The organism is Acidovorax sp. FG48, assembly GCF_057809085.1.
On sequence record NZ_JBMDJH010000010.1, the window covers coordinates 112,612 to 169,060 of the forward strand.

Here is a 56,449-nt window from a genome sequence, read left to right on the forward strand (position 1 = left end):
GTTGCTGCTGGACGAGCCCACCGCATCGCTCGATGCAGCCAACACCGAGACCGTGATTGCCATGATCCGCGAAGCCGTGGCGCGCGGGGCGGCCCTGGTGGGCATCTTTCACGACGCGCAGGTGGGGGCCGCCGTGGCCACACGCCGTGTGAATGTGGGTGACTTCCGGGGGGTATTGGCATGACCGCGACCGTGTTCAAAAACGCCCGCATGGTGCTGCCGGGCGAAGTGGTGTTGGGCAGCCTGCAGGTGGATGCTGGGCGCATCGCGTCGGTGGACGGCGGCGGCACATCGGCGTTGCAGGGCATTGACCTGGGTGGCGACTACCTGCTGCCGGGCCTGGTCGAAATCCACACCGACAACTTCGAGCGCCACCTCATGCCGCGCCCCAAGGTGCAGTGGGCCGAGATGCCCGCACTGCTGGCGCACGACGCCGAGATTGCGGCCGCAGGCATCACCACCGTGCTGGACGCGCTGGGCGTGGGCGAGGCCGATGTGGACAGCCTGCGCGGCAGTGCCTGGAACCGTGTGCTCGACACCATCGACACCTGCACCGAGCGCAACCTGCTGCGGGCCGACCACCACCTGCATGTGCGCTGTGAGCTGCCCGCGCCCAACACCATCGACCTGTTCGAGCCCTTCCACGGGCACCCGCGCCTGTCGCTGATCTCGCTGATGGACCACACCCCTGGCCAGCGCCAGTGGGAGAACATCGAGCAGGCGCGCACCTACTACACCGGCAAGAAAGGCTGGAGCGCCGAAAAGTTCGAGCGCCAGGTGGCGCACGCGGCCACGCTACAGGCGCAGTACGCCGAGCCACACCGTGCGTACTTTGTGGATTACTGCCGCACGCACGGCATCTCGCTGGCCAGCCACGACGACACCACGGTGGCCCATGTGGAGCAGGCCCATGCCGAAGGGGCTGCCATGTCGGAGTTCCCGACCACGCTGGCTGCGGCCCAGGCGGCGCACGAACGTGGACTGCTCACCGTGATGGGCGGGCCCAACGTGGTGCGCGGTGGTTCGCACTCGGGCAATGTGGCGGCGGCAGATCTGGCGCGCAGGGGCTTGCTGGACATCCTTTCGTCGGACTACGTGCCCGGCAGCCTGCTGAGTGCGGTGATGCGGCTGGTGCAGGACGACATTCTGCCCCTGCCACAGGCCGTGGCCACCGTCACCCGCAACCCGGCCAAGGCTGCGGGCATGGCCGATCGCGGCGAGCTGGCCCCTGGCCTGCGCGCCGACCTGGTGCAGGTGCACATGGCCGAACTGCCCGATGGCGGCCGCCAGGCCGTGGTGCGTGGGGTGTGGCGCGAAGGGCAGCGGGTGCTGTAGAGCGCGTGCAGGTCTTTCCTGACATCCAAACTTCTCCCAACTGTCAAAGCACTGTCACGCCCTCCAAACACACTCCGGTTGTCTAGACGACTTCTTCCGTTTCCAAATCATCCGTGTCGTTGTTGCTTCGCCTTGCCGTGCTACAGCACTGTCTGCGGCTTTGCGCCTAGACACGAATGATTTGGAAACGGAATTAACCCCCTAAGGAGGCTGCCATGACTGCCGCACTGCACATCCACCAACTGAACAAGCATTTCGCCAACGGCAAACACGCCCTGCGTGACATCAACCTCACCGTGCAGCGCGGCGAGATGGTGGCGCTGATTGGTGCCTCGGGCTCGGGAAAGTCCACCCTGCTGCGTCATGTGGCGGGCCTGGTGGTGGCCGATGCGGCCAGCGATTCGCTGATCGAGGTGGACGGCCGCTGCGTGCAGCAGGGCGGGCGCATCCACAGCGACATCCGCAAGGTGCGTTCGCAGGTGGGCTTTGTGTTCCAGCAGTTCAATCTGGTGGACCGCTTGCCGGTGCTGATGAACGTGCTGGTGGGCCTGCTGCACCGCACGCCCTGGTGGCGCGGCTGGCTGCGCATGTTCAAGCCGCACGAGCGCGCGCTGGCGCTGGAAGCGCTCAACCGCGTGGGCATTGCCGAGTGCCATGCGCAGCGCGCATCCACCCTGTCAGGCGGGCAACAGCAGCGGGCGGCCATTGCCCGCACGCTGGTGCAGGGCGCCAAGGTGGTGCTGGCCGATGAGCCCATTGCCTCGCTCGACCCCGAATCCTCCCGCAAGGTCATGGACATCCTGGCGCGCATCAACCGCGAAGACCGTTGCACCGTCATCGTGTCGTTGCACCAAGTGGATGTGGCCATCAAGTATTGCCCGCGCGTGGTGGCTCTGCACCACGGGCAGGTGGTGTACGACGGCCCCTCCGCGGCCCTTACGCCCGCGTTGCTGCGTGGCCTGTACGGCGTGCAGGCCGATGAAATCCTGTCGGATGCGTCCGGGGCCCACCCTGCACCTGCGCATGCCCCCATGCCTGTGCCGCAGTGGTCGCCCGCAATTGTGCAGGCCGCTTGATCGGTGATTCGGTTCCCTTCATTTCCTTTCTCTGGAGCTTTCAACATGTTCAAGAAACTGTGTGCTACCCTGACACTCGGGCTGGGATTGACCACGGGCGCGCTGGCCCAGGACATCAACTTCGGCATGATCTCGACCGAGGCCACGCAAAACCTCAAGGCCGACTGGCAGCCGCTGCTGGACGACATGGCCAAGCAGACAGGCCTGAAGATCAACGCCTTCTTTGCGTCCGACTACGCGGGCCTGATCGAAGCCATGCGCTTCAACAAGATGCAGGTGGCCTGGCTGGGCAACAAGTCGGCCATGGAAGCCGTGGACCGCGCCAACGGCGAAGTCTTTGCACAGATGGTGAATGCCGACGGCACTCAGGGCTACTACTCGCACCTCATCGTGCACAAGGACAGCCCCCTGGCCAGCCTGGACGATGTGCTCAAGAACGGCAAGTCGCTGAGCTTTGGCAATGGCGACCCCAACTCCACCTCGGGCTTCCTGGTGCCCGGCTACTACGCGTTTGCGCAGAACAAGATCGACGCGAAGACGCACTTCAAGATCACGCGCAGCGCCAACCACGAGACCAACGCGCTGGCCGTGGCCAACAAGCAGGTGGATGTGGCCACCAACAACAGCGAAAACCTGGAAAAAATCAAGGAGCGCCAGCCCGAGAAGTTCAAGGACATCAAGATCGTCTGGACCTCGCCCCTGATTCCGCTGGACCCTCTGGTGATGCGCAAGGACTTGCCCGAGGCCACCAAGACCAAGATCCGCAACTTCTTCTACAACTACGCCAAGACCGATGCGCGCGAGAAGGAGATCGTGATGAAGATCTCCAAGCTGTCGGGCTTCAAGCCCTCGACCAATGCCCAGCTCACGCCCATCCGTCAGCTCGACCTGTTCGGCAAGCGCAACAAGATCGAGGCCGACGCCACCTTGGCCGATGCCGACAAGAAGACCCGCCTGGCCGAGATCGACCAGCAGCTGGCGTCGCTCAAGTAATCCGCCGCTTGGTTGCTCTGGCCCGGGTGTCCCCATGTCCTCAACATTGAATCCTTCTCTGGCCGCGCTGGCCAGCACCACGTCGCCCAAGCGCAGCCTGGCCTGGTACCTGTCGTGGGGCATCCTGCTGGTGTTGCTGGCCGCGTCCTGGCAAGGCGCCGACATGCGCCCGCTGGCCTTGTGGAACGACTCGGGCAACATGGTCAGCTACGCAGCGGAGTTCTTTCCGCCCAATTTTGCGCAGTGGCAGATCTATGTGCAGGAGATGCTGGTCACCCTGCAGATCGCGCTGTGGGGCACGGCTCTCGCCGTGATCACCTCCGTGCCGCTGGCGCTGCTGGCCTCGTCCAACATCGTGCCCTGGTGGGTGTACCAGCCGGTGCGCCGCGTACTGGACGCATGCCGCGCCATCAACGAAATGGTGTTTGCCATGCTGTTCGTGGTGGCCGTGGGCCTGGGGCCGTTTGCGGGCGTGCTGGCGCTGTGGATCCATACCTCGGGCACGCTGGCCAAGCTGTTTTCTGAAGCCGTGGAGGCCATCGACCCGCAGCCCGTGGAGGGCATCCGCTCCACCGGCGCGAGTGCACTGCACGAAATCATCTACGGCGTGATCCCGCAGGTGATGCCGCTGTGGATCTCGTACACGCTGTACCGCTTTGAAGCCAACGTGCGTTCGGCCTCGGTCGTGGGCATGGTCGGCGCAGGCGGCATCGGCGTGGTGCTGTGGGAAATCATTCGCGGCTTTCAGTACGCCGAGACCTGCGCGGTGATGCTCATCATCGTGGTGACGGTGAGCGTGATTGACCTGGTCTCTGCGCGTATTCGTAAAGCGTTGGTCTGACAAGGAAAGACGATGGCATTGAGCCTGGAAGACATTGCCCACCTGCTCGCCACCCGGGGCGTGAATCAATATGGCCGCGAGGCGGTCAGCCAGCTGGAGCATGCCTTGCAGTGCGCGCAGTGGGCCGAAAAGTCGGGCGAGACCCCCGCGACGGTCGCAGCGGCTTTGCTGCACGACCTGGGCCACCTGCTGGCACCCGGGGGCGACACGGCCGAGCAGGACGACCTGCACCAGTACATGGCCATCCCGTTCCTGCGGGGCCTGCTGCCCTACGCGGTGCTGGAGCCCATCCGCCTGCATGTGGATGCCAAGCGCTACCTGTGCACCATGGAGCCGGGGTATTGGGAGACGCTGTCACCCGCATCGCAGCACAGCCTGGTGCTGCAGGGCGGGCCCTTTACGCCCAAAGAGGCGATGCAGTTTGCGGCCCAGCCATTTGCGCAGGAGGCCATCCGCCTGCGCCGATATGACGACCATGCCAAGGTGCCGGGGTTGGTCACTCAGCCGCTTCGCTACTACATGGCCGGGTTGGAGCGACTGGCCCTCGTTACCGAGGCGGCCTTGGTGCATTGAACGCGCACCCTCAACGGGGGCTTGTCCGCTTCGGCTTCCGAGCGCGTGTGGCTACCGCTCAGGTCGCCCGGTTCGCAGGACGGCATTGCCCTGTCGCCAGCCCCAGGTGCTGCTGCATCGCACGGATCATGGTATCCACAGAGCCGAAACCGCTGCGCGCTGCAATCTTCTCCTGAGGCCAGTCGGTCTGGCGCAGCAGCGCCGCAGCGTGCTGCGCACGCACCTGGGCCACGAAGCGGGCAGGGGTGCAATTGGCCTGCGCCGTAAACGCACGTGCGAAGTTGCGGGGGCTCATGTGCGCACGCTGGGCCAAGGCATCTACCGACAGATCCTGGGTCAGATGCCCCTGAATCCAGGCCATCAGCTCGCGCATGCGGACCGATGCATCGGTCTGCGCCAGCAGTGCCGGGCTCAGCTGCGGTGTGGTGTCTGTGCGCAGCGTGAACACCGCCAGATCCCGGGCGATCTGCATGGCGACGGCGCGGCCCAGGTCTTCTTCGATAAGGGCCAGAGCCATGTCCAGCCCTGTGGTCACACCGGCCGATGTCCAGAGCGCGCCGTCGCGCACAAAAATTCGGTCACGCTGTACCTGTGTGCCAGGGCATAACTGGGCGAGCAGATCGCAGGCATTGATATGGGTCGTCGCCTTGCACCCTTCCAGCAGCCCTGCAGCGGCCAGCGCAAAGGCGCCCGTGCAGACGCTGGCCACCCGCCGTGACCGCTGCGCAGCCTGGGCCAGCCACGCCCCCGCGCCGTCCTCGTAGATCGCGCGGCGCAGGGCATCCTCCTCACCACCCGCCACGATCAGCGTGTCGATCAAGCCGTCCATGGCCTGCATGGGGACGGTGTCGGCCACCGCAAATCCCGCACTGGTGCGCACAGGGCCCCCACGTGGTGAAGCCATGTGCACCCGGTAGGCCCCCGGAGCCGCGAGGGTGGCCTTGCTGAATGCGCTGGCGGGTGCCGCAATGTCGATGGCCTCCACCCCTTCAAAGGCCAGCAGGACCACTTCGCGGCAAGGGGCGTGGGCAGCGGCCTTGGCAGGAACTGCGGCGGATTTGGCATGGCGCGACATCGTGATGCAACCTAAGCTGGGGCTGGTGAACGTGGTGAATAGAGGATGTCAACAGGAGGCGGGGCGTGGCGATATTGTGGCGTTGGATGGAGGTGGTGAGCATGGGGCTGATCGCCATGGCGGCGTGGACCGCAGGTGCGACCTCGGGGTTCGCGCAGCCTATGGAGGCGCACCAGGGTGCCCGGGCCGCTGCGCCTTTCGCGCTGGCCCTGCGCCCCCCGCCGGCCGGGGGCACCGCCCCCGTGATTGCCGTGCTGGCATTGAACGAGGGGACGGAAACCACAGACTTCCTGGTTCCCCATGCCGTGCTGCAGCTGGCCCAGGTGGGCGTGGTGGAGGCCGTGGCCCCACGCGCAGGCGCGGTCACCTTGATGCCCGCGCTGCAAGTGGAGGTGCCACGCAGCTTCGCGGCCTTTGATTCCGTGTATCCGCAGGGGGCAGACATCGTGGTGGTGCCTGCTCTGCACACCGAAGACGACCCGGCGGTACTGGCGTGGCTACAGGCCCAGGCGGCCAAAGGGGCTGTGGTGGTCGGTATCTGCAGCGGGGCCAGGGTGTTGGGCCGGGCGGGCTTGCTGGATGGACGCCGCTTTGCGGGGCACTGGTATGACCGCAGCACTTTGCTGCGGCGCCACGCGGGCGCGGTGCATGTACCCGGGCAGCGCTATGTGGCCGATGGGCCGGTGGTGACCACCACGGGGGTGTCCGCGTCTTTGCCCGTGTCGCTGGCTTTGGTCGAGACGCTGGCGGGTGCCGAGCGAGCGCGTGCTGTTGCGAGCGCGCTGGGCGCGCCATCCTGGGGCCCCGCACACCGCAGCGAACGGTTTGGCCTGTCGCTTGCGCATGTGGGGACCCTCTCGATCAACACCCTGCTGTTCTGGCGGCATGAGCGCATCGACATCCCCGTGATGGATGGGGTGGACGATGTGGCGCTGGCCCTGGCGGCAGATGCGTGGTCGCGCACCTACCGCTCTCGCGCTGAGGCGGTGAACGCCCTCGCCAGCCCCGTGCACCTGCGCAGCGGCTTGGTGCTGCGGGCTGCGCCGCCTGATGCGTCGGCGACCACGGTCTTGCTGGACAGGGACATGCACCCCGCCTGTGTGCTGGACCACAGCCTGCAGATGATCGGTCAGCGTTACGGGGCGGCTACGCGCCAGTGGGTCGCCACACAACTGGAATACGAAGACCCCGTGGTGCGCTGTGGGGCAGCGGGTCCGTCTCCGTGATTGACTACTCTCTACGCGCCAGGGGCTGGTGTACCCAGGCTACTGCGGTCGTCATCCGCCTTTGTCGGCGTTGACCCACCCCAGGTCCAGCGGCCGGTCCTCGAATTCGGTGTTCAGGACCACGGTGCTCGTGGTGCGCGCCACGCCGGGAATCGCCTTGATCTGGTAGAGCACGTCCTCCAGCCCGCGCGCGTGCGTGGTGCGGATCTTGGCCAGGAAGTCGTGCTCGCCAGCCACGCTGTGCAACTCCTCCACCTGAGGGATAGCGCGCAGGCGCGGCGCAATGTCACGGCAGTGCGCGCCGCCATCGTTGCGGATCGCCACAAACGCGGTGAAGTTCAGCCCGACACGCTCCGGATCCACGCTGATCGAAAACCGGCGGATCACGCCCTTGTCCAGCAGCTTTTTCACGCGCTCGTGCACGGCGGCGGTGGACAGTCCCACCTCGGCCCCTACATCGGCGTACGAACGTCGGCCATCTGCGCCCAGTGCCGAAATAATTCTGGCGTCCATGTCATCTGTCTGAATATTTGCTTGCATAGCCGCTTGTTTTTGGTAAAAATTCCGAAAACCTTGCGGTTTCCATAAATTATTCGGTCAGGTGGAGAATATGCCGACAATTTTCAATGCGCAAGCCCGCACACAACGCAACGGGGCGGTGGCCATGGCACTGCTGCTGGTCTACATCGTCTGGGGCACTACCTATTTCGCCATTGGTATTGCGCTGCAGAGCATGCCGCCACTGCTGATGAATGCCATCCGTTTTTTGTGCGCCGGTGGCGTGATGCTGCTGATTGCGCTGTGGCAAGGCCATGCATTGCCCACGTGGGTGCAATGGCGCAACTCGGCGGTGGTGGGAGGCTGCATGGTGTTTTTGGCCATGAATCTGATGGGCTTTGCGCAAAAGCTCGGCATCGGCTCGGGCCTGATGGCCACGGTGGTCACCACCATGCCCATGTGGCTGGCGTTGTGGTCGCGCTGGGGCGGCGAGCGCGTGCCATTCACCAGCTGGATCGGCCTGGCGCTGGGCGTGGTGGGCGCACTGCTGCTGGCGCTGGAAGGTGACTTTTCCGCCACTTGGCTGGGGGCGCTGCTGGCCTTTGGTGCGCCGCTGGCCTGGAGTGTCGGTTCGTATGCCTCGCGCAAGCTGTCGCTGCCCGCGCCCGCCATGGCATCGGCCGCGCAGTGGTTTGCGGGGGGCGCCATGGGGCTGGTGGTGGCGTTGTGGTTTGAGCCGTTGAGCGCCCTGGGCCAGGTCACTGCCAAGTCGTGGGCAGCGTGGGTCTACCTGCTGGTGTTTGGCACGCTGATAGCGCTCAATGCGTACCTGTGGCTGCTGCAGAACACCTCCGCAGCGCTGGCAGGCAGCTACTCGTTTGTGAACCCTGCGGTGGCTTTGCTGGTGGGCGTGGCGCTGGGGGGCGAACTGCTGACGGGCTGGGTGTTTGCCGCGCTGCCGTTGATCGGAGCGGCGCTGGCGTTCATTCTGTACGGGCAAGCGCTGCAGCGGTGGCTGGAAAAGCTCAGTCCGGGATTACAGCGGTTGCTTCAATCTCGATCTTCGCGCGCTCTTCCATAAGCCCCGCCACCTGCACACAGGCCATGGCCGGAAAGTTCTTGCCCAGCACTTCGCGGTAAACCGCGCCCAGCTCCTTCAGGCGGCTGTTGTACTCGTTGCGGTCGGTCACGTACCAGGTCAGCCGCACCAGGTGTTCGGGGCCTGCGCCACCGGCTTCCAGCACTGCGCGCACGTTCAGCAGCGTCTGCTTGGTCTGGGCGATGAAATCGTCGCTCTCAAACTGCTGCTGCGCGTTCCAGCCGATCTGGCCGCCGGTAAAGACCATCGTGCCGCGTGCGGCCACGCCGTTGGCGTAGCCCTTGGGGGTGACCCAGCCTTCGGGCTGCAAAAGGGTGTTTTTCATCGTCATGTTGTTTTTGTGGAAGTGGGCGATGCGGCGGAGGGTGATGCGGCCGCACCCTGGCGCAGCTTGAATCGCTGCAGCTTGCCGGTTTCGGTGCGGGGCAGTGCGGTCACAAACTCCACCACGCGTGGGTATTTGAACGGGGCGATGGTGGCCTTCACGTGGTCCTGCAGGGTCTTGACCATGGCGGCGTCGCCGGTGTGGCCGGGCTTCAAGACGCAGATGGCCTTGACCACCATGCCGCGCTCTTCGTCGGGCACGCCGATCACGCCGCACTCGGCCACGGCAGGGTGGCGCAGCAGGGCGTCTTCGACCTCGGGGCCACCCACGTTGTAGCCCGCGGTGATGATCATGTCGTCGTCGCGCGCCTGATAGAAGAAGTAGCCGTCGGCGTCTTGCGTGAACGCATCGCCGGGGTAGTTCCAGCCGTCCTTCACGTACTTGGCCTGGCGGGGGTCGTCGAGGTACTTGCAACCCGTGGGGCCGATCACGGCGAGTTTGCCCACGGTGCCGCGCGGCAGCTCGTTGCCGTTGTCGTCCACCACCTTCGCGGTGTAGCCGGGCACCACCTTGCCGATGGCGCCGCGCCGGCTCTCACCGCCGGGCGAGGAAATGAAGATGTGGAACATCTCGGTGGCGCCGATGCCGTCCGTCATGTCCAGGCCGGTCGCCTCCTTCCACAGCTGGCGCGTGGCGTCCGGAAGCCCTTCGCCTGCGCTCACGCTGGTGCGCAGCTTGGGCAGGCCGATCTGCCTGGCGAACGGTGCCATCTGCCGGTAGAACGTGGGTGCTGTGTAGCAGATGGTCACGCCCGCATTGCGCATCAGGCGCACCATGGTTTCAGGGGTGTAGGGCTGATCGGGGAAGTACACGCTGGCACCCGCCCACATGGGGAACACGAGCAAGCCACCGAGGCCAAAGGTGAATGCCAGCGGCGGCGAGCCCGCCACAATGTCGTCGGGCGTGGCGCGCAGCACATGGCGCGGCCAGGCCTCGCAGCCCGCCAGCACATCGCGGTGGGTGTGCACGGCGGCCTTGGGCGCGCCGGTGGTGCCTGAAGTGAAGGCCATCAGCGCGATGTCGTCCGCCGCCGTCGGGCAGGGTGCCGTGGTGCCGGGCTTGGCCTGTGCGCGCTGGAGCAGGTCGGCCGCATCGGGCGCGGTGTGGAACGGCACGATGGTGGCCAGCACCGGGTGCTGTGTTTGTGCCGTCTGCAGCTCCGCCAGCAGGCGGCCGTCGCACAGCGCCAGCGTGGGCTGGGCGCGGTCGATGATGCTGCCAAGCTCCACCGCGCGCAGCAGGGGCATGGTGGCCACCGCAATCAGACCGGCGTAGACCGTGCCCAGCCAGGCCAGCGCCATCTCCACCGTGTTGCCGCCGCGCAGCAGCACGCGGTTGCCGGGCACCAGGCCGTGGTCCTGCGTGAGCACCTCGGCAATGCGCGCGGCTTCGGTGCGGGCGTCGCGGTAGGTGTAGGTGCGGTGCGGGCCGCGCAGCAGGGGGCGGTCGATGTGGCCAGCGCGCTCGGCCTGGTCGAAGAGGGCGTGCACGAGGTTGGCCTGGTCTGCGATCTGCAGCTCGGGCAGGTCGTAGCGCAGCGTGGGCCAGGCCTCAGGCGGTGGCAGACGGTCGTGCACGAAATGGTCGGGCTGGGCGGAGGGGGCTTTCATGCGTTTACTCCTGCAGAACGGCCTTGCCGATGATCAGTTGCTGCACCTCGGTCGCGCCTTCGTAGATGCGCAGCGAGCGGATGTCGCGGTACAGCGACTCGACCTTGCTACCCACCTCCACACCGCGCCCGCCGTGCAGCTGCAGCGCCATGTCGATCACACGCTGGGCGTTTTCGGTGGCGGTCATTTTTGCCATGGCTGCCTCGGCGGTGAAGCGCGTCTGGCCGGTGTCGCGCAGCCAGGCCGCGCGGTAGGTGAGCAGCGCGGCGCTGTCCACCAGTGCGGCCATTTCGCCGATCTTGGCCTGCGTGAGCTGGAAGTCCGCGAGCGTCTGGCCGAACATGCGGCGTTGGCGGGCGTGGTGCACGGCCTCGGCCAGCGCGCGGCGCGCCATGCCCAGCGCAGCGGCGGCGACCGACGCGCGGAAGATGTCCAGCGTGCGCATGGCCAGCTTGAAGCCGCCGTTTTCTTCGCCCAGCAGCGCCGCGGCAGGCACGTTGCAGTTGGTGAATTGCAGCGTCGCCAGCGGGTGCGGCGCCATCACATGGATATGGCGCGAGGCGTCCAGGCCCGGCGTGTTCGCATCGACGATGAAGGCGCTGATGCCTCGCGTGCCGCCGCTCGGGTTGGTCTTGGCGAACACGCAGTAGAAGTCGGCGATGCCGCCGTTGCTGATCCAGGTTTTGGTGCCGTTCAAGCAAAAAGTGCCTGTAGCGCTAGTCGAATCTGTGCTGGCAGCTATGGTTTGCATAGCGCCCACATCTGACCCCGCCTCGGGCTCGCTCAGCGCGAACGCAGCAATCAGTTCGCCACGCGCCACGCCTTGCAGGTAGTGCGCCTGCTGCGCGGAGCTGCCCGCCAGCGTGATCGCACCGCTGCCCAGCCCCTGCATCGCAAACGCAAAGTCCGCCAGCGGCGAGTGGTAGGCCAGCGTCTCGCGCAGCAGCACCAGCGCGCGCGAGTCGAGCGCGGGCAGCGCGCCGCCGTGTGCGGCGGGCACGCAGTAGCGCAGCCAGCCGCCCGCGCCCAGGCGCTGCACCCAGTCGCGACAGGCGGCGCGGTCGTCGGTTTCATCCACCTCTTGCGCGGCAGCCCAGGGCACCAGGCCCTCGGCCAGCGCGCGGTGGGCATCGTCAAAAAAGGGCAGGGCCAGGTGCGCCGTCGAGGGCGGGCGTGGGGCCGGGGGCGTTGCAACGTGCATGGGTTCAATCTCCCTGGAACACGGGCTTTTGCTTGGCAGCGAACGCTTCGTAGGCGCGGCGGAAGTCTTCGGTCTGCATGCAGATGGCCTGCGCCTGCGCCTCGGCCTCGATGGCCTGCTCGATGGTCATGTTCCACTCCTGGCTCAGCATGGTCTTGGTCATGCCGTGGGCGAAGGTGGGACCATCGGCCAGCGCGCGGGCGGTGGCCTGCACGTTCGCCAGCAGGTCAGCGCTCTCATACAAATCGTTGAAGAAGCCCCAGGCCAGGCCTTCGTGCGCTGTCATCGCGCGGCCGGTGAACAGCAGTTCGCTGGCGCGGCCCTGGCCGATCATGCGCGGCAGCAGCGCGCAGGCGCCCATGTCGGCCCCGGCCAGGCCCACGCGGGTGAACAGGAACGCAGTCTTGGTGGCCTCGGTGCCGTAGCGCATGTCGCAGGCCAGCGCCATCATGGCGCCTGCACCGGCGCAGATGCCGTCGATGGCGCCCAGCACGGGCTGCGGGCAGGCGCGCATGGCCTTCACCAGGTCGCCCGTCATGCGCGTGAACTCCAGCAGTTCGGGCATGGTCATGGTGGTCAGCGGGCCGATGATCTCGTGCACGTCGCCGCCCGAGCAAAAGTTGCCGCCCGCGCCGGTGACGACGATGGCCTTCACGTCGGTGGCAAAGCGCAGCGCATAAAAGAAGTCGCGCAGCTCCGAATAGCTCTGGAAGGTCAGAGGGTTCTTGCGGTCCGGCCGGTTGAGCATGACGGTGCCCACGCCGCCCGCAAAGCTCCAGCTGAAATGCTCGGCCACATAGCTGGCCTGCGGGTTGAACTGCTCGCGCATGGGGTTGCTCGCCCCGATGTAGTGCTTCATTCGGCTGTCTCCAAAGAGTTGTTCTGTGTGTGTTCCTTGACCTTGCCCAGCAGGCGGTACAAGGTGGCGATGTCGCGCTCGCCCAGCGTGGCGAAGGCTTCGACGATCCATTGCTCGTGCTGGCGCGCCATGGTGTTGAACTGTTCGCGGCCTTGGGGTGTGAGGCGCACCAGGTACGCACGGCGGTCGCCCTCTACGTCCATGCGCTCGACCAGCCCTTCGGCCACGAGCTGGTCGGTGATGCCGGTGATGTTGCCGCTCGTCACCATCATGCGGCGCGAGAGTTCCTTCATCTTCATGCCATCGGGCGCGCGCTCCAGCTGCGCCATCAGGTCAAAGCGTGGCAGCGTGGTGTCGAACTGCGCGCGCAGGTGGCTGCGCACCTGCTTCTCGATGAGCTGGGTGCAAGTGAGCAGGCGCAGCCACAGGCGCAGGGCCTCGGGGTGTTCGCTGGGGGCGGCGCCGTGCAGGCGGGCTTCGAGGTCCATGGGGGTTTACTCGATGGCTGCGGGTTTGCTGGATTCCTGCGCCGGTGCGGCCAGCGCAGCCATCTGCTTTTGCTTGGCAATCTCGCGCAGCATCTGGTCGCGACCGCTGTGGTACTGCACCGGCCAGTCGGTGTGCGCAGCGGCCACCGGGCTCAGTTGCGCGGCGGCATGCAGCGTCCAGGCCGGGTCGGCCAGGTGGGGGCGGGCGATGGCGCACAAATCTGCGCGACCAGCGGCGATGATGCTGTTGGCATGGTCGGCCTCGGTGATTGCGCCCACGGCCATGGTGGCAATCCCCACCTCGTTGCGGATGCGGTCGGCAAACGGCGTCTGGTACATGCGGCCGTACACCGGGCGGGAGTTGCGCGTGGTCTGGCCTGAGGACACGTCGATCAGGTCCGCGCCAGCGGCCTTGAACAGGCGCGCGATGGCAATGGCGTCGTCGGCGGTGTTGCCTTGGCCTTCCTGCAGCCAGTCGTGCGCCGAGATGCGCACGGAGAGCGGCTTGTCGGCGGGCCACACGGCGCGCAGCGCGGTGAACACTTCCAGCGGGTAGCGGCAGCGGTTCTCCAGGCTGCCGCCGTATTCATCGGTGCGCTGGTTGGTAGCGGGGCTGAGGAAGCTGGCCAGCAGGTAGCCGTGCGCGCAGTGCAACTCCAGCCAGTCAAAGCCGCAGGCCACGGCCCGGCGGGCGCTGTCCACAAACGCGGCGGTCACGCGGTCCATGTCGGCGCGGGTCATGGCGGCAGGTGTCTGGTTCTGTGCACCATAGGCGATGGGGCTGGCGGCCAGCAGCGGCCAGTTGCCCGTCTCCAGCGGCTCGTCCGTGCCTTCCCAGCCCACGCGCGTGGAGCCCTTGGGGCCGCTGTGGCCCAGCTGCAGGCCGATCTTGGCTGTGCTGCTGCCGTGCACAAAGTTCACGATGCGCGCGAAGGCGGCTTGCTGGGCATCGTTCCACAGCCCCGGGCAGGCGGGTGTGATGCGGCCTTCGGGCGTGGGGCTGGTCATCTCGACCATCACCAGGGCGGCGCCGCCCAGCGCGCGCGCGCCCAGATGCACCAGGTGGAAGTCCTGCGGCACGCCCTCGACCGCGCTGTAGGTGGCCATGGGCGAGACAACGATGCGGTTCTTGAGCGTGAGGCCCTTGAGCGTGAAGGGCGTGAGCATGGGCGGAATCGCCGCCTTGCCGCGTGCGAGCCAGGCCTCGTAACCCTCCAGCCACGCCGCATCGCGCAGCCGCAGGTTCTCGTGGCTGATGCGCTGGCTGCGCGTGAGCAGCGAATACGTGAACTGCTCGATGGGCATGCCGGTGTAGCGCGCCACGTTTTCAAACCATTCGGTGCTGTTGCGTGCGGCGTTCTGGATCTTGAGCACCTCCACGCTGCGGCGCGCCTCGTAGTGCTGCAGCACCTCATCGATGGGCAAGCCGGTCGCAAACTCATTGGCCAGGTCGATGGCATCTTCCAGCGCCAGCTTGGTGCCGCTGCCGATGGAGAAATGCGCCGTGTGCGCGGCGTCGCCCATCAGCACGATGGGCACCTGCTTGCCCCCAACGCTCTCGCGGTGCACCCAGGTGTTGCAGATCACGCGTGGAAAGCGAATCCAGTTGGCCGAGCCGCGCAGGTGGGTGGCGTTGCTGATGAGGGCGTTGCCGTCCAGGTACTTCGCGAAGAGCTTTTCGCAAAACGCAATCGCCTCGGGCTGCTCCATCTGGTCCAGGCCGTGGGCCTTCCACACGGCCTCGGGCGTTTCGACGATGAAGGTGGAGGTGTCGGCGTCGAACTGGTAGGCGTGCGCCTGGAACCAGCCGTGCTCGGTCTGTTCGAACGCGAAGGTGAAAGCGTCGAACTTCTTCTTGGTGCCCAGCCACACGAAGCGGCACTGGCGCAGATCGATGTCGGGTTGGTAGACGCTGGCGTAGCGGGTGCGGATGCGGCTGTTGAGGCCGTCGCTGGCGATGACCAGGTCGGCGTGGTACTGCGCGGCGAGCGCCTGGTCGTCGGCCACGTCGGTCTCGAACACCAGCTCCACGCCCAGCGCCAGGCACCGGTCCTGCAGGATGTTGAGCAGCCGCTTGCGGCCAATGCCGCAAAAGCCGTGGCCGGTGGAGCGCACGCTGCGGCCCTTGAAAAACACCTCGATGTCGTCCCAGTGGTTGAACGCATCGCCGATGAGCGCGGCCGTGGGCGCGTCGGCGGCCTGCAGGTTGGCCAGCGTCTGGTCGGACAGCACCACGCCCCAGCCGAAGGTGTCGAACGGTCGGTTGCGCTCGACCACCGTGATGCGGTGGGCGGGGTTCTGCTGCTTCATCAGCAGGGCGAAATAGAGACCGGCGGGCCCGCCGCCAATGCAGAGGATGTTCATGTCAAAATAGTTTAGACCTAAACAAAATGCTGTCAATGGGGTTGCTCCCTGCCGCCAGAGCGTGCCGCCGCTGTAGGACAGACTCTGAAAAGCCGGGCTGCGTGTTGACGCGCTGCAGCATGACTTCAAGAATCCTTGGCATGACGCACTTGCTGCATACCCTGGAGGGGCGGCTGGCGACCCTGCCGGTGCCCATGGCGGTGGAGCTGCCGGCGGGTCAGCACCTGGGCGCGCCCGACCCGGCGGTGGTGCTGCGCTTTCGGGACCGCATGGCGCTGGTCGCGCTGGCCTCTGGCGATATCGGTCATGTCGGGGCCGCCATCGTCGAGGGCCGCGTGGCGCTGGAGGGCGGCATGCGTGATCTGATGGCAGCAGCCACAGGCCTGCTGACGCGCGACCCCGCACGCGACCAGCACCATGGCTGGTGGCGCAGGGTGCTGGGGCGCGCGCGGTCCATGGCAGCACACACGCTGGCGCATGACGCGCGGCAGGTGCAGTTCCACTACGACCTGTCGGATGACTTCTATGCGCTGTGGCTGGACCCGCGCCGCGTGTATTCGTGCGCCTACTACCGGTCACCCGAACTTACCCTGGCCCAGGCGCAGGAGGCCAAGCTCGACCACATCTGCCGCAAGCTGCAGCTGCAGCCGGGCGACCGGTTCCTGGACATTGGGGCGGGCTGGGGCGGCCTGCTGCTGTGGGCGGCCGAACATTACGGGGTGGACGCAACCGGCATCACGTTGTCGCGCAACCAGCATGCGCATGTGCAGCGGCTCATCCACGAGCGAGGGCTAGAGGGACGGGTGCGCGTGCAGTTGGTGGACTATCGCGAGTTGCACGTGGACCAGCCCTTTGACAAGATCGCCTCGGTGGGCATGTTCGAGCACGTGGGGCGTGCGCAGATGGGCCGCTACTTCAACACCGTGGCGCGCCTGCTGCGCCCGGGAGGGCTGGCGCTGAACCATGGCATCACCGCCGGGGGCGTCGACAACGCGCAGTTGGGCGCCGGCATGGGCGACTTCATCGAGCAGTACATCTTCCCGGGCGGTGAGCTCCTGCATGTGAGCACGGTGCTGCAGGACCTGGCCCGCGCGGGCCTGGAGATGGTGGATACCGAGAACCTGCGCCCGCACTACGCGCGCACGCTGTGGGCATGGTCCGATGGCCTCGAAGCCCGATTGCCGGCAGCCCGTGGGGTGCTGGCTGCACAAGCGGGCGCGGAGCAGTCGGATAAGGTCTTGCGTGCCTACCGCTTGTATCTCGCGGGCAGCGCCCTCGGCTTTGAACGGGGCTGGATGGCGCTGCACCAGATGCTGGCCATCAAGCCGGATGGCGATACCGCCAAGGGCGCTGTACCCGGCGCACAATCGAGTTATCCCTTCACCCGCGACCATATGTACGCGGCCCGTAAGACCCGCTTTGAAACTCTCTCTAAAACCCTCTCTGACAACCTTTCTGACAGGCCTTTGACCATGCTCTACAAGTTCAAATCCCGTGCCACTGCCGACCTCATCATGCTCGAACCCCAGGGGCGCCAGATCGTGACCATCATCGGCAAGACCCCTGGCAGCAGCGGCATCGTGACCGCTGCGCAAATCCCTGCCGCCATTGCTGCGCTGGAAGCCGCCGTCATCGCCGACGAAGCCCAGCCCGAAGCCCAGGAAAACGATGAATCCGCCGCTGAGGAGCGCCACGACGTGGTGCGCCTGCGCCAACGCGCAGCGCCCTTCATCGAGATGCTCAAGCGCAGTGCGGCGGCAGATGTGGACGTGGTGTGGGGCGTATGACCTGAGGGCAGGCGGGTTCGCAAATCGCTCAAAGCGCAATGCGCACTTCCCAAGGAAGGTGCGTTGCCAGTCCCATCCACTCACCCGCAGCAATCCGTCGCAGGCCACGCTGCGATCTTCGCCGTTGCAGTAGTGTCTGCCGTCAGTCCACCTTGGCGCCAGACGTCTTCACCACCTGCGCCCACTTCTTGTGTTCGTTGTCGATGTGCTTGGCAAATTCTGTGGGCGTGTTGCCGCCGGGGATCGCACCCTGGGCCAGCAGCCGCTCCTTCATAGCAGGGGTGGCCAGTGACTTGGCGACTTCCTGCTGAATGCGGTTCACGATGTCGGGGGGTGTACCCGCTGGGGCCAGCAGGCCGAACCAGGAGCTGGCCTCGTAGCCCTTGAGCGTGGGGCCGCCCGCCTGCTCCACCGTGGGCACATCGGGCAGGGCGCCCGAGCGCTCGGAGCTGGTCACGGCCAGCGCGGTGAGTTTGCCGGCCTTGATCTGCGCCATGGACGAGGGCAGGTTGTCGAACATCACGTCCGCGTTGCCCGCCACCATGTCCATCAGTGCGGGGCCGGAGCCCCGGTAGGGCAGGTGCAGCATGAAGGTGCCGGTCATGCTCTTGAACAGCTCGCCAGCCAGGTGGATCGACGTGCCGTTGCCGCTGGAGGCCATGTTCATCTTACCGGGGTTGGCCTTGGCCACGCGGATGAAGTCCTGCACGTTGTGAATGCCCTGGGCCTTGGCCTTGTCGGCGTTCATCACCATCACGTTGGGTACGGCGGCTACCAGGGTGATGGGCACAAAGTCCTTGATGGGGTCGTAGGGCAGCTTGGCGTACAGCGCGCGGTTGATGCCGTGGGTGCCCACGGTGCCCATCAGCAGGGTGTAGCCGTCGCCGGGCGACTTGGCCACCAACTCTGCACCCACGTTGCCACCCGCGCCTGCTCGATTGTCAACGATGAACTGCTGCCCGAACGCTTTGGACAGCTCGGGCGCCATGGCGCGGGCCAGGATGTCGGTGGTGCCACCGGGCGCAAAGGGCACGACGATGCGTACCGGCTTGGTGGGCCATGCGCCCTGGGCGCGCGCCATGGTGGGCAGCAGCGCCGCCGCGCAGGCTAGCGCAACGGTGCTGGCGGCCAGGGCCATCACCTGGCGACGGCGCGCGTGGAGTGGATGCGCAGCGGTTGCGGCATCCGATGAGCCGGATGAGCGAGTGGGTGCGTGGAGGGGAGTGCGTGCCATGGAGATCAATCCTTGATGTCGGGGAGAAGAGAAAGGTCTGCTGGGGTTCTACGCGCGTTGGCGCAGTGGGGGCAGATGGATAACCCCAATCCTGGTGGCGCAGGGCATCTGCAGCCCGCAATATCGCGCGCACGGTCCGTTCAACAGCCCACCCGCGCCCATGAAAAAAGCCGCAACACGTCGTGCGACGTGGCGGCTTTGGGGAGGTGCTGGCAGGGCAGCGTTTAGAGCCCTACCGGGTGCGAGAGGATCAGTCCGCGTAGGTGCCTGCGGCCTTGATGACGGCGCCCCACTTGTCGATCTCAGCGGCCACGAACTTCTTGTGCTCAGGGCCTTCAATGCGTTTGTCGGTGATGACCACGGCGCCCAGGGCTTCCTGCTTCTTGATGAACTCTGGGTCCTTCAGAGCGGCCTTGAGCGCTTCGTTGATCTTCTTTTGCACATCGGCGGGTGTGCCCTTGGGGGCGTACAGGCCGTGCCAGATGCTCACGTTGAAGTCCTTCAGACCCGATTCCGCCAGGGTGGGAAGGTCTTTGAGCGCAGGGGTGGTCAGGCGCTTGGAGGTGGTCACGGCATAGGCCTTGACCTTCTTGCCTTCGATCTGGCTGGTGGTGTTGGTGGTCTGGTCGCACAGCAGGTCGATCTGGCCGCCGATCAGGTCGGTGATGGCAGGGGCCGTGCCTTTGTAGGGCACATCGGTCATATCGGTCTGCAGCGCTGCCTTGAACATCAGGCCGCACAGGTGCGAGGCAGCGCCCAGGCCGGCGTTGCCCAGGTTGATCTTGCCCTTGTTCTGCTGAATCCAGGCCGTCAACTCCTTGAAGTTGTTGGCTGGCATGGTGGGGCGAGCTATCAGCGTCATGGGCACTTCGTTGACCATGCCCAGGTATTCAAAGTCGTTGGGCACGCTGAACGACAGCTTGCGGTACAGCGCGGGCATGGTGGACATGCCGATGTGGTTGAGCAGCAGTGTGTAGCCATCGGGCGTTGCACGGGCCACGCGGGCGGCGCCAATGGAGCTGCCGGCACCGGCGGTGTTGTCCACCACCACGGTGGCGCCCAAAGGCTTGCGCAGCGCTTCGGCCAGGTCGCGGGCCACGCGGTCGGTGGGGCCACCGGCGGCGAAGGGCACCACGATGGTGACCGTCTTGTCCTTGGCGGGGAAGTCCTGCGCGTGGGCGCCAAAGGCAAGCACTGCAGCGGCAGCGACGAGGGCGAGTTTCAGCATTGTTTTCATGGGTGCTCCTGTAAATGACGGGCCATGATAGCGAGGGGCATTTCTGCCAACATTGCGGATAGTACGTAGCACACAGGCCGCATGGTCTTTAAGCCAAATGGCCCGGTAGCGCTGGTATTTATTGTCTTGAATGCTATTTAATGAATAGCAAATGTTAGGGTAAACACTGCGGTGCCCCCGTGTGCGAAATGGCCTTGTTTTGCGCTGTCGCAAGGCCGGATGCCCTGTCTGATCGATTGATGTGCATACACATCTTTTGCATGCCGCACGCACTCCGCCTTCGCAGTCCAGCGTGGCGCCTTGGCTTGCGCAGCGAGATCTTCAACAGGCGCCCAGGTCGCCTGCCATTGCGCGCGTGCGCACTGGCAGGCGGGCGCAACTGCTGAAAGAGCTATTTGTAGCTGCGTGCGTCTTCGATCACCTTGCCATCGTTGGGCAGTGTGCCGGGCGGCACCATCTGCACCTCGCCGCGCAGCTTGGTCACTTCGCGGATCGCGTCGCCGAGCTGGTGGGCCAGGCCCTCGGCGGTCTCGGTGGTTTCGACCTGCAGCACCATCTGGTCATTGGCCATTTCGCCGCTGACCACAAGCCGGGCGCGCTGAACCTGCGGAAAGCGACGCGCAATGGTGGCGATCTGCCCAGGGTGCACAAACATGCCACGCACCTTGGTCGTCTGGTCGGCCCGGCCCATCCAGCCCTTGATGCGGGTGTTGGTGCGACCGGTGGGGCACTGGCCTGGCAGCACGGCGGACAGGTCGCCGGTGCCAAAGCGGACCAGCGGATAGTCGGGGTTGAGCGTGGTGATGACCAGCTCGCCCACCTCGCCCTCGGGCACCGGGTCGCCGGTGCCGGGACGCACGATCTCGACAATCACGCCTTCGTCCAGCACCAGGCCTTCGCGTGCCGAGGTTTCATAGGCAATCAGGCCCAGGTCTGCCGTGGCATAGCACTGGTAGCCCGCGATGCCGCGCTCGGCAAACCAGTCGCGCAGCGAGGGCGGAAACGCCTCGCCCGACACCAGCGCTTTGGTGACGGTGGGCAGGGCCACGCCCATCTCGGCGGCCTTCTCGACAATGATTTTCAGAAAGCTGGGCGTGCCGATGTAGCCCGCCGGTTTCAGCTCGGCCATGGCCTGCACCTGCTGCTCGGTCTGGCCGGTGCCGCCGGGGAACACGGTGCAGCCCAGCGCGTGGGCGCCGGTCTCCATCATCGAACCTGCAGGCACAAAGTGGTAGCTGAAGCTGTTGTGGATCAGCTCTCCGCTGCGAAAGCCCGCCGCGTGGATCGCGCGCGCCATGCGCCAGTAGTCACGCCGCGTGCCCTCGGGCTCGTAGATGGTGCCGGGGCTGGCGAACACGCGGGTCATGCCGGGCCCGAAGTTCAGCGCGCTGAAGCCACCAAACACATTGGCCGCGCGGCCCGCCTGCTGCCGCTCCAGCAGCTCGTACTTGCGCGTGACGGGCAGTTGCGCCAGCGCCGCGCGGCTGGTGACGGTCGATGCATCCACGCCCGCCAGGATGCTGGCAAAGGCGGGCGACGCCTTCTGGGCATGGGCGATCTGCTGCGGCAGCGCCGCCATCAAGGCCGCTTCGCGCTCGGCGGGGCTGCGCGTTTCCAGGGCGTCATAGAACGTGCTCATGCCTGGGTTCCTTGTGAGAAGGTGGTTTTGAATGAAATCAGCCTCTAGCGCTTATCCATAAAGCGCAAGCAGCTATGAAATTAAGAGTGAATTCGTTCAGCGTCTGAAAAGGATTACGGCCCTGGTCGCCCGCGCTGCCGAAGGCCAGCGCACCCGTGGAACTGGCTTTGCCAGACCGCCGGGTGCCTCCCCCTGAGGGGGAAGGCGCGCAGCGCCACAGGGGGCATGTCAGGCCAGCCAGCGCTTGCGCCGCTTGTAGCTTTTGACATCCTTGAAACTCTTGCGCTCGCCGCCGCCCACGCCCAGGTAGAACTCCTTGACGTCCTCGTTGTTGGCCAGGTCGCTCGCAGCGCCGTCCATCACCACGCGGCCGCTTTCCATGATGTAGCCGTAGTCCGAATATTTGAGGGCCATGTTCGTGTTCTGCTCGGCCAGCAGGAAGGTGACCTTCTCCTTGGTGTTCAGGTCCTTCACGATGTTGAACACCTCCTCCACGATCTGCGGCGCGAGGCCCATGGAGGGTTCATCGAGCAGCACCATGCTGGGGTTGGCCATGAGCGCGCGGCCGATGGCGCACATCTGCTGCTCGCCGCCCGATGTGTAGGCGGCCTGCGAGGTGCGGCGCGTCTTGAGGCGCGGGAAGTAGTTGTAGACCTTCTCTAGGTTGGCCGTGATCTCGGCCTTGCTGGTGCGGGTGTAGCTGCCCGTCATCAGGTTCTCTTCAATGGTCAGGTGGGCAAAGCAGTGACGTCCCTCCATCACCTGCACCACACCGCGCTGCACCAGGTCGGCGGGCGAGAGGTTCTCGATGCGCTCGCCACGCAGCTCAATACTGCCCTTGGTCACCTCACCCCGCTCGCCCTGCAGCAGGTTGGAGATGGCGCGCAGAGTCGTCGTTTTGCCCGCCCCGTTGCCCCCCAGGATGGCCACGATGCTGCCCTCGCGCACCTGCAGCGAGACGCCCTTGAGCACCAGGATCACGTGGTTGTAAATGACTTCGATGCCGTTGACGTTGAGAACGATGTTGCTGTTGGAGTCCATGGTCTTGCCTTCCTGTACCAATCCAAAAGGTTGTGGGTCAACCCTTTGGATTGGCGGCTGCTCCCGAGAGCGCAACCGCGAATCACTGGCCGTTGAAACGGTCGCAACCTGAAATACCAGTGCCACCGTGCAAGGGCCGTCCCGCCGCGCTGGTGGCGTCCCCCTTCCCGCAGCGCGAAGCGCTAAGAGAGAAGGGGGAAGCGGCAAAGCCGCTCAGGGGGATGTACTTAGCTCTGGCAGTCCGCTGCGTCGCGGCGCGTCATCTTCTTGTCGGCCAAATACTTGTCCGCACCGGCCTTGACCATGGGCTTCAGGATCTGCTCATCGGCCTGGTACCAGTCGGACGAGAAGTTCCACTTGCTGCCGTCCCAGGTGTGCACGCGCGCCCAGGTGGAGCCCATGTGGTCGGCGCAGCTGGTGGACAGCGGACGCATCACGCCGCCAAAGCCCAGCGCGTCCAGCTTCTTCTGGTCCAGGGCCAGGTTTTCCATGCCCCAGCGCACTTGCTCGCCGGTCATGACCTTGCCCTTGCCAAAACGCTCCTGGGCGCGGCGCACCGACTCGACGGCCAGCATCTGGATGATCACGCCGCGCGTGTACAGCACCGAGCCCACTTCGTCCTTGGGACCCGTGCCCTGGCCCTTGTCGTGCACGTGCTTCAGGATGTCCTGGATCACCTTGGGCTGCTGGCCCGAGGTGTTCAGCGCCAGTGCGTTGTAGCCTTTGGCACCTTCGCCCACGTCACGCACATCGGGCTCGGCACCGGCCCACCACACGCCGTACATCTTGTCGCGGGGGTAGCCCGTGGCTTGGGCTTCCTTCAGCGCGGTGGAGTTCATCACGCCCCAGCCCCACAGCAGCACGTAGTCGGGACGGCTCTGGCGCACTTGCAGCCAGGTGGCTTTTTGTTCCACGCCGGGGGCGGTCACGGGCAGCATCTGCAGCTCAAAGCCGTGCATCTTGGCGCGCTCTTGCAGCAGCGGGATGGGCTCCTTGCCGAAGGGGCTGTCGTGGTACACCAGCGCGATCTTCTTGCCCTTGAGCTTGTCCAGGCCGCCATTGGCCTTGCCGATGTGCTGGATCAGGATGTCAGCGCCGGTCCAGTAGCTGCCCATGAACGGGAAGTTCCACTTGAACGCCTGGCCGTCCTGCGCCACCGACAGGCCGTAGCCCAGCGTCATCAGCGGGATCTTGTCCACGGGGGCTTTTTCGGTCAGCGCAAAGGTGATGCCGGTGGCCTGGGGGTCGAACAGCGAGACGCCGGGGCGGCTCTTCAGGCGCTCGTAGCACTCCACGCCACGGTCGGTGGCGTAGCCCGTTTCGCATTCTTCAAAAGTGAGCTTCACACCGTTGATGCCGCCGTCGCGGGCGTTGATCATCTTGATGTAGTCCTGCTTGCCGTTGGCCCATGGCACACCGTTCGGTGCGTAGGGGCCCGTGCGGTACGACAGCAGCGGGAAGAACTGCTCCTTGGCTTGTGCGAAGGCGCTCGTCGCGATGGACGAGGCACCGGCAGCAACCACCGCAGCGGCGATCACGATTTTCGAAAGCTTCATGGATGTCTCCTTTGGATGAATGTGTTGAAGCACGGGAAAAAACACGACAGACAGACAGTTAACGCGGCAATGCAACAGGCTCGTATCGGGACTTGCGAGTAAGGGGTTTCCTGCAGCGCGGTCTGATCAGTGCGGGAAGGGCCACAGGCGCAGCTTCTGCTTGGCGGTGGACCAGAGCTTGGCCAGGCCATGGGGCTCCACGATCAGGAACCACACGATCAGCGCACCGAAGATCATCAGCTCGGCATGCGACACGCCCGCCGTGGACACCTCGATGCCAAAGAGTCCCATGAAGGCGGGCAGGAACTGGTTGAGCACGATGGGCAGCACCACGATGAAGGCCGCGCCAAAGAAGCCGCCCATGATGGAGCCCAGCCCGCCGATGATCACCATGAACAGCAGTCGGAAGGACACTTCCACCGAGAACGCCGCAGGCTCCCACGCGCCCAGGTGCACAAAGGCCCACAGCGCACCGGCCATGCCCACGATGAAGGAGCTGACGGCAAACGCGCTGAGCTTGGCGTACATGGGGCGGATGCCGATGACGGCTGCTGCCACGTCCATGTCGCGGATGGCCATCCACTCGCGGCCAATCGCGCCGCGCACCAGGTTCTTGGCCAGCAGGGCCACCACCACCAGGATGGCCAGGCAGAAGAGGTATTTGCTGGTGGCGCTTTCGATGGGCATGCCCAGCACCTGCAGGTTGGTGACCGACACCGAGCCCGAGTCGGAGTTGTTGGTGAACCACTTGATGCGCAGGAACATCCAGTCGCTGAAGAACTGCGCGGCCAGCGTCGCCACCGCCAGGTACAGGCCCTTGACGCGCAGACTGGGCAGCCCGAACAGGATGCCAAAGAACGTGGCGCACAGCCCGCCCAGGATGAGCGCCGGAATCAGCGGCATGCCCGGAAAGCGCACGAAGAAGTTGTAGGCTCCATAGGCCCCTACGGCCATGAAGGCGCCCGAACCCAGCGAGATCTGGCCGCAGTAGCCCACGAGGATGTTCACCCCCAGGGCTGCCAGCGCCATGATGACGAAGGGGATCAGGATGGCGCGGAAGATGTAGTCGCTGGCCAGCATGGGCACGGCGATGAAGGCGATGGCCAGGATGATGCCGAAGGCAAGCCGGTCCTGCGCGATCGGGAAGATCTGCTGGTCGGCGCGGTAGCTGGTCTTGAACTGGCCGTTTTCGCGGTAGAGCATGTTTTATTTCTCCTTGTGAACCTTCGGGGTGGTGATCTTTTGGCTACGGGCACTGCGTGCCCTCCGCCGAAAAATCATTCTTCGCTGCGCGAAGCACCCTCCGGGCGGATCACGTGTTTCACACGCGATCAATGATTTTTTCGCCAAACAACCCCTGCGGCCTGAACAGCAGGAACACCAACGCCAGCACATACGCAAACCAGATCTCGATGCCCCCGCCCACGTAGGGGCCCAGGTACACCTCCGACAGCTTCTCGCCCACGCCGATGATCAGCCCGCCGATGATGGCGCCGGGCACCGAAGTCAGGCCGCCCAGGATCACCACCGGCAGTGCACGCAGAGCCACCGTGGTGAGCGAGAACTGCACGCCCAGCTTGCTGCCCCAGATCATCCCCGCCACCAGGGCCACGACACCCGCCACGCACCACACGATCACCCAGATGCGGTTGAGTGGAATGCCGATGGACTGGGCCGCCTGGTGGTCGTCGGCCACGGCGCGCAGGGCGCGGCCGGTGGAGGTCTTCTGGAAGAACACCGACAGCAGGGCCACCAGCGCGGCGGCGATGGCAGCGGCAATGACGTCTTCCTTGTTGATCAGAATGCCGCCCTGGAACATGGACTCCAGCGCAAAGATCGGGTCCTTGGGCATGCCCACGTCGATCTTGTAGATGTTGCTGCCGAACAGCGTCTGGCCCAGGCCTTCCATGAAGTAGGTGATGCCCAGCGTGGCCATGAGCAGCGTGGCGCCCTCCTGATTCACCAGATGGCGCAGCACCAGCTTCTCAATCAGCCAGGCCACCACAAACATGATGGCGCCGGCAATCACAAAGGCCGCCACGTTGGCCACGATGGGGTTCGTGATGCCGGTCCACTGCGGAATCCATTCGGCGAAGCGGGCCATGGCCAGGGCTGCGAACAGCACCATGGCGCCCTGCGCAAAGTTGAACACGCCCGAAGCCTTGTAGATCAGCACAAAGCCCAGCGCCACCAGCGAATACAGCATGCCGGCCATGAGGCCGCCGATCAGTGTTTCGAGAAAGAATGCCATGTTGTCGTCTCCTGATCAGTGCGAGGTGCCGAGGTAGGCACTGATCACGTCTTCGTTGCTGCGCACTTCGTCGGGCGTGCCGTCGCCGATCTTCTTGCCGTAGTCCAGCACCACCACGCGGTCGCTGATGTCCATCACCACGCCCATGTCGTGCTCGATGAGCACGATGGTGGTGCCGAACTCGTCGTTCACGTCCAGGATGAAGCGGCACATGTCCTGCTTCTCTTCCACGTTCATGCCGGCCATGGGTTCATCGAGCAGCAGCACCTGCGGCTCCATGGCCAGGGCCCGGCCCAGGTCCACGCGCTTTTGCAGGCCGTAGGGCAGCTGGCCCACGGGGGTCTTGCGATAGGCCTGGATTTCGAGGAAGTCGATGATGTGTTCGACGTATTCGCGGTGGCGGATTTCCTCGCGCTCGGCCGGGCCGATGCGCAGCGCCTGCATCAGCAGGTTGCTTTTGATCTTGAGGTTGCGGCCGGTCATGATGTTGTCGATCACGCTCATGCCCTTGAACAGCGCCAGGTTCTGGAACGTGCGCGCCACGCCCATCTCTGCCACTTGGCGGGAGTTCATGTGGTCAAAGGTCTTGCCCCGGAAGGTGATGGAGCCTTCGGACGGTGTGTACACGCCGTTGATGCAGTTGAGCATGGAGCTTTTGCCCGCACCATTGGGGCCGATGATGGCGCGGATCTCGTGCTCCTTCACATTGAAAGAGATGTCGGTGAGTGCCTTCACCCCGCCAAACCGGAGGCTGATGTTCTTGACGTCGAGGATGACGTCGCCGATCTTTTTGGTGGTCATGGTGGGGGGCTTCTCCAGCGGGTAGAGCGCGGGTTTCATGCGGCGGTCTTGACGGGTGTGAAGGTCTTGGCGTCCGAGATCTTGAGCGTGGCGCTCACGCTGCCGGTGCGGCCGTCCTCGAACTTGACCTGGGTCTCGATGTACTGCTCGGTGCGGCCGGCATACAGCGCATCGACGAGCACGCCGTACTTGTCGGCAATGAAGCCCCGACGGACCTTGTTGGTGCGGGTGAGTTCGCCGTCGTCGGCGTCCAGCTCCTTGTGCAGCACCAGGAAGCGGCTCACTTGGCTACCAGCCAGCATGCTGTCGCCCGCCAGGTCGGCGTTCACCTTCTCGATGCATTCGCGGATCAGCTCGTAGACCTCGGGCTTTTGCGCCAGGTCGGTGTAGCCGGCGTAGGGCAAGTTGCGGCGCTCGGCCCAGTTGCCCACGGCGTCGAAGTCGATGTTGACCATCACGCACACCTTCTCGCGCTTGTCGCCCAGGGCCACCACTTCCTTGATGTGTGGGAAGAACTTGAGCTTGTTCTCCACGTACTTGGGCGCAAACATGGCACCGTCGTTGGCACCACCCATGATGCGGCCCACGTCCTTCACGCGGTCGATGATCTTGAGGTGGCCGTGCGCGTCCAGAAAGCCTGCGTCGCTGGTGTGGTACCAGCCGTCCGCCGTCAGCACCTCGGCCGTGGCTGTGGGGTTCTTGTAGTACTCCTTGAGCAACCCGGCCGACTTGACCATGATCTCGCCGTTGTCGGCCACCTTGATCTGCACGCCACGAATCGGCACGCCCACCGTGTCGGCGCGGGCCTGGTTGTCGGGCTGCAGGCACACGAACACGGCGGTCTCGGTGGAGCCGTACAGCTGCTTGAGGTTGATACCGATGGAGCGGTAGAAGGTGAACAGGTCCGGGCCAATGGCCTCGCCCGCCGTGTAGGCCACGCGCACGCGGCTGAAACCCAGGTTGTTGCGCAGCGGGCCGTACACCAGCACGTTGCCCAGCGCGTACTTGATGCGGTCCAGCGTCCCCACGGGTTCGCCGTCCATGAGGGCCGGGCCCACGCGCTTGGCTACGCGCATGCAGGCCTCGAACATCTTGCGCTTCAAGGCGCCCGCGTCTTCCATGCGGATCATCACGCTGGTCAGCAGGCCTTCAAAAATGCGCGGCGGTGCAAAGTAGTAGGTGGGGCCCACTTCCTTGAGGTCGATGGTCACGGTGCTGGCCGACTCGGGGCAGTTGACCACGTAACCGCAGGCCAGCCACTGCGCATAGCTGAAGATGTTCTGGCCGATCCAGGCGGGCGGCAGGTAGGCCAGCACCTCTTCGCTGCTGGTGAGCTTGTCAAATTCGGCGCCAGCGCTGGCGCGGTCCAGCAGCGTGCTGTGGGTGTGCACCACGCCCTTGGGATTGCCCGTGGTGCCCGAGGTGAAGAACATCGCGGCCACGTCGCCGGGCTGGGCCTTGGCCACCTCGGCCTTGAACCAGCCGGGGTTCTTTGCCGCAAAGGCCTTGCCAGATTCGATCAGGGCGTCCAGCGAGGCCAGGCCGGGCTCCGAATAGTTGCGCAGGCCGCGCGGGTCGTCAAAGTAGATGTTGGAAATCTGCGGGCACTGCTCGCGGATTTCGAGCAGCTTGTCCACCTGCTCCTGGTCTTCCACCAGGCAGAAGCGCACCTCGGCGTTGTTCAGCGGGAAGATGCATTCGGCTGCCACCGCATCCTGGTACAGCGGCACGGGGATGGCGCCCAGCGACTGCGCGGCCAGCATGGTGGCGTACAGGCGGGGGCGGTTGGCTCCCACCACCACCATGTGCTCGTGGCGCTTCAGGCCCGCCAGGTGCAGGCCGGCGGCCACCTGTTCCACCAGGCGCACCAGGTCTGCCCAGCTGTGGGTTTGCCAGATGCCATATTCTTTTTCGCGCAGGGCCGGGGCCTCGGGGCGCTCGGCGGCGTGCTTGAGCAGCAGTTGCGGGAACGTGGTCAACATTGCAGGTTCCTGAAAGTGAGAAGGTGTCAGCCCGGTGACTGCCGGGCGCGCAAGCTTGTGATTGCGCGATGGGGGAATGCTAGGACCCACTTTGACGCCATCTTGTCTTGCCGACGACAATTTAGGGGTAACTCCTGGGTGGGTAAAACCCTGCCCACGGGCGGGCGGTATCCTCCGGGGCATGTACGCCCCGTTCTTCGGCCTTCAGCACCCGCCGTTCTCCATCGCCCCCGACCCCCGCTACCTGTTCATGAGCGAGCGGCACCGCGAGGCGCTGGCGCACCTGCTGTACGGCCTGGATGCGGGCGGCGGTTTTGTGCTGCTGACGGGCGAGGTGGGTGCGGGCAAGACCACGGTGTGCCGCTGCTTTCTGGAGCAGATCCCGTCGCACTGCAACGTGGCCTACATCTTCAACCCCAAGCTCACGGTGGGCGAGCTGCTGCGCTCCATCTGCGATGAGTTTGGTGTGCCGCACCAGCCCTCGGTGGCCGGGGTGGAAACGGTCAAGGATTACATCGACCCGCTCAATGCATCGCTGCTCGCGGCGCATGGCGCCGGGCGCAACACCGTGCTCATCATTGACGAGGCGCAGAACCTGTCGGCCGATGTGCTGGAGCAGCTGCGCCTCTTGACCAACCTGGAAACCAGCGAGCGCAAGCTGCTGCAGATCATCCTCATCGGCCAGCCCGAGCTGCGCACCATGGTCGCCAGGCCTGCGCTGGAGCAACTGGCCCAGCGCGTGATTGCGCGCTTTCACCTCGATGCGCTGAGCGCGCAGGAAACCCAGCAATACATCGCCCACCGCCTGGCCGTGGCGGGCCTGCAAGGGCCGCTGCCCTTCAGTCGCAGCGCCCTGCGGCGGGTGCATGCGCTGTCGCGCGGCATTCCCCGGCGCATCAACCTGCTGTGCGACCGGGCGCTGCTGGGCGCCTACGCGGCCGGGGTGCGCGAGGTCAGTGCCCGCATCGTCCAGCGTGCGGCGGCTGAGGTGTTTGATGCACCCGCGTCGGCCGCTGCAGCGCGCAGCGCCCGGGGCCAGTGGCCCCGCTGGGCGGTGGCCGGCCTGGGTGTGGCGGCGGGTGCCGCGCTGGTGGCGGGCGGCTGGGCACTGGGGACCTGGCCGCAATGGTCTCGGCAGGGCGTCGTGTCATCCACCGCGCCTGCGGGCGCCACGGCCAGCCAAACATCTGCCAGCGCGCCATCCAGCGCCCCGTCCAGTACCCCGCCCAGTACCCCGCCCAGCAGTGCTGCCAGCACTGCAGCGGTTACAACACCCACGGCGCCCGCGGCAGGGGCTTCGGCCCCGCGCGTCGCGGCGCCGGTGGCCATGTCGGACCTGCAGCAGTTTGTGGCCGCACTGCCCGCCAGCGACAACGCGGCCTGGCAGGCGCTGGCCTCGGCCTGGGGGGCCAGCGTGGCCGACGGGGCCGATGCCTGCGCCACCTTGCCGCGCGACGGCCTGCGTTGCTACCGCAACCGCCGCGCGGGCCTGAACCTGGTGCGGCAGATCGATCGCCCGGTGCTGCTCACGCTGTTTCCGTCCGAAGAGGGCGATGTGGCCGTCTCGGCCGTGCTGCGCCGTCTGGACGGCGACATGGCCACGCTCGAAGGCGCGGGCCGTGCGGTGCGCGTGCCGGTGGCCGAGCTGGCGCAGGTGTGGCGTGGCGACATGGCCACGCTGTGGCGCACGCCGCCCGACATGCCCGACAAGGGCGACCTGGCGGAGACCGCTGCCGGCGCCGCCTGGCTGGACCAGCAGCTGGCGACGACTGCGGCCGGTGGCTCGCGCGTTGGCGCACCGGCTGCGGGCCGTACGACCACGCCGGCCCAGCGCCAGGCACGCATCCAGCGCTTCCAGCTGGCCCAGGGGGTGACCCCGGACGGCCGGGCGGGGCCCTTGACCCTCATGCTGCTCAACCGTGTCAACGGCGTGAGCGAACCGCGCTTGCGCACCGGAGGCTGAACCCAGTGTCTTACATCCTTGACGCGCTGCGGCGCGCAGAAGCCGAACGGGGCCGTGGCGCCGTGCCCGGCATCCATACCCCGGCGGTGCCTGTGCCGGGTGCCGTGCCGGTGGCCGGGCGGTCATTCATCAGCCCGGTGCTGGTGGCTGTGGCGGTGGTTGCTGTGGCCGCCGTAGCGGCTGGCGGCACCTGGTGGGTCTTGCAGCGGCCGGTGCCTGCGGGTGCCGTCGTGGTGGCTGCAGCGCCTGCTACTCCTGCGGCCGTGGCTCCGTCCATGCCGGCGGTAGCGTCCACGGCGCCACCCGCTGCCGTGGCCTCCCCGGAACCGGCCCCTGCCGTGGCGCCAGCGGTAACGCCCCCTCCGGCACCCGCGCCGCGCGCGGCGGCACCGCAGCGGGAGCGGCCTGCGCCCGCGCCCGCGCCCAGCCCCTCCGTAGCGCCGCGTTCCCCTGCCGCCGACCCCGAGCGGCCGCGCCCTGCTGCGCCCGCCCCGCGCGAGCGCACGTCCGCAGCCCCCGCGCCGCGTGCTGCAGACGTAGCCTTGGCCAACCCCGCTCCTGCTGCATCCCCGGCCGCGACCGGCACCGTGTTTGCGCAAGCCGATCTGCCCGAGGCCGTGCGGGCGCAGCTGCCGTCACTCAAGATTTCTGGGGTCACCTATTCCAGCAACCCGGTGTACCGCATGGCCATCGTCAACGGCCAGGTGCTGCACGAAGGAGACCCGGCCGGGCCGGGCCTGTTGCTGGAGAAGATCGAGCCCGGCCGCACCATCTGGTCGTTCAAGGGCTACCGGTACGGGCTGGCGTCGCAATAGCAGTATTTGGGCGAAATCGGCCGGTAGCGCTAGTGCAATATGCGCTGATAGCTATCTGATTTATAGCAATTGCATGGGCGGCCCCGCCGCAGCGCGCCCCTGTCATCAGCGTGCCAGCGGCGGGCCCTTCGGGCTATCGCAAGAACCGCCCATCGCGTCCCACCAGCGTGAGTTCGACAAAGCGCGAGGCGTTGCGGTCCGGGGTGCTGGCGCTGATCTCGAACCCGCCCAGGTCCCACTTTTTCAGGTTCCAGGTGGCGTCGATGAAGGCTGCGCGGGTGGGGTTGCGGCCTGCGCGCTGCAAGGCCTCGGCAAACACGCGGGCGTTGATGTAGCCCTCCAGCGCCAGATGCGAAGGCTCGGCCGTGGCGCCCGAGGCCTTCCAGGCGGCCTGGAACTCGCGCACCACGGGCATCACCACGTTGGAGGGCAGGGGCACCACCTGCGAAATCGCCATGCCCGTGGCGTCCGCACCCAGTGCCTTGACGGTGGCCGGGGTGCCCATGACCGACAGCGCATACAGCGTCACGCCCCGCTTGAGCGCGCGGAACGCCTTCACAAACTCCAGCGTGGGCTTGCCTGCGAGGCCAATCACGATGGCCTCCAGGTTGCCGCCCGCCAGCTTGGCGGCGGCGCTGCCCGCGTCCGAGGCATTGTTCTCGACTGTCACCGTGACGGCCTCGGGCAGCTTGAGCCGGTCCATCGACTGCTTGGCGGCGTTGAACACCTCTTTGCCGAACGAGTTGTTCTGGTAGACGATGCCAATGCGCTGGATGCCTATGGTGGACAGGTGCTGCACCAGCTTCTCGGCCTCGTCGGCATAGCTGGCGCGGATGTTGAACACGTTGCGAGCGTTCTTGGTGCGGCTGAGCTGCGCGCCGGTGAAGGGCGCAAAAAACGGGATACCACTCTCGATCACCTTGGGCAGCATGGCGTCGATCATCGGCGTGCCCATGCAGTTGAACAGCGCAAAGTACCCGGGGTCGGCCAGAAACTGCTCCACATTGGCCAGTGCCTTGGGCACGTCGTAGGTGTCGTCCTGGGTGACGAGTTCGATGGCCTTGCCGTGCACGCCGCCGCGCGCATTGATGCCCGCAAACGCGGCCTTGGCGCCCTGGTGCATGGCCGAGCCCAGATCGCCCAGCGGGCCGGTGAGGGCGGTGGATTGTGCGATCTTGATCGCGCCCTCCTGCGCGCGGGCCGCGCCGCTCCAGCCCAGCCCGGGCAGGCCTACGGCCGCTGCGGTGGCGGCCGCGGCAGCCAGCACCTGGCGGCGGGCCAGGGGGCGCGGCGCGGCGGGCGCGGGGTGGAGGGGGCGTGCGGTGGTGGAAGATGGTTGGGTCATGGTGCTGGTCTCCTCGGGGCGCCCTCCGTAGGTGGCAGGGGCGCGAGGCGACATCATCCCGTCACGATTGGCATTTTTTTGTCGGTCTGACGACAATTGGGGTCGTGGTATTCCCGCATGCCCAGGCGGCTGCGGGGCGCCCTTTTTCGTGAGAACCTTTGCGCCATGGACCCACGCACCCACCAGGACTTGTCGCTGCACCAGCGGCGCCGTTCGCCCACGCCGCAGGAGCTGGAAGGCATTCCCTGGCTCCCCCTGCTGCTGCCCGCCGAGCGGGAGCGCGCGGTGGCCTCGCTGCTGGTGGGGGATGCCAAACCGGGCGACTATGTGTGCCGCGTCGGGCGCCCGGTGACCTACTGGTTTGGTGTGGTGGAGGGCCTGCTCAAGATGAGCACCGACAACGCCCAGGGGCAGACCATGACCTATGCAGGCCTGCCGCCCGGCGGATGGTTTGGCGAGGGCACGACCATCAAACGCGAGCCCTACCGCTACAACATCCAGGCCCTGCGCAAGAGCGTGGTGGCGGGGCTGCCCATCGACAGCTTTCACTGGCTGCTGGACCACTCCATCGGCTTCAACCGCTTCGTTATGAACCAGCTGAACGAGCGCCTGGGCCAGTTCATCGCAGCCCGCGAAATCGACCGCCTGAACAATCCCGATGTGCGCGTGGCCCGTAGCCTCGCCTCGCTGTTCAACCCGGTGCTGTACCCGGGCGTGGGCGAGGTGCTGCGCATCACGCAGCAAGAGCTGGCCTACCTGGTGGGGCTGTCACGCCAGCGGGTGAACGAGGCGCTTTCTGCGCTGGAGGCGCAAGGCGCCATTCGTGTGGAGTACGGCGGCCTGCGCGTGCTGGACCTGGCCGCGCTGCGGTCCAGCGTGACCGCCCCCTGAGGCGCTGTGCGCTTTCCCTCTGGGAGCGTACGCCCGTGGGAGAGTCCCGTCAGCTGCGCGGCAGTGCAGGAGCGCGTGACGGGGCCGAGGCCAGTGGGCGTGGGGCTGTGGTGCGTGTGGGCGCCGGCACCGCCGCCGGTGCTGCGGCGGGGCTGGCGGTACCCCAGCTGTCTTCGTCGCCGCCGTCGTTGCGCGAGAGGCGGAAGGTGCCCACCATCTGCGTCAGGCGCCCGGCCTGGTCCTTGAGGCTGTCGGCAGCGGCCGCGCCTTCTTCCACCAGTGCGGCGTTCTGCTGGGTCATTTCTTCCAGCGCACCCACCGACTGGCTCACATGGCCGATGCGCTGGCTTTGCTCCTGCGTGGCGGCCGTGATCTCACCCATGATGTCGGACACGCGGCGCACCGACTGCACCAGTTCTTCAATGGTCTTGCCGGCGTGGTTGACGAGTGTGCTGCCTTCCTGCACCTGGTCCACGCTGGTGCCGATCAGGGCCTTGATCTCGCGCGCCGCCTGGGCCGAGCGGCCCGCTAGGTTGCGCACCTCGCCCGCCACCACCGCAAAGCCCCGGCCCTGCTCGCCGGCGCGGGCGGCCTCCACGGCGGCGTTCAGCGCCAGGATGTTGGTCTGGAACGCGATGCCATCGATCACGCTGATGATGTCGGCGATCTTGCGCGAGCTGGCGCTGATGGTGTCCATGGTGCGCACCACCTGGCCCACCACTTCGCCGCCGCGTGTGGCTGCATCGGACGCGGTGGACGCGAGCTGGTTGGCCTGACGGGCCGAGTCGGCGCTTTGCGACACCGTGCCGGTCAGGTCCACCAGCGAGCTGGCCGCGCTTTGCAGGTTGTGCGACGTCTGTTCGGTGCGCTGGCTCAGGTCCAGGTTGCCCGAGGCCACCTCGGAGCTGGCGACCAGGATGGAGTCGGCGGTCTGCCCGATTTCGCCCACCAGGGTGCGCAGGCGCTCCTGCATGGCGGCAATGGCTTCGAGCAGTCGGCCGGTTTCGTCGTGAATGCGCACTTCGACCTGCGAGGTGAGGTCGCCGCGCGCAATGCGCTCGGCCACCACCACCGCTCGGCCAATGGGGGCGGTGATGCTGGCTGTGATGCGCCAGGCGATCAGCGCGCCCAGGCCAATGGCCAGCAGCACCAGCAGCCCGCCCACCACGCGGGCGCTGCTCTGGGTTTGTTCTGCCGAGGCCGTGGCTTCAGCATTCAGGGTGTTTTGCAGCTCGATCAGCTCGCGCAGCTTGGCGCGCCAGGCGGTTTCTGCGGGGGCCACGCGGGTCATCAGCGCCAGCGTGGCGCTCACGGTGTCGCCGTCGTCAGCGGCCTTGATGGCGCTGTCGAGTTCGGGGCGGGTCTTGCCGCCCAGGGCCTGCACCTCGCCCAGCAGCTTGAGCTCTGCAGGGGTGGCCTTGGCGGGCGTGAGCAGCTCGGACAGAGCGGCTTCTTGCGCGGCGTATTCCTTGAGCGTCTTGCCCACGGCCACGATCTGCTCGCGCGCCTGCTTGGGGTCGATGTCGTTGAGCACGGCGGCAGAGCGGCTCTGGATGCCGATGGCGCTCACGCTCTCCAGCATGCCGTTGACCAGCTTGGCCTTGTTGGCGCCCACGCCGGTGATCTGGGTCATCTGATCGTGCACCTTGCCCACGGACAGCTGCCCCACCGCTGCCACGGCCACCAGCAGCACCAGCATGCAGCCAAACCCCAGGCTCAACCGGCTGGAGATCGACAGGGATTTGAGGGTGGAAGCAGCCGACATGGGGGTCCTTGGGTATCGAAAAAGATCAAAGGGTGATCAAGCGGGGGCTTTGGTGCAAAAGCAATAACGGTGCCCGCCGGCCCCATGGCGCCCGATGGGTGGGGCCGAGGTCGGTGCAGTGTAGGCAATAACAACAAAATGTGTCATGAGTGTTGAGGATGCTCCCATGCCCGATCTGCATAGCCGTTTTGTTACAAATGCAGCGGTGCACAGCCTTGGTGCACTGGCGTCAAAGTGCAACAGAAGATGCCAGTGAAATCATTGGTAAAAACGCTATGGGCGCAAATAATTCATGCCTTGGGCGCTATTAAAAACATAGTGTGTGGAGGCTCGGGGTTTGCCCTTGTCCCCGCCGCGAGTGCAGCCGATCAGGTATAAACCTGTAACACTTGCGAGGCGTCCCATGCATCCGTTTTTTCCCTCCTCCACGCTGCGTGCGGCGGTTGCTGCGATGGCCTTGGCCGTGCTGGCCGGCTGTGCGGCACCCCGGCCCGACACCGGTTTGCGCGAAACCCTGGTGGCCGTGACGGCCTCGCATGAGCTCATTACCTTCCAGGCCGTGCAGCCCGAGCGCATCCTGGAGCGGCGCCCGGTGACGGGCCTGGCGCCCGGCGAGCGGCTGGTGGGCATCGACTTCCGCGTGGCCAAGGGCGTGCTCTATGCGCTTTCGCAAGCGGGCCGTCTGTACACGCTCGACATCCCCACCGGTGCGCTGCGCCCTGTCGGGCCCGCGCCTGCTGCGCTGGCGCTTCAGGGCACGGTGTTCGGCTTTGACTTCAACCCTGCGGCCGATCGCATCCGGGTGGTGTCCAACACGGGCCAGAACCTGCGCCTGCACCCCGACACCGGGGCGGTGGTCGATGGCGATGCCACCGTCGAAGGTGTGCAGCCTGATCCCAGCCTGCGCTACGCCTGGGGCGATGTGAACGCGCGCCGCAGGCCCGACATTGCCGGTGCTGCCTATACCTACAACCCCAACGACAGCAAGATCACCACCAACTACGCGATCGACCGCGCGCTGGGCGTGCTGGTGATGCAGGGCTCGCGCGAGGGCACCCAGCCGGTGGTGTCGCCCAACGCCGGGCAGCTGCGCACCGTGGGCCCGCTGGGGCTCGGGCCGCTCACGGATGTGAGCTTTGACATTGCCGACGTGGGCAACACCGCCCTCATTGCCGTGCGCACAGCCGCCGACACCCAGACCCGCCTGCACCAGGTGGACCTGGCCACTGGCGCCACCCGCCCTCTGGGCGTGGTGGGCGATGGCGCGCCCCTGGTGGGCCTGGCGATCGAACCATGAGGCCGGCCGGCCCGCCGACGCTGCAGCCCGCCAGGTTGGCCCGGTGGGCAGCGCTTGCTGCGCTGGTACTGCTGGCTGGCGGCGCGCAGGCGGGAACGGTGCAGGTCGATGTGTCCGACGCTGCGGGCAAGCCGCTGGCCGATGCCGTGGTCTTTCTGGATTCGGCCGAGGCCCGCAAGCAGGTCAAGCCGCTCGCTGGCGTGGAGATGGCGCAGGAGAAGCGGCAGTTCGTGCCCGGTGTGCTGGTGGTGCCGGTGGGCACCGAGGTGCGGTTTCCCAACCACGACACCGTGCGGCACCACGTGTACTCGTTCTCGCCCGCCAAGAAGTTCGAGCTCAAGCTCTACAGCGGCACGCCGTCCAACCCCGTGCTGTTTGACAAGTCTGGCGTGGTCACGCTGGGCTGCAACATCCACGACCAGATGGTGGGCTGGGTGCTGGTTGTGGACACACCGTACTACGCCCGCACCCCCGCGGCCACGGGCAAGGCGCAACTCGACAACGTGCCGCCCGGCACCTATACGCTGCGCACCTGGCACGCCCGCCTGCCGGTGGGCGCCCCGGCCCTGGAGCAGGCACTGACCGTGCCTGCCACGGGAATGGCCACGGCGTCGGTGCGCATGACGGGGTTGCAGCCTTGACCCGGCTGCGCCTGGCCCGGCGCAGCCTGATCCTGCGGTTGGTGGGGTTGTCGTTGCTGCTGCTGCTCATCGTGCAGGCGGCGGGGTTTGCTGTGGTGCGGGCCTCCATCGACCGCAACGCACGTGCCCAGATCGCGCGCGCCCTCGACCTGGATGAAAACATCTGGCGCCGCCTGCTGGACCAGAACGCGGAGCAACTGCGCCAGGGCTCGGCCCTGCTGGCGGCGGACTACGGGTTTCGTTCGGCGGTCAACTCGGGCGACGAGGAAACCATCCAGTCGGTGCTGGAGAACCACGGCAGCCGCATCGGCGCGGCCGTGACGGCGCTGCTGGGGACCGACCTCACGCTGCGTGCGGTCAGCCTCACGGGCAGCATGGACCAGTTTCCGGCCACGCTGCAGCAGGTGGTGCCGCGCCTCGCGCAGCAGCCCCAGGGCAGCCAGATCGCGGTGATGGACGGCATTCCCTACCAGTTCGTGATGGTGCCCATGCGGGCGCCGGTGGTCATTGGCTGGGTGTTGATGGGCTTTCGCATCGACCAGTCGCGTGCCGACGAAATGCGCCAGCTCCTGTCGGTGCATGTGGCCTTGATGGTGAAAGCCCCCGGGGGCGCCATGACCCTGCCGGTCAGCACCCTGCCTGCGGATGCACAGGCCTTGCTGCTGGCCAGCGGCGGCGCGGCGGGCGAGCTGCAGACCGCCGAGGGCACCTTGCTGGCGCGCTCCAGCCCGCTCGACAGCGTGGGGGGCGAGGTGCACTCGCTGCTGCTGCGGTCGGTGGACGAGGTGGTAGCCCCCTACCGGCAGCTGCAGGTGCTGCTGGCCATCATCACCGTGGCAGGTGTGCTGCTGTTTGCCGTGGGTACGGGCCTGGTGGCGCAACGGCTCGCCACGCCGCTGCGCTCCTTGCTGGCGGCCACGCAGCGGCTGTCGCGTGGTGAATACGACGTACCGCTGGAGCACACCGACCGCACGGACGAGATCGGCAACCTGGCGCGCTCGTTCGACCACATGCGCGTGGACATTGGCGCCCAGCAGACCGAGATCCGCCGCCTGGCCTACTGGGACCGCCTGACGGGCCTGCCCAACCGGGAGCGGTTTCGCGACGCCGTGGTGCAGGCCATTGCCGCCAGTGCCAGCACGCCGCAGCCCCTGGCCGTGCTCACGCTGGACCTGGACCGCTTCAAGCATGTGAACGATGTGCTGGGCTATGCCTTTGGCGATCGCCTGCTGCAGGCCGTGGCCGAGCGCCTGAGCCAGCAGGTGCGCTCGCCCGACGATATGGTGGCGCGCCTGGGCGGCAATGAGTTCGCCATCCTGCTGCAGCGCGCCGATGCGGCGGACGCGCACGACGTGGCCCAGCGCATCAACCAGTCGTTCGAGTTACCGCTGGCCTTCGAGGACCAGACGGTGGACCTGAGCGCTGGCATCGGCTTTGCCTGCTGGCCGGGCGATGCGGGGGATGCTGACACGCTGCTCAGCCGTTCTGAAATTGCCATGTACGCCGCCAAGCGCCAACTCAGCGGGGCCCTGCAGTACGACGCGGCGTTTGACTCGTCCAGCGCGCAGACCCTGTCGCTGCTGACCGAGCTGCGCCACGCCGTGGAACACCATGAGCTGCGTCTGTACCTGCAGCCCAAGGTGCCCCTGCACGGGCAGCCGGGCCTGGCGGCCGAGGCGCTGGTGCGCTGGCAGCACCCGCAGCGCGGTCTGGTGCCGCCCATGCAGTTCATCCCGTTTGCCGAGCAGACCGGGTTTGTGCGCCACCTCACGCTGTGGATGTTTGAAGAAGTAGCGCGCCTGCTGGCCGACCCACGCACCCAGGGCCTGCCGCTCAGGGTGTCGGTCAACCTCTCAACGCGCGACCTGCTCGACCCCGAGCTGAGCCACCGGCTGGCCGACATACTGGTGCGCCATGGGGTGCCAGCCAGTGCCTTCTGCCTGGAGATCACCGAAAGCGCGATCATGGACGACCCCCAGCGCGCCGAGGCCATGCTCAACCGCCTGTCGGAGCAGGGCTTCAAGCTGTCCATCGACGATTTCGGCACGGGGTATTCGTCGCTAGCCTACCTCAAGCGCCTGCCGGTCGATGAACTCAAGATCGACAAATCGTTTGTGATGGGCATGGAAACGGGTGAGGACGACGCGATGATCGTGCGCTCGACCATCGACCTCGCGCACAACCTGGGGCTCACGGTGGTGGCCGAAGGCGTGGAGACTGCCGCCATCCAGGATCGCCTGCGTGCGCTGGCCTGCGACGAGGCGCAGGGGTACCACATCGCGCGGCCCCTGCCGGTGGATGATTTCCTCGCCTGGCAGGCGCGCCAGGAGTAGCTGGCAGCAGGCCGCCGCCTCTCTGTTTGGGGGCTAAGCAGTCCACAGGCGAAAATACCCGCAATGTCTTCCTCCTCCTCTCGCCCGCCTGCGGGCCCCGCCGCCGCTCCCGCCTCCGACGTTGGCGGCCCATCGTCTTCTGCGCCAGCCGCCGGTCGGCCCGTGCTGCGCCGCCCGACCCTGACGGCCAAGCCCGCCCCTGCTCGGCCTGCTTCTGCACGGCCCGCGCCGCCCCGGGCCCCACGGCCGTCCCGCGCTCCTGCGCCCTCCAACTACCGCGTGGCCTCGGGCGCTTTTGTGGCCCCGGTGCGCCAGGTGCCTGCGCCGGCGACGGGCACCGTGGGCGGCTTGCCCACCTCGCGCCTGAACAAGCGCATGGCCGAGCTGGGCCTGTGCTCGCGCCGCGAGGCCGACGACTGGGTGGAGCAGGGCTGGGTCAAGGTCAATGGCGTGGTGGCCACCATGGGCCAGCAGGTCACGGCGGCCGACCGCATCGAGGTGGACAAGATTGCCCAGGGTTTCCAGGAGCAGCGCGTCACCATCCTGCTGAACAAGCCCATCGGCTACGTGAGCGGCCAGGCCGAAGACGGCCACACGCCCGCCGTGGCGCTGATCAACCCCCGCACCCACTGGCGCGACGACCCCAGCCGCAACCGCTTCTCGCCGCCCCAGCTGCGGGGCCTGGCGCCCTGCGGGCGGCTCGATATCGACTCCGTAGGCCTCTTGGTGCTGACGCAGGACGGCCGCGTGGCCCGGCAGATCATTGGCGAGGACTCCGTGATGGAAAAGGAGTACCTGGTGCGCGTGGTCTACCAGGCCCCGGGCCAGGCGGCGCCCCATCACCCCGGGGAGCGCTCCGCGCCACTGCAGGAAATCAACGAGCGTGACCCCGTCAGCACCAATGTGCAGGCGGTGTTTCCCAAAGAGCTGCTGGAGCGTCTGCGCCACGGCCTGAGCCTGGACGGCGAGCCGCTCAAGCCCGCCAAGGTCGATTGGCAGAACCCCGAGCAACTGCGTTTTGTGCTCACCGAGGGCAAAAAGCGCCAGATCCGCCGCATGTGCGAACTGGTGGGGCTCAAGGTGGTGGGCCTCAAGCGTATCCGCATCGGCCGCGTGACCCTGGGCAACCTGCCTGTGGGCCAGTGGCGTTACCTGTCGCCCAACGAGCGGTTCTGAGAGCCCCGGGCTCCTTGCGAATATTTTCTGAACGGAGTCCCTCTCATGCCCCTTCCTTCCGCACCTCGGCCGCGCAAGCCTGCTGCTTCTACCCCTGCGGGCGACGGCGCCAAGGCGGCGACGGCCAACCCGCTGCGGCAGTTGCGAGCGTCCGACCTGCGCGCTGTGGCGCGCCTGGCCACGCAGGCCACTACCGGCATCAGCCGGGTGGCCGAGGGGGTGCACCAGTCGGTGCTGGGCACGCTGGGGCTGCCAGGTGGTGCCGAGCCGGGTCGCACGCGGGGACTGACCGGGCTGGTGTACCAAAGCATCCGGGGGGTGACGCAGCTGGTGGATGCGGGCCTGCAGGCGGGGCTGGCGCGGCTGGAGCCGTTTTTTGCCCCGGCCACGTCGGCCGGTGAGGTGCATTGGGAGCGCGAGGCGGTCATTGCCGCGCTCAACGGCGTGATGGGCGACCGCCTGCAGCGCGACGGCAACCCGCTGTGCACGCGGATGGGCTGGTACCAGCACGGTCTGCCTCTGGACTTGCACGCGCTGGCTGCCCCGGGCGCCGCCACTGGCAAGCTGCTGGTGCTGGTGCATGGCCTGTGCATGAACGACCTGCAGTGGCTGCGCCACGGCCATGACCATGGCGCCCATCTGGCCGATGCCCTGGGCTACACCCCCGTGTACCTGCGCTACAACACGGGCCAGCACATATCCACCAACGGGGCCGAGCTGTCGGCCCTGCTGGCGTCCCTGGTGGCTTCATGGCCCGTGCCGGTGACGGAGCTGTCCATCCTGGCCCACAGCATGGGCGGGCTGGTGGCGCGCAGCGCCTGCCACCATGCCGCCCAGGCAGCCCAGGCAACTGCGGGCGCCAGCGGGTGGCTGCCCCTGCTGCGCCACCTGGTCTTTCTGGGCACCCCGCACCATGGCGCCCCGCTGGAGCGGGCGGGACACTGGGTGGATGTGCTGCTGGGCAGCAATGCCTATTCGCGCCCGTTTGCGCGCCTGGCCCAGCTGCGCAGCGCGGGCATTACCGACCTGCGCTACGGCCATGTGCTGGAGTCCGACTGGCTGGGGCGGGACCGCTTCCGCAAAAGCCCCGACCAGCGCACCCCGGTGCCGCTGCCTGCCGGAGTGGCATGCCACGCGGTGGCGGCCACCCTGGCTGCGCGGCGCAGCCCGGTGGGCGAGCGGCTGGTGGGGGACGGGTTGGTGCCTCTGCACAGCGCGCTGGGCATCCACGATGATCCTGCCAGGACGCTGGGGTTTGCCAAGGCCCGGCAGGCGGTGTTTTACCGCCTGGGCCACCTGGACCTGCTGGCAGACGCGGGCGTGGCCCGGCAACTGCAGGACTGGATGCAGGACCATTGACCAAGAGGCTGTTCAAAGAGTACCCCGGCGGCCTGCTTTTTGACGCAAGCGGTGCTTGCCAGGGGCCCGGGCGCGGCTACCATGTCGCGGTGCGCCACATAACAAGGAGAATTGAGTGAGTGATGCGAAATACCGCCTGGTGACCCGCAGTGACTTTGACGGCCTGGTCTGCGCGGTGCTGCTCAATGAGCTGAATCTGATCGACGAGATCACCTTCGTCCACCCCAAGGACATGCAGGACGGCAAGGTGCCCATCACCAGCCGTGACATCACCACCAACCTGCCCTATGTGCCGGGTGCGCACCTGGTGTTTGATCACCACGAGTCTGAAACCATCCGCAACTCGGGCCGCCGCGACGAGAACCACATCATCGAGGCCCACGCCCCCTCGGCCGCGCGGGTGGTTTACAACTATTACGGTGGCAAGGCGGCCTTCCCCCGCATCACGGACGAGATGATGGCCGCCGTGGACCAGGCCGACTCGGCCCAGTACTCGCGCGAGGACATCCTCAACCCCCAGGGCTGGGTGCTGCTGAACTACCTCATGGACTCGCGCACGGGCTTGGGGCGTTTTCGGGAGTTCCGCATCAGCAACTACGCGCTGATGATGGACCTGATCCAGTACTGCCGCGACCACACCATCGACGAGATCCTGGCCCTGCCCGACGTGCAGGAGCGCGTACAGCTCTACCGCGAGCACGCCCCCAAGGCCCAGGCCCAGCTGCAAAGCTGCGCCATCCGCATTGCCAACTTGGTGGTGCTGGACCTGCGCGACGAGGAAACGATCTGGGCCACCAACCGGTTCATGATCTATGCGCTGTTCCCCCAGTGCAACATCTCCATCCACGTCATGTGGGGCCTGCAAAAGCAGAACACGGTGTTTGCCACCGGCAAGTCCATCCTGGACCGCAGCAGCAAGACCCACGTGGGTAACCTGATGCTGGAGTTTGGCGGCGGCGGCCACGCGGCGGCGGGCACCTGCCAGGTCGCCAACGACAAGGCCGATGCCATGCTCAAGACGTTGATCGAGCGCATCACCACCGACGGCTGAGTCCCGAAGCCCTGCCAGGAGGTCAACGACTGCCGTGGCGGGCCCTTGAAAACCGGGCACACGCCCCTACATCACGCCTGCTGGTTCGGCAGGCGTGATTTTTTGTGCCGATTCCATTCGCATTCGTTCAGACCGATTTCCATAGAGAGAGAACCCCTCCATGAGCAAGCAAACCCTGTCCTTCCAGGCGGAAGTAGCCCAGCTGCTGCACCTGGTCACCCATTCGCTGTACTCCAACCAGGAAATCTTCCTGCGCGAGCTGATCTCCAACGCGTCCGACGCCTGCGACAAGCTACGTTTCGAAGGCCTGAACAACGCCGCGCTGTTTGAAGACGCCCCCAACCTCGAAGTGCGTGTGACCTTCGACAAGGCCGCCAAGACGCTGACCATCACCGACAACGGCATCGGCATGAGCCAGCAAGAGGCCATCGACCACCTGGGCACCATTGCCAAAAGTGGCACCAAGGATTTCATGGGCAAGCTCTCGGGCGACCAAAAGCAGGACGCCCAGCTCATCGGCCAGTTCGGCGTGGGCTTTTACTCGGGCTTCATCGTGGCCGACAAGATCACCGTGGAATCGCGCCGTGCGGGCCTCAAGCCCGAAGAAGGCGTGCGCTGGATCAGCGGCGGCACGGGCGACTTCGAGGTCGAAACCATCACCCGCGCCCAGCGCGGCACCAGCATCATCCTGCACCTGCGCGACGATGCCGAGGAATACCTCAACGCCTGGAAGCTCAAGCAGGTCATCGCCAAATACTCCGACCACATCAGCCTGCCCATCCTGATGGAGAAGGAAGAGTGGAAAGACGGCGAGCTGATCAACCCCAATGACGAAAACGGCGGCCGCCAGCCCGGCGGCATGGTCAAGACCGGCGAGTGGGAGACCATCAACAAGGCCAGCGCTCTCTGGACGCGCCCCAAGAAGGACATCACCGACGAGCAGTACGCGGACTTCTACAAGGCCATCAGCCACGACCACGAGGCCCCGCTGACCTGGGCGCACAACCGCGTGGAAGGCAATACCGAGTACACGCAGCTGCTCTACATCCCCGCCAAGGCGCCGTTCGACCTGTGGAACCGCGACAAGAAGGCGGGCGTCAAGCTGTATGTGAAGCGCGTGTTCATCATGGACGACGCCGAAGCGCTGATGCCCACCTACCTGCGCTTCGTCAAGGGCGTGATCGACTCCGCCGACCTGCCGCTGAACGTGAGCCGCGAGCTGCTGCAGGAAAGCCGCGACGTGCGCTCCATCCGCGAAGGCTCGACCAAGCGCGTGCTGAGCATGCTGGAAGACCTGGCCAAACACGACAAGCACGAAGCCGCAGCGGCTGAGGGCGCCGACGGCGTGACCGACGTGGTGAGCGAGGAAGACAAGGCCAAGGAAGGCAAGTACACCGCGTTCTACGCCGAGTTTGGCGCCGTGCTGAAGGAAGGCCTGGGCGAGGACTTTGCCAACCGCGAGCGCCTGGCCAAGCTGCTGCGCTTTGCCTCCACGCAGAGCGATGCCGTGACAGTCTCCTTTGCCGACTACAAGGCCCGCATGAAGGAGGGCCAGGAGGCGATTTACTACATCACCGCCGAGACGCTCGCCGCCGCCAAGAACAGCCCGCAGCTCGAAGTCTTCAAGAAGAAGGGCATCGAAGTGCTCTTGATGACCGACCGCGTGGATGAATGGGCGCTGAACTACCTGCACGAGTTTGATGGCACCCCGCTGCAAAGCGTGGCCAAGGGTGCGGTGGACCTGGGCAAGCTGCAGGACGAGGCCGAGAAGAAGGCCGCCGAAGAGGCTGCCGAAGCCTTCAAGCCCGTGCTCGCCAAGCTCAAGGAAGCCCTCAAGGACAAGGCCGAAGACGTGCGCGTGACCACCCGCCTGGTCGACTCCCCCGCGTGCCTGGTGGTGCAGGACGACGGCATGAGCACGCAGCTGGCCCGCCTGCTCAAGCAGGCCGGCCAGCAGGCCCCCGCTACCAAGCCCGTGCTGGAGGTGAATGCCGAACACGCGCTGGTCAAAAAGCTGGATGGCAGCGTGCACTTCCACGACCTGGCGCACATCCTGTTCGACCAAGCCCTGCTGGCCGAAGGCGGCCTGCCGGAAGACCCGGCAGCCTACGTCAAGCGGGTGAATGCCTTGCTGGCCTGAGTTGGGTACTTTTTGAGTAAAAACGACCGCAAGCGCTAGTGCCATAAGCGCTGGCTGCTATCAAAATAAGAAACCCCGGTGGTGCCTGGCGCCATCGGGGTTTCTTTATTGGGAGTGGAGGCTGGCTTGTGTTGTTATCCGGTTTTCCCGTCCTGCAGGGGCGTTCGGAGGTCCGTGACGACCCCTCACACTTCGGGCTCTGCCAGCTCCAGGATGCGTGCGTGGACCTGGTTGCGCTCAGCCGGGTCGGCATCGATCAGGGCCTTCAGCGCGCCTTCGGGCAGTTGCATGCCCTTGCGCCGATCGTCCTTGACCGGCATGTTTCGCCAGCCCGACAGCACCAGCCAGTCCCACAGCTCAGCGGGCAACGGGTGTGTGACCAGCATCTTGACTGGCCCCCGCATGATGAGTGCCCCCACCGGAGGCAGCGAGCCCACCGGGGCGGGCCGGCGGGGCTGGCGGATGGACAGGGCGTTGCGAATCCAGTCTTTCATGGGGGCAGTGCAAAGGGGGGATGGCGGCAGCATAGCCCAGCGCCGCCCGCAACGCCATCAGCTTGTTTCCATTTGAGGCAGGAGGTCGCTTCGCTCTGCGACGCGCTCGGTACCGTGCGCCCCAGCCCCCTGCGGCAGCTGCCGCGGCACCGCATCCAGCCGGTACCCCACCCCATACACCGCCGTGATCGTGTAGCCGTTGGCCTCTGTCAACTCCAGCTTGCTGCGCAGCCGGGACATGTGGGTGTCCAGGGAGCGCGAGGGGGTGTCGGTGGCATCGCCCCACACCGCCTCGCGCAGGTGGGTGCGGGACAGCAGGCGGCCTGCGTTGCGGAACAGGAACAGTGCGAGTTCGTATTCGCGGTGCTTGAGCCCGATGGCTTCGCCGTGGAGCTGCAGGGTGCGTTGTTCCGCGTCAAAACGGTACGCACCAAAGTCCAGCCGCGCGCCCATGGACTGGGGGAAAGCCCGGCGCAGCAGGGCGGTGGTGCGGGCCACCAGCTCGCCCATGCGCAGGGGCTTGCTCATGAAGTCGTCGGCGCCGCGCGACAGGGCCTCGACCACATCGCGTTCATCGCTGCGGCGGGTGATGAACAGGATGGGCGGCAGCATGCCGTGGGTGTTGCGCACGGTCTGCACCACGTCTGTCCCTTCCATGTCGGGCAGGTGCCAGTCCACCAGCAGGAGGTCGAAGGTTTCTTGGCGCAGCGCCTGCAGCAGGCTGGTGCCGTCGGCGAAGGTGTGGCACACGTGCTGGTGGCATTCCAGGGTGCCCTTGATCTGCTCCAGCAGGAGAAGGTCGTCGTCAAGGACTGCGATGCGCATGGGGATGGGCTCTGGGGGCTGACACCCCGGTGGATCAACAAAACGCTCCCGTCACAAGGGAGCGCTTTGATGTTGCCCCACATCGGCCCGCTGTGCGCGCGGTTTGACAATCGTTTGCAATGCTCCGGTGCCCGCGCGGGCCCGGCTGGACAAGGCTGGACAAGGCCTGCTCAGGCCACCAGCGGCTCTTCCTGCATGGCCTCGATCTGCTCGATCAGCATGTCCACCTGCCCGCGCCAGTAGTCGCTGCTGCCAAACCACGGGAAGTTGGCCGGGAAGATCGGGTCCTGCCAGCGGCGCGCGAGCCAGGCGCTGTAGTGGATGAGGCGCAAGGTGCGCAGCGGCTCGATGAGCGCCAGCTCGCGGCGGTCGAAGCTGCGGAACTGTTCGTAGCCGTCGATCAACGCACCGAGCTGGTGGGTGCGCTGGCGCCGGTCGCCCGACAGCAGCATCCACAAATCCTGCACGGCCGGGCCCATGCGCGCGTCGTCCAGGTCCACAAAGTGCGGGCCGCCCCGGCCCCATTCATCCAGCGGGGTCCAGAGGATGTTGCCGGGGTGGCAGTCGCCGTGCAGGCGGATCTGGGTGGCATCGTTCAGGCCAAATGTGCCTGTAGCGCTAGTGGAATATGCGCTGGTAGCTATCAAATCAAGAGCTTTTTCGCACTGTGTCTTCCAGGCGGCTTGCATGTCGAGCGGGATGATCTCGTTCATCAGCAGCCAGTCGCGCGACGCCGTGCCAAAGGTGGCCAGGTCCAGCGTGGGCCGGTGTGCAAAGGGCTGGGCGGCGCCCACGGTGTGGATGCGGGCCAGAAAGCGGCCGATCCATTCCAGCACCTCGAAGTCGTCCAGCTCGGGCTGGCGTCCGCCGCGCCAGGGGCTGACGGAAAAGGCAAAGCCATCGTGCTGGTGCAGGGTGGCGCCGTTCAGCACCAGCGGGCCCACGGCGGGCACCTCGGCGGCCATAAGCTCGGCGGCAAAGGCGTGTTCTTCGAGGATCTGCGCTTCGCTCCAGCGGCCCGGGCGGTAGAACTTGGCCACCACGCGCTGGCCGTCTTCCAGTGTGGCCTGGTACACCCGGTTTTCGTAGGACGACAGGGCCATGAGGCGGCCGTCGCCATACAGGCCCACGCTGGCCAGCGCGTCCAGCACCTGGTCGGGGGTGAGGCGGGCGTAGGGGTGTTGGTCGTTCGAGGCGTTGGCAGCGGTATTGGGGGGCAATGGGGTCATGCCCCATTGTCGCCGCCGCGCCCTTGCCGGCCGCTCATAGCGTTTCAGCCAGGCAGCAGGGTGGCGATATGCCCCGAGCGCGGGTCGCCGCTGCCTGCCAGCACGCTGGCAAACAACGCCTGCGTGGCCTGGGGCCCCGCGTGGTGCTGCACCACCAGCCAGGGCTGTGGCCCCGACGACACGGCAGCGCTGAACTGGTTCCAGGCCGCCACCAGGCGGTCGTTCAGGCCCTGGGCGCCCCAGTCGGTATGGCGCTTCTTGACCTGAGCGGGGGCAAAGAACATCACCGGGCGCGGGCCGGGCAGCTGGCCGACGCCGCCCAGATCGCTCACATGGCTTGCACCCACCGAGCAGCTGTAGGCCAGGCCGGTGAAGTGGGCGTGAATGCGCTGGCGCAGGCCCACGCTGCCCGCAAAGTCGATGTACACGCTGGGCGGGGCGCCGTCGAGGGTGTCCAGTGCGTCGTAGGTGACCACGCGGTGGTAGCAGCCCAGACTCTCGCAAAACGCCACATTGCCGGGCGAGGTGAGGCCAATGACCTCGATGCCCTCCCGCTGCGCAAGCTGGAAGGCGGTGCCATAGGCGGTTTTGCTCGACGCGCTGGACAGCAGCATGCGCCGGGCGCCAAAGAACTGCTGGTCGGCCAGAAAGTCGTCGATGAGCCACGAGGTGATGAACAGCGGCCGCAGCAGCGCCTGCACGTCTTCGTTGTCGGCGCGGTACAGCCCGTCGGTGCTGGTGCGCAGGTAGTGGTTGTAGACCGCATGCAGGCCCGCGCGGTGCGGGGCGCCGTCGCTGAAGCCTGTGGGGTTGACGCGCTCTGGCGACAGCACGGCCTGGCTGGCCATGGGCCAGTAGCCATACAGCCGCTCGCCCACGGCCACGGCCGGGTGCAGCGACTGCACCACGGTGCCAAAGCCCCACACAGGCACGATGCCCCAGCCGGCCTCGCCGGTGGGGAAGAACTGCCAGTAGTTCAGCATGTCCCCCAGCGCGGCGTAGGTGATGTTGTTGGCCGTGAGGGCAAACGACTCGACCCGCACGCGGACCTGGCCATCGGCCAGAGGGGTGTCGTCGGTGGTGGTCAGGCGGGTGGTGGCCAGCTGGTCCTGGCGCACGAGGAGGGTGGTGGTACTCATGCCGCGACGCTAAACCAAAGCGTGCCCGCGCTCAAGCAGCGCGCGCCGCCTGGGCGACAGGTGCGCGGCGTGTCGGTGCGCCAGATTGCTGACGGGCTCAGTCCGCCGTGGGCTGCGCCAGTTGCTCGAAAGGCAGCGCCTGCTTGACCAGGATGACGGTGCAGGGCGCATCGCGCGCAACGCGCATGGGCACGGTGGCAAAAAAGCGCTGGGTCTGCAGCCCGTGGGTGGCGGCGCCCAGGATCATCATGCTCACGTGGTTGCTGGCCGCGTAGCGCACCAGCGCCTGGGCCACATCGCTGGCTTCCAGCACGTGGTAGCTCACGGCATGCCCGGTCAGGTCCAGCCCCTGGGCCCATTGGCGCAGGCGCGCCATGTGCTGGCGGTGCAGCGTGGTCTCGCTGCGCTCGCTGTCGCTGGTGCTGCTGGCGCCGGGCGACACCACCGTCACGCAGGCCAGCCGGGCGCCGGGGCGGATTCCCAATGATCGACCCACGGCCTGGCGCAGTGAGTACAGCGTGGCGTCTGTCACGTCGGCATGGGGCACGGCCACCATCAGGATGGGCGTGTCCTCGATCTGCTGCGAGGGCAGGGGGCTGGGCGTGTAGTGCATGCCCGCCGCGCGCAGCCAGCGGCGCAGGTGGGTGCGCAGCGGCGTGCGCTCTGTGCGCTCGCCGCGTTCGGTGATGAGCACCTGCTCGGGGTGGGAAAGGTCAAACGCCAGGTGCGCGGCCGAGGGGTAGCGGCTTGCGGCCTCGGGCTCCAGGCAGCGCAGGATCACCTCTTGCAGCCAGGGCGGAATGTCGGCGCGGTGCTTGCGCGGCGGCGCGGGCGTCATCCACAGGCGCTGGCGCATGCCGCCGCTGGTGGTGGGTGCGCCAAAGGGCAGCTCGCCCGTGGCCAGCTCGTACAGCATCACGCCGATGGCAAAGATGTCGCTGCGCGGGTCGCCGCGCACGCCCACCACCTGCTCGGGCGCGATCCAGGCGGGCGAGCCCACGGCCTGGCGCATCTCCTCGGCCAGCAGGTCGGGGTAGTGGGCGTGGCACGAGAGGCCAAAATCCAGCAGCACGGCCGTGCCGTCGTCCTTGATGAGCACGTTGGCGGGTTTGAGGTCCAGGTGGCACACGTTCTGCTGGTGCAGGCTGTGCGCTGCGTGGGCCGTGGCGGCGCCCAGGCGGGCTATGGTTGCGATATCGCAGCGCCCGGGCGCTTCGTCCAGCCAGTGCTGCAGTGTCTGGCCGGGGATGTACTCCATCACCAAGTAAGGCAGCCGCACCAGGTCGCCCGCCGCCACAAAACGCGGCACATGCGGGCCGCTGAGCACGGGCAGGATCTGCAGCTCGACCTCGAAGCTGACGATGTTCTCGGCCCCGTCGCCCGCCGTCATGCGCGGGATCTTCATCGCCATGGCAAAGCCGGGGCTGCGGTCGGCCTGCGCGTATTCCACCGCGTAGATGTGGGCCATGCCACCCGCGTGGATGCAGTCCACCACGCGGAAGCCGTCGATCTCGGTGCCAGGCTCCAGCAGCTTCATGTCACTGGCCTTTTTCGAGCCGGTCGGCGTAGAAGCCGGGCAGGCCCGCCGCGCGAATGGCGGCGGCGGCGGCCAGGTGGTCATACGGCACGCGGTAGAAGGTGATCTGCTTGGCCGTGTCGTCAAACAGCGCGTACATGGCGCGCGCATCGCCGTCGCGCGGCTGGCCCACCGAGCCCACGATGCCCAGCCACTGGCGGTGCGTGGGCACGGGCACCGGCACGCCGGGCTCGGGCGCAAAGCGCATCAGCTTGGCCGTGGGCGTGAGGAAATACAGCACCTGCTCATGCACATGGCCGCAGAACACATAGCGGATGGCGGGGTCGATGCCCTGGGCGGCCGTCATGCTGCGCTCAGCCGCGTTGGAGTCCTCCACATACCGCCACTGCGCGGGCATGTCGGCACTGGCGTGCACCAGCAAGGCGCTGTTGCCCAGCCGCGCGGTGAGCGGCAGCGACTGCAAAAAGGCAATGTGGCTGTTGCCGAGCTGGTCGTGTGTCCACTGCGCGCCCAGTTCGCTGCGGTTGCGAGGGTTGGCGGGCGGCGCCAGGGCCATGGCGTCGTGGTTGCCCAGCACGCACAGGGCACCTTGCTGGGCCAGGTCACGCACCTGCTCCACCACGGCCACGGGCTCGCCGCCGTAGCCCACCAGGTCGCCCAGCAGCGCAAATTGTTCGGCGCCGTGGGCGCGGGCGTGTGTCAGGCAGGCGTCCAGTGCCTGGCGGTTGGCGTGGATGTCAGACAGCAGGGCGATTTTCATGGGGTTGTCTCCAACCCCATCATCGCGCGCGTCGCTGAATGCCAGCTTGCAGGCAGGCGGTGCCTGCGTGGTTTCAAAGCAAAAAGGCTGCGAGCGCTTGTGGATCAAGCGCTGGCAGCTATGGTTTTGGTAGCTCAGAGGCTGCGCTGTGTGGTGGTTGGTTTGTCCAGCGCCAGCACCAGGCCCAGCGCAATGATCGCGGGCAGTGCCTGGCTGAAGAAGATCTTGGGCGATGCGGTGGCGGCGCCAAACACCCCGGCCACGATCACGCAGGCCAGAAAGAAGATCTTGAACACCCGGTTGCCGGTGAACAGCCCAAAGAACAGGCCCGCTGCCAGAAAACCGTTGTACAGCCCCTGGTTGGCCGCCAGCGTGGTGGTGGCGTCGGCGAACTCCTGGGTCAGGTTGAAGGTCTTCATGCCCTGCGGCTTGTTCCAGAAGAACATTTCGAGCACGAGGATGTACACATGCTCGATGGCCACCAGGGCCACCGCAATACGGGGAAGCAGCTGGCGGCCCATCACTTACACCAGCGTGATGGTCACGTCGATGTTGCCGCGCGTGGCGTTGGAGTAGGGGCAGACCTGGTGGGCTGCGTCCACCAGCTTCTGGGCGGTTTCCTTGTCCAGGCCGGGCAGGCTGATGGCCAGGCGGGCGGCGATGCCGTAGGCGTTCGGGATGGGGCCCAGGTCCACTTCGGCGTCGATGGACACGTCTTGCGGCACGGGGATGCCGATCTTGCCGCCCACAGCCTTCATCGCGCCGATGAAGCAGGCTGCGTAGCCGGAGGCAAACAGCTGCTCGGGGTTGGTGCCGGTGCCGGAGGTGCCGGGCGAGGACAGCTTGACGTCCAGGCGGCCGTCATCGGTCTTGGCGGCGCCATCGCGGCCACCGGTCACGTGCGACTTGGCGGTGTACAGGACTTTTTCGAGCTTGGTCATGGTGTCTTCCTTGCGGTTGTTGCCCACGGTGGGCGGTGGAGGGAATCGGTTCTGGCGGTGTCGTTGCGTATTTCTGCAGGCCGTCAGCGTTGCTCGCTGAGCCGGTCTCGCAACTGCTTGAGTTCAATGGTCAGGGCGGTCAGCTCGGCAATCGAGCATTGGCTGCTTTGCAGCACACACTGCGGAATGGCCTCGGCCTGGTCGCGCAGCGCGCGGCCCTCGGCCGTGAGGGTGATGCGCACGCGGCGCTCGTCCTGCACATCGCGCAGCCGGGCGATCTGGCCCTGCGCCTCCAGGCGCTTGAGCAGCGGCGTGAGCGTGCCGGAGTCGAGAAACAGGCGCTCGCCCAGCTCGGACACGGTCACGCCGTCCTGTTCCCACAGCACCAGCATCACGAGGTACTGCGGGTAGGTCAGGCCGATGCGGTCGAGCAGGGGCTTGTACAGCTTGGTCATTGCCAGCGAGGCGGAATACAGCGCAAAGCAGACCTGGTTGTCCAGCCGCAGGATGGCGGGGCTGGGAGTGATAGGGGTGCTGGGGCTGGGCATGGGGTGAATTGTGGGGGTAAATTAAATTGTGTGCAATTGAATTGCGAAAAACTTTGTTAATGGATGGGATTGGGTGGGTGGGGAAGCGGCGCCGCGCCATCGGTGCTATTCGCGCGTCCCGCTGGCGCAGGCAGGGGCGCTGTGCCCCTTTACCTTCAGAAATTTGCTATCAATAGAAGAGCTGCTAGTGCATGATTCATCTGCGCTAGCGGTCGATTGGGCTTGAAATTTTGGCGCGTGAGGGTTCGGGCGACGACGAACCACCAGGCCCTCAGCGCCCGCTGAACTGCGCGGGCCGGCGCTCGACAAACGCGCGCACACCTTCGGCCGCGTCCTCGCTGTTGGCCAGCTGCTTTTGCACGGGGATGAAATCTGCCACCGCCGCCGCCTGCCCTTGCTCGATGGCCTTGAGCACGTTGAGCCGCGTGGCGACCACGGCCAGCGGCGCCTGGGCTTCGATGCGCTGGGCAATCTGCAGCGCTTCCTGCAGCTCCTGGCCAGTCGGCACCACTTTTTGCACAAAGTTCAGCCGGTACGCCTCGGCGCTGCCGAACTCGTCGGCCGTCAGCAGGTGCAGCAGCGCATTGCCCGTGCCCGCACGCTCTGCCATGCGCAATGTGGCGCCGCCCGTGGCCATGATGCCGCGCTGCACTTCCATCTGCGAGAAGCGGCAGTTGTCGGCCGCCACCACGATGTCGGCGCCCAGCATCAGCTCGATGCCCACGGTGAAGCAGATGCCCTTGACCGCCACCACCATGGGCTTGGTGCGGCGCCGGTAGCCAGGCAGGCCGTAGTCGTGCGGCTCCACCAGGCCTTCGGGGATGGCTTTTTCGCCGCGCTGCATGTAGGCGCTCACGGCGGGCAGGTCGAGCCCTGCGGTGAAGTGGTCGCCAAACGCATGCAGCACGCCCACGCGGAGCTGCGGGTCGTCGTCCAGCCGGGTATAGGCCTCGGCCAGCTGGCGGAACATGGGGGGCGTCCAGCCATTGCGCTTGGCAGGCCGGTTGATGCCGATCAGCAGCACATGGCCGATGACCTGGGTGTCGATGTTGCCCTCGGGCGGGGGCGTGGTGGGGGTGATGTTTGTCATGGGCGCAGGTCTCCTGGCCCATGATTGAAAACGCAATGGAAACTGCGCGCCGTCCCCCGAGGGACAGCGCGCTGAAGGCCGTCAGTAGGTGTAGACGCCTTGCCCGGTCTTGCGGCCCAGGCGGCCGGCGGCCACCATTTCCTTGAGCAGCGGGCAGGGGCGGTACTTGCTGTCGCCAAACTCGGTCAGGTACACGTCCATCACGGCCAGGCACACATCCAGGCCAATCATGTCGGCCAGCGCCAGCGGGCCGATGGGCTGGTTGCAGCCGAGCTTCATACCGGCATCGATGTCCTCGGGCGTGGCCAGGCCCTCGGCCAGCACAAAGAAGGCCTCGTTGATCATCGGCACCAGAATGCGGTTGACCACAAAGCCGGGCGCGTTCTTCACGGTGATGGGGCTCTTGCCCAGCGCCTCGGCCAGGGCCTTCACGGCGTCGTGGGTCGCGTCGCTGGTCTGCAGGCCGCGGATGATTTCCACCAGCGCCATCATGGGCACGGGGTTGAAGAAGTGCATGCCGATGAAGCGGTCTGCGCGGCTGGTCGCGGCGGCCAGCTTGGTGATGGAGATCGAAGAGGTGTTCGAGGCAATGATCACCTCGGGCGCCACGATGGCGTCCACCTGCTTGAGGATCTTGAGCTTGAGTTCGTAGTTTTCGGTGGCGGCCTCGATCACCAATTGCGCGGCCTTCAGGTCGTCGTAGCTGGTGGAAGTCTTGATGCGCGCCAGGGCCGCAGCCTTGTCGGCTTCGCTGATCTTTTCCTTCTTGATCAGGCGGTCCAGGCTGCCGGCCACGGTAGCCAGGCCTTTTTGCACTGCAGCATCCGAGATGTCGACCATCACCACGTTGATGCCCGACACCGCACAGGCCTGTGCAATGCCGTTGCCCATGGTGCCTGCGCCGATGATGCCTACGGTCTGAATCGTCATATAGAGAGCCCTCTTCAAAGTGAAACGGATGGACGGAATGGTAAGGGGAATCGCACGACCGTTCGGTTATCGTGCGTCAAACCTGAACCAACAAGCCGCTGCGCAGCATGGCGGAGGAGACACCACAACATGTTTGACTACATCGTGATCGGCGGCGGCTCGGCAGGCTCCGTGCTGGCCGGCCGCCTGACTGAGAACCCCGCCGTGCGCGTGTGCCTGCTGGAGGCGGGGCCTGCCGACAACAGCGTGCTCATCCACTGCCCGGCCGGGCTGGCCGTTATGGCCAAGTTCGAGCTGAACGGCTGGGGCTTCAACACCACACCACAGGCGGCGCTGAACAACCGGCGCGGCTACCAGCCCCGTGGCAAGGTGCTGGGAGGCTCCAGCTCCATCAACGCCATGGTCTACATCCGGGGTCAGCATGCCGACTACGACCACTGGGCCGCGCAGGGCAACCCGGGCTGGGGCTGGGAGGATGTGAAGCCGTACTTTCTGCGCGCCGAGAACAACGAGCGCGGTGCCAACGACTGGCATGGCCGGGGCGGTCCCTTCAACGTGGCGGACCTGCGTGCGCCCAACCGGTTCAGCCAATATTTCACCGACGCCGGTGTGCAGGCCGGGCACCCGCACAACACCGACTTCAATGGCGCCACGCAGGAAGGCGTGGGCCTGTACCAGGTCACGCACAAGAACGGCGAGCGCCACAGCGCGGCCAAGGGCTACCTCACGCCGCACCTGGCGCGGCCCAACCTGCAGGTCATTACCGGTGCGCATGCCACGCGCATCCTGTTCGACGGCACGCGCGCGGTGGGCGTGGAATACCGCCAGGGTGGCGTGCTCCAGCAGGTGCGCGCAGGGCGCGAGGTGCTGCTGAGTGCGGGCGCGCTGCTGTCGCCGCAGTTGCTGATGCTGTCGGGCGTGGGGCCTGCCGCGCATTTGCAGCAGCAGGGCATCCCGGTGCTGCACGACCTGCCCGGCGTGGGCCAGCATCTGCACGACCACCCCGATGTGGTGCAGGTGCTGGACGCC

50 protein-coding genes and 1 pseudogene (2 of these 51 running past the window's edge) are annotated in these 56,449 nt (G+C 66.5%); 21 read left to right on the top strand and 30 right to left on the bottom strand.

The features are described 5' to 3' along the window. From phnL to ACODSU_RS15580, 6 genes are all read left to right on the top strand, one after another. Positions 1-184: the 3' portion of a phosphonate C-P lyase system protein PhnL gene (gene phnL, locus ACODSU_RS15555; RefSeq protein ID WP_488842997.1), read on the top strand. It extends 551 nt beyond the left edge of the window; only the last 184 of its 735 coding nucleotides appear in the window; the start codon falls outside the window, past its left edge; the stop codon is at positions 182-184. Beyond that, complete coding sequence (locus ACODSU_RS15560) at positions 181-1,335, top strand: alpha-D-ribose 1-methylphosphonate 5-triphosphate diphosphatase (RefSeq protein ID WP_488804514.1); 1,155 nt, start codon at positions 181-183, stop codon at positions 1,333-1,335. The genes phnL and ACODSU_RS15560 overlap by 4 nt, the downstream gene beginning before the upstream one ends. A gap of 215 nt (positions 1,336-1,550) precedes the next feature. Next, complete coding sequence (gene phnC / locus ACODSU_RS15565) at positions 1,551-2,411, top strand: phosphonate ABC transporter ATP-binding protein (RefSeq protein WP_488842999.1); 861 nt, start codon at positions 1,551-1,553, stop codon at positions 2,409-2,411. A gap of 45 nt (positions 2,412-2,456) precedes the next feature. Then, positions 2,457-3,404 (top strand): phosphonate ABC transporter substrate-binding protein, encoded by a 948-nt coding sequence (gene phnD / locus ACODSU_RS15570; protein ID WP_488843001.1) that lies wholly within the window; start codon positions 2,457-2,459, stop codon positions 3,402-3,404. Positions 3,405-3,438: 34 nt separating this feature from the next. Beyond that, entirely contained in the window at positions 3,439-4,245 is an 807-nt protein-coding gene (phnE, locus tag ACODSU_RS15575; RefSeq protein ID WP_488843003.1) for a phosphonate ABC transporter, permease protein PhnE, read from the top strand. Between the two features lie 12 nt (positions 4,246-4,257). Then, positions 4,258-4,818, top strand: a complete 561-nt coding sequence (locus tag ACODSU_RS15580) for a phosphonate degradation HD-domain oxygenase (RefSeq protein WP_476016256.1) — start codon at positions 4,258-4,260, stop codon at positions 4,816-4,818. A 58-nt stretch (positions 4,819-4,876) separates the two neighbouring features. Here ACODSU_RS15580 and ACODSU_RS15585 read toward each other — a convergent pair whose 3' ends face one another. Further along, complete coding sequence (locus ACODSU_RS15585) at positions 4,877-5,893, bottom strand: GlxA family transcriptional regulator (RefSeq protein ID WP_488843005.1); 1,017 nt, start codon at positions 5,891-5,893, stop codon at positions 4,877-4,879. Positions 5,894-5,958: 65 nt separating this feature from the next. On the opposite strand from ACODSU_RS15585, the gene ACODSU_RS15590 reads away from it, so the two are divergent. Further along, positions 5,959-7,119, top strand: coding sequence for a DJ-1/PfpI family protein (locus ACODSU_RS15590; protein WP_488843007.1), 1,161 nt, complete (start codon positions 5,959-5,961; stop codon positions 7,117-7,119). A 51-nt stretch (positions 7,120-7,170) separates the two neighbouring features. On the opposite strand, the gene ACODSU_RS15595 is transcribed toward ACODSU_RS15590, so the two are convergent. Then, complete coding sequence (locus ACODSU_RS15595) at positions 7,171-7,632, bottom strand: Lrp/AsnC family transcriptional regulator (RefSeq protein WP_015012335.1); 462 nt, start codon at positions 7,630-7,632, stop codon at positions 7,171-7,173. Between the two features lie 97 nt (positions 7,633-7,729). On the opposite strand from ACODSU_RS15595, the gene ACODSU_RS15600 reads away from it, so the two are divergent. Continuing rightward, positions 7,730-8,698, top strand: coding sequence for an EamA family transporter (locus ACODSU_RS15600; RefSeq protein WP_488843009.1), 969 nt, complete (start codon positions 7,730-7,732; stop codon positions 8,696-8,698). On the opposite strand, the gene ACODSU_RS15605 is transcribed toward ACODSU_RS15600, so the two are convergent. Genes ACODSU_RS15605 through ACODSU_RS15630 form a run of 6 tightly spaced genes read right to left on the bottom strand, consistent with a single transcriptional unit; the run spans position 8,643 to position 15,623 of the window. After that, the gene (locus ACODSU_RS15605; protein ID WP_015012337.1) at positions 8,643-9,041 is read right to left on the bottom strand and encodes a RidA family protein; all 399 of its coding nucleotides are present in this window, start codon (positions 9,039-9,041) and stop codon (positions 8,643-8,645) included. The two genes, ACODSU_RS15600 and ACODSU_RS15605, sit on opposite strands and share 56 nt — an antisense overlap. Positions 9,042-9,043: 2 nt before the next feature. Next, positions 9,044-10,711 (bottom strand): AMP-binding protein, encoded by a 1,668-nt coding sequence (locus ACODSU_RS15610; RefSeq protein WP_488843012.1) that lies wholly within the window; start codon positions 10,709-10,711, stop codon positions 9,044-9,046. A 4-nt stretch (positions 10,712-10,715) separates the two neighbouring features. After that, entirely contained in the window at positions 10,716-11,912 is a 1,197-nt protein-coding gene (locus ACODSU_RS15615; RefSeq protein WP_488843014.1) for an acyl-CoA dehydrogenase family protein, read from the bottom strand. A 4-nt stretch (positions 11,913-11,916) separates the two neighbouring features. Next, entirely contained in the window at positions 11,917-12,771 is an 855-nt protein-coding gene (locus tag ACODSU_RS15620) for an enoyl-CoA hydratase family protein (protein ID WP_488843016.1), read from the bottom strand. After that, positions 12,768-13,259 carry a MarR family winged helix-turn-helix transcriptional regulator gene (locus ACODSU_RS15625; RefSeq protein WP_056059723.1) on the bottom strand — a complete coding sequence of 164 codons (492 nt, stop codon included), beginning with the start codon at positions 13,257-13,259 and terminating at the stop codon, positions 12,768-12,770. Before ACODSU_RS15625 ends, ACODSU_RS15620 begins: the two co-directional genes overlap by 4 nt. Before the next feature lie 6 nt (positions 13,260-13,265). Then, complete coding sequence (locus tag ACODSU_RS15630) at positions 13,266-15,623, bottom strand: bifunctional salicylyl-CoA 5-hydroxylase/oxidoreductase (protein ID WP_488843018.1); 2,358 nt, start codon at positions 15,621-15,623, stop codon at positions 13,266-13,268. Between the two features lie 140 nt (positions 15,624-15,763). On the opposite strand from ACODSU_RS15630, the pseudogene ACODSU_RS15635 reads away from it, so the two are divergent. Next, positions 15,764-17,026: pseudogene (locus ACODSU_RS15635) on the top strand (class I SAM-dependent methyltransferase); the annotation flags it as partial. Between the two features lie 69 nt (positions 17,027-17,095). Further along, entirely contained in the window at positions 17,096-17,410 is a 315-nt protein-coding gene (locus ACODSU_RS15640; RefSeq protein ID WP_488843089.1) for a DUF1840 domain-containing protein, read from the top strand. A gap of 142 nt (positions 17,411-17,552) precedes the next feature. On the opposite strand, the gene ACODSU_RS15645 is transcribed toward ACODSU_RS15640, so the two are convergent. The 9 genes from ACODSU_RS15645 to ACODSU_RS15685 all read right to left on the bottom strand — a co-directional run bounded on the left by ACODSU_RS15645 (position 17,553) and on the right by ACODSU_RS15685 (position 29,151). Further along, positions 17,553-18,548 (bottom strand): Bug family tripartite tricarboxylate transporter substrate binding protein, encoded by a 996-nt coding sequence (locus ACODSU_RS15645; RefSeq protein WP_488843090.1) that lies wholly within the window; start codon positions 18,546-18,548, stop codon positions 17,553-17,555. A 346-nt stretch (positions 18,549-18,894) separates the two neighbouring features. After that, positions 18,895-19,881: a tripartite tricarboxylate transporter substrate-binding protein gene (locus ACODSU_RS15650; RefSeq protein WP_060985056.1), complete on the bottom strand. Its 987-nt coding sequence runs from the start codon at positions 19,879-19,881 to the stop codon at positions 18,895-18,897. A 391-nt stretch (positions 19,882-20,272) separates the two neighbouring features. Next, on the bottom strand, positions 20,273-21,520 hold the full coding sequence (locus ACODSU_RS15655) for a phenylacetate--CoA ligase family protein (protein WP_488804525.1): 1,248 nt from the start codon (positions 21,518-21,520) through the stop codon (positions 20,273-20,275). Between the two features lie 228 nt (positions 21,521-21,748). Further along, a complete protein-coding gene (locus ACODSU_RS15660; RefSeq protein ID WP_488843020.1) occupies positions 21,749-22,561 on the bottom strand; it encodes an ABC transporter ATP-binding protein in 813 nt (270 codons plus the stop codon). Between the two features lie 227 nt (positions 22,562-22,788). Next, positions 22,789-24,117 (bottom strand): ABC transporter substrate-binding protein, encoded by a 1,329-nt coding sequence (locus tag ACODSU_RS15665; RefSeq protein ID WP_060985054.1) that lies wholly within the window; start codon positions 24,115-24,117, stop codon positions 22,789-22,791. Between the two features lie 126 nt (positions 24,118-24,243). Next, positions 24,244-25,320, bottom strand: coding sequence for a branched-chain amino acid ABC transporter permease (locus ACODSU_RS15670; protein ID WP_488843023.1), 1,077 nt, complete (start codon positions 25,318-25,320; stop codon positions 24,244-24,246). Between the two features lie 118 nt (positions 25,321-25,438). Further along, the gene (locus tag ACODSU_RS15675) at positions 25,439-26,368 is read right to left on the bottom strand and encodes a branched-chain amino acid ABC transporter permease (protein ID WP_488843025.1); all 930 of its coding nucleotides are present in this window, start codon (positions 26,366-26,368) and stop codon (positions 25,439-25,441) included. Between the two features lie 15 nt (positions 26,369-26,383). Continuing rightward, entirely contained in the window at positions 26,384-27,169 is a 786-nt protein-coding gene (locus tag ACODSU_RS15680) for an ABC transporter ATP-binding protein (protein ID WP_015012351.1), read from the bottom strand. A 35-nt stretch (positions 27,170-27,204) separates the two neighbouring features. Further along, positions 27,205-29,151 (bottom strand): AMP-dependent synthetase/ligase, encoded by a 1,947-nt coding sequence (locus tag ACODSU_RS15685; protein ID WP_476016247.1) that lies wholly within the window; start codon positions 29,149-29,151, stop codon positions 27,205-27,207. A 181-nt stretch (positions 29,152-29,332) separates the two neighbouring features. On the opposite strand from ACODSU_RS15685, the gene ACODSU_RS15690 reads away from it, so the two are divergent. Further along, positions 29,333-31,114: an ExeA family protein gene (locus ACODSU_RS15690; protein WP_488843027.1), complete on the top strand. Its 1,782-nt coding sequence runs from the start codon at positions 29,333-29,335 to the stop codon at positions 31,112-31,114. A gap of 5 nt (positions 31,115-31,119) precedes the next feature. Continuing rightward, entirely contained in the window at positions 31,120-31,929 is an 810-nt protein-coding gene (locus tag ACODSU_RS15695) for a general secretion pathway protein GspB (RefSeq protein WP_110961602.1), read from the top strand. Between the two features lie 133 nt (positions 31,930-32,062). On the opposite strand, the gene ACODSU_RS15700 is transcribed toward ACODSU_RS15695, so the two are convergent. Further along, positions 32,063-33,274, bottom strand: coding sequence for an ABC transporter substrate-binding protein (locus tag ACODSU_RS15700; RefSeq protein ID WP_476016244.1), 1,212 nt, complete (start codon positions 33,272-33,274; stop codon positions 32,063-32,065). Between the two features lie 165 nt (positions 33,275-33,439). On the opposite strand from ACODSU_RS15700, the gene ACODSU_RS15705 reads away from it, so the two are divergent. Continuing rightward, positions 33,440-34,165, top strand: coding sequence for a Crp/Fnr family transcriptional regulator (locus tag ACODSU_RS15705; protein WP_015012356.1), 726 nt, complete (start codon positions 33,440-33,442; stop codon positions 34,163-34,165). A 49-nt stretch (positions 34,166-34,214) separates the two neighbouring features. Here the strand turns inward: ACODSU_RS15705 and ACODSU_RS15710 are convergent, their stop codons facing one another. Beyond that, a complete protein-coding gene (locus ACODSU_RS15710) occupies positions 34,215-35,930 on the bottom strand; it encodes a methyl-accepting chemotaxis protein (protein ID WP_488843030.1) in 1,716 nt (571 codons plus the stop codon). Between the two features lie 403 nt (positions 35,931-36,333). Here ACODSU_RS15710 and ACODSU_RS15715 point away from each other — a divergent pair, with 403 nt between their 5' ends. The 7 genes from ACODSU_RS15715 (at position 36,334) to htpG (ending at position 45,927) form a co-directional block, all read left to right on the top strand. Beyond that, positions 36,334-37,227, top strand: coding sequence for a DUF4394 domain-containing protein (locus tag ACODSU_RS15715; protein ID WP_488843031.1), 894 nt, complete (start codon positions 36,334-36,336; stop codon positions 37,225-37,227). Then, positions 37,224-37,868 (top strand): methylamine utilization protein, encoded by a 645-nt coding sequence (locus tag ACODSU_RS15720; protein ID WP_488843033.1) that lies wholly within the window; start codon positions 37,224-37,226, stop codon positions 37,866-37,868. The genes ACODSU_RS15715 and ACODSU_RS15720 overlap by 4 nt, the downstream gene beginning before the upstream one ends. Then, complete coding sequence (locus tag ACODSU_RS15725) at positions 37,865-40,201, top strand: putative bifunctional diguanylate cyclase/phosphodiesterase (protein ID WP_488843035.1); 2,337 nt, start codon at positions 37,865-37,867, stop codon at positions 40,199-40,201. Before ACODSU_RS15720 ends, ACODSU_RS15725 begins: the two co-directional genes overlap by 4 nt. Before the next feature lie 315 nt (positions 40,202-40,516). Continuing rightward, entirely contained in the window at positions 40,517-41,377 is an 861-nt protein-coding gene (locus tag ACODSU_RS15730; protein WP_488843092.1) for a pseudouridine synthase, read from the top strand. Between the two features lie 45 nt (positions 41,378-41,422). After that, the gene (locus tag ACODSU_RS15735) at positions 41,423-42,736 is read left to right on the top strand and encodes an esterase/lipase family protein (protein WP_488843037.1); all 1,314 of its coding nucleotides are present in this window, start codon (positions 41,423-41,425) and stop codon (positions 42,734-42,736) included. Between the two features lie 115 nt (positions 42,737-42,851). Then, on the top strand, positions 42,852-43,787 hold the full coding sequence (locus ACODSU_RS15740; protein ID WP_015012363.1) for an exopolyphosphatase: 936 nt from the start codon (positions 42,852-42,854) through the stop codon (positions 43,785-43,787). A 160-nt stretch (positions 43,788-43,947) separates the two neighbouring features. Next, positions 43,948-45,927 (top strand): molecular chaperone HtpG, encoded by a 1,980-nt coding sequence (gene htpG, locus ACODSU_RS15745; protein ID WP_488843039.1) that lies wholly within the window; start codon positions 43,948-43,950, stop codon positions 45,925-45,927. A 185-nt stretch (positions 45,928-46,112) separates the two neighbouring features. On the opposite strand, the gene ACODSU_RS15750 is transcribed toward htpG, so the two are convergent. From ACODSU_RS15750 to ACODSU_RS15800, 11 genes are all read right to left on the bottom strand, one after another. Next, a complete protein-coding gene (locus tag ACODSU_RS15750) occupies positions 46,113-46,421 on the bottom strand; it encodes a hypothetical protein (protein ID WP_295944321.1) in 309 nt (102 codons plus the stop codon). A 57-nt stretch (positions 46,422-46,478) separates the two neighbouring features. Continuing rightward, positions 46,479-47,246: a response regulator transcription factor gene (locus tag ACODSU_RS15755; protein WP_488843041.1), complete on the bottom strand. Its 768-nt coding sequence runs from the start codon at positions 47,244-47,246 to the stop codon at positions 46,479-46,481. 170 nt (positions 47,247-47,416) lie between these two features. After that, on the bottom strand, positions 47,417-48,475 hold the full coding sequence (locus tag ACODSU_RS15760; RefSeq protein ID WP_476016236.1) for a serine/threonine protein kinase: 1,059 nt from the start codon (positions 48,473-48,475) through the stop codon (positions 47,417-47,419). 44 nt (positions 48,476-48,519) lie between these two features. Continuing rightward, a complete protein-coding gene (locus tag ACODSU_RS15765; protein WP_488843044.1) occupies positions 48,520-49,614 on the bottom strand; it encodes a DUF2855 family protein in 1,095 nt (364 codons plus the stop codon). Positions 49,615-49,711: 97 nt separating this feature from the next. Beyond that, a complete protein-coding gene (locus ACODSU_RS15770; RefSeq protein ID WP_488843046.1) occupies positions 49,712-51,151 on the bottom strand; it encodes a serine/threonine protein kinase in 1,440 nt (479 codons plus the stop codon). Between the two features lies 1 nt (position 51,152). Then, on the bottom strand, positions 51,153-51,911 hold the full coding sequence (locus ACODSU_RS15775) for a metallophosphoesterase family protein (RefSeq protein ID WP_291442115.1): 759 nt from the start codon (positions 51,909-51,911) through the stop codon (positions 51,153-51,155). Positions 51,912-52,045: 134 nt separating this feature from the next. Continuing rightward, positions 52,046-52,432 carry a DUF1304 domain-containing protein gene (locus ACODSU_RS15780; protein WP_291442116.1) on the bottom strand — a complete coding sequence of 129 codons (387 nt, stop codon included), beginning with the start codon at positions 52,430-52,432 and terminating at the stop codon, positions 52,046-52,048. A gap of 3 nt (positions 52,433-52,435) precedes the next feature. Continuing rightward, a complete protein-coding gene (locus ACODSU_RS15785; protein WP_209816364.1) occupies positions 52,436-52,852 on the bottom strand; it encodes an organic hydroperoxide resistance protein in 417 nt (138 codons plus the stop codon). An 83-nt stretch (positions 52,853-52,935) separates the two neighbouring features. Beyond that, positions 52,936-53,400 carry a MarR family winged helix-turn-helix transcriptional regulator gene (locus tag ACODSU_RS15790; RefSeq protein WP_488843049.1) on the bottom strand — a complete coding sequence of 155 codons (465 nt, stop codon included), beginning with the start codon at positions 53,398-53,400 and terminating at the stop codon, positions 52,936-52,938. 271 nt (positions 53,401-53,671) lie between these two features. Next, a complete protein-coding gene (locus ACODSU_RS15795; protein WP_488843051.1) occupies positions 53,672-54,490 on the bottom strand; it encodes a crotonase/enoyl-CoA hydratase family protein in 819 nt (272 codons plus the stop codon). Positions 54,491-54,571: 81 nt separating this feature from the next. After that, entirely contained in the window at positions 54,572-55,420 is an 849-nt protein-coding gene (locus ACODSU_RS15800) for a 3-hydroxybutyryl-CoA dehydrogenase (protein WP_015012375.1), read from the bottom strand. A gap of 129 nt (positions 55,421-55,549) precedes the next feature. On the opposite strand from ACODSU_RS15800, the gene ACODSU_RS15805 reads away from it, so the two are divergent. Beyond that, a protein-coding gene (locus ACODSU_RS15805; RefSeq protein ID WP_488843053.1) for a GMC family oxidoreductase crosses the window boundary here: on the top strand, positions 55,550-56,449 show its 5' portion. Its footprint extends 690 nt past the window's final position; the window shows 900 of its 1,590 coding nt (coding positions 1-900); the start codon lies at positions 55,550-55,552; its stop codon lies beyond the right edge, outside the window.

Excerpts from the sequence above, each read along its gene's own strand:
- ACODSU_RS15560 (WP_488804514.1), top strand. The coding sequence starts at position 181 with ATGACCGCGACCGTGTTCAAAAACGCCCGCATGGTGCTGCCGGGCGAA.
- phnC (WP_488842999.1), top strand. The coding sequence starts at position 1,551 with ATGACTGCCGCACTGCACATCCACCAACTGAACAAGCATTTCGCCAAC.
- phnD (WP_488843001.1), top strand. The coding sequence starts at position 2,457 with ATGTTCAAGAAACTGTGTGCTACCCTGACACTCGGGCTGGGATTGACC.
- phnE (WP_488843003.1), top strand. The coding sequence starts at position 3,439 with ATGTCCTCAACATTGAATCCTTCTCTGGCCGCGCTGGCCAGCACCACG.
- ACODSU_RS15580 (WP_476016256.1), top strand. The coding sequence starts at position 4,258 with ATGGCATTGAGCCTGGAAGACATTGCCCACCTGCTCGCCACCCGGGGC.
- ACODSU_RS15585 (WP_488843005.1), bottom strand. The coding sequence starts at position 5,893 with ATGTCGCGCCATGCCAAATCCGCCGCAGTTCCTGCCAAGGCCGCTGCC.
- ACODSU_RS15595 (WP_015012335.1), bottom strand. The coding sequence starts at position 7,632 with ATGGACGCCAGAATTATTTCGGCACTGGGCGCAGATGGCCGACGTTCG.
- ACODSU_RS15600 (WP_488843009.1), top strand. The coding sequence starts at position 7,730 with ATGCCGACAATTTTCAATGCGCAAGCCCGCACACAACGCAACGGGGCG.
- ACODSU_RS15605 (WP_015012337.1), bottom strand. The coding sequence starts at position 9,041 with ATGAAAAACACCCTTTTGCAGCCCGAAGGCTGGGTCACCCCCAAGGGC.
- ACODSU_RS15610 (WP_488843012.1), bottom strand. The coding sequence starts at position 10,711 with ATGAAAGCCCCCTCCGCCCAGCCCGACCATTTCGTGCACGACCGTCTG.
- ACODSU_RS15615 (WP_488843014.1), bottom strand. The coding sequence starts at position 11,912 with ATGCACGTTGCAACGCCCCCGGCCCCACGCCCGCCCTCGACGGCGCAC.
- ACODSU_RS15620 (WP_488843016.1), bottom strand. The coding sequence starts at position 12,771 with ATGAAGCACTACATCGGGGCGAGCAACCCCATGCGCGAGCAGTTCAAC.
- ACODSU_RS15625 (WP_056059723.1), bottom strand. The coding sequence starts at position 13,259 with ATGGACCTCGAAGCCCGCCTGCACGGCGCCGCCCCCAGCGAACACCCC.
- ACODSU_RS15630 (WP_488843018.1), bottom strand. The coding sequence starts at position 15,623 with ATGAACATCCTCTGCATTGGCGGCGGGCCCGCCGGTCTCTATTTCGCC.
- ACODSU_RS15640 (WP_488843089.1), top strand. The coding sequence starts at position 17,096 with ATGCTCTACAAGTTCAAATCCCGTGCCACTGCCGACCTCATCATGCTC.
- ACODSU_RS15645 (WP_488843090.1), bottom strand. The coding sequence starts at position 18,548 with ATGGCCCTGGCCGCCAGCACCGTTGCGCTAGCCTGCGCGGCGGCGCTG.
- ACODSU_RS15650 (WP_060985056.1), bottom strand. The coding sequence starts at position 19,881 with ATGAAAACAATGCTGAAACTCGCCCTCGTCGCTGCCGCTGCAGTGCTT.
- ACODSU_RS15655 (WP_488804525.1), bottom strand. The coding sequence starts at position 21,520 with ATGAGCACGTTCTATGACGCCCTGGAAACGCGCAGCCCCGCCGAGCGC.
- ACODSU_RS15660 (WP_488843020.1), bottom strand. The coding sequence starts at position 22,561 with ATGGACTCCAACAGCAACATCGTTCTCAACGTCAACGGCATCGAAGTC.
- ACODSU_RS15665 (WP_060985054.1), bottom strand. The coding sequence starts at position 24,117 with ATGAAGCTTTCGAAAATCGTGATCGCCGCTGCGGTGGTTGCTGCCGGT.
- ACODSU_RS15670 (WP_488843023.1), bottom strand. The coding sequence starts at position 25,320 with ATGCTCTACCGCGAAAACGGCCAGTTCAAGACCAGCTACCGCGCCGAC.
- ACODSU_RS15675 (WP_488843025.1), bottom strand. The coding sequence starts at position 26,368 with ATGGCATTCTTTCTCGAAACACTGATCGGCGGCCTCATGGCCGGCATG.
- ACODSU_RS15680 (WP_015012351.1), bottom strand. The coding sequence starts at position 27,169 with ATGACCACCAAAAAGATCGGCGACGTCATCCTCGACGTCAAGAACATC.
- ACODSU_RS15685 (WP_476016247.1), bottom strand. The coding sequence starts at position 29,151 with ATGTTGACCACGTTCCCGCAACTGCTGCTCAAGCACGCCGCCGAGCGC.
- ACODSU_RS15690 (WP_488843027.1), top strand. The coding sequence starts at position 29,333 with ATGTACGCCCCGTTCTTCGGCCTTCAGCACCCGCCGTTCTCCATCGCC.
- ACODSU_RS15700 (WP_476016244.1), bottom strand. The coding sequence starts at position 33,274 with ATGACCCAACCATCTTCCACCACCGCACGCCCCCTCCACCCCGCGCCC.
- ACODSU_RS15705 (WP_015012356.1), top strand. The coding sequence starts at position 33,440 with ATGGACCCACGCACCCACCAGGACTTGTCGCTGCACCAGCGGCGCCGT.
- ACODSU_RS15710 (WP_488843030.1), bottom strand. The coding sequence starts at position 35,930 with ATGTCGGCTGCTTCCACCCTCAAATCCCTGTCGATCTCCAGCCGGTTG.
- ACODSU_RS15715 (WP_488843031.1), top strand. The coding sequence starts at position 36,334 with ATGCATCCGTTTTTTCCCTCCTCCACGCTGCGTGCGGCGGTTGCTGCG.
- ACODSU_RS15720 (WP_488843033.1), top strand. The coding sequence starts at position 37,224 with ATGAGGCCGGCCGGCCCGCCGACGCTGCAGCCCGCCAGGTTGGCCCGG.
- ACODSU_RS15735 (WP_488843037.1), top strand. The coding sequence starts at position 41,423 with ATGCCCCTTCCTTCCGCACCTCGGCCGCGCAAGCCTGCTGCTTCTACC.
- htpG (WP_488843039.1), top strand. The coding sequence starts at position 43,948 with ATGAGCAAGCAAACCCTGTCCTTCCAGGCGGAAGTAGCCCAGCTGCTG.
- ACODSU_RS15750 (WP_295944321.1), bottom strand. The coding sequence starts at position 46,421 with ATGAAAGACTGGATTCGCAACGCCCTGTCCATCCGCCAGCCCCGCCGG.
- ACODSU_RS15755 (WP_488843041.1), bottom strand. The coding sequence starts at position 47,246 with ATGCGCATCGCAGTCCTTGACGACGACCTTCTCCTGCTGGAGCAGATC.
- ACODSU_RS15760 (WP_476016236.1), bottom strand. The coding sequence starts at position 48,475 with ATGACCCCATTGCCCCCCAATACCGCTGCCAACGCCTCGAACGACCAA.
- ACODSU_RS15765 (WP_488843044.1), bottom strand. The coding sequence starts at position 49,614 with ATGAGTACCACCACCCTCCTCGTGCGCCAGGACCAGCTGGCCACCACC.
- ACODSU_RS15770 (WP_488843046.1), bottom strand. The coding sequence starts at position 51,151 with ATGAAGCTGCTGGAGCCTGGCACCGAGATCGACGGCTTCCGCGTGGTG.
- ACODSU_RS15775 (WP_291442115.1), bottom strand. The coding sequence starts at position 51,911 with ATGAAAATCGCCCTGCTGTCTGACATCCACGCCAACCGCCAGGCACTG.
- ACODSU_RS15780 (WP_291442116.1), bottom strand. The coding sequence starts at position 52,432 with ATGGGCCGCCAGCTGCTTCCCCGTATTGCGGTGGCCCTGGTGGCCATC.
- ACODSU_RS15785 (WP_209816364.1), bottom strand. The coding sequence starts at position 52,852 with ATGACCAAGCTCGAAAAAGTCCTGTACACCGCCAAGTCGCACGTGACC.
- ACODSU_RS15790 (WP_488843049.1), bottom strand. The coding sequence starts at position 53,400 with ATGCCCAGCCCCAGCACCCCTATCACTCCCAGCCCCGCCATCCTGCGG.
- ACODSU_RS15795 (WP_488843051.1), bottom strand. The coding sequence starts at position 54,490 with ATGACAAACATCACCCCCACCACGCCCCCGCCCGAGGGCAACATCGAC.
- ACODSU_RS15800 (WP_015012375.1), bottom strand. The coding sequence starts at position 55,420 with ATGACGATTCAGACCGTAGGCATCATCGGCGCAGGCACCATGGGCAAC.